This window comes from Chitinophaga sp. 10T418, assembly GCF_056394125.1.
In genome coordinates, this window is sequence record NZ_JBFTHG010000001.1 from 344,669 (window position 1) to 402,339 (window position 57,671).

Here is a 57,671-nt window from a genome sequence, read left to right on the forward strand (position 1 = left end):
GCCAGGTATGGCGAAGCCGCCGCAAGGTCATGTTATTGTTCCTGGTATTAACAGGGGTGATGGTGACTGTATATTTAAACCTGCATGGAGTGGAAACCTGGGTGTTTTATACGGTATGTTTTATACTTGGTTTCAGTGTAGGTTTCTGGGCTATTTTTGTGACCATAGCAGCAGAAAGTTTTGGTACCAATCTGCGGGCTACCGTGGCGACTACGGTTCCCAATTTTGCCAGGGGGATGCTTCCATTAATATCTTTTCTGTTTATAAAAGTGAACAACTATTTTTCTTACTTGCAGAGTGGGGCTATTGTGGCGGTTATCTGCATTGGTATTGCACTGATTACTGCCTGGAAAGTAGAGGAAACGTTTGGTAAAGATCTGAACTACCTGGAAGAAATTTAGTGATAGCTATCCAGCATTTTGTCCAGCAGCTTATTCAGCTGTATGACTTCTTTGTCGTTTAATGATTTAAGGGTATTGTCCAGCTGCGTAATTTCGACATCGATATCTGCGAGCAGTTGGAGCCCTTTGTCATTGATGCGAACGTCTACCGCACGCCTGTCCATTTCACTGCTTTTACGTTCTATGAGGTCGGCTTTCCGGAGCCTTTCCACGAGGCGGGATACATCGCTCATTTTGTCCAGCATTCTTTCTTTCAGCACATTGATATTAGCGGCTTTGGGATGTTGGCCGCGGAGTATGCGCAGTATGTTATACTGCTGCATGGTAATACCGTATTGCTTAAAGAATTGCTGATGACGGGACGTTATCCAGTTACCGACAAAAATAAGGCTGATCATGCCCCGTTGATTTTCATTTTCAAAAGTTTTCTGCGTAATCAGTTTTTCCAGGTTAGACATACATTGAGAGTTAAACCAAATTTGATGAAACGATTTGGAAGTGTTTCATTTATACTGCTTTAGCCGCATACAGGGCTGGGGTAAAATTACGAATAAAAACAGAAACCGGGGATCTTGTCTTGCTCCTGATTATTGTTTTTTATTTGATTTTGGAAGATGAGAAAAGATTAGCGGAGATAGATGGGAAAAGTCCACATCGGTCTCCGCTAATCTTTTAAATGGTATTGTACAAAATCAGGATCATCCTGTGTAAGAAAAAAGTTCGTTTATGCGGTAGCCGACTGCATATTATCCAGTACGTCCATCACTTCTTTTACATGTTGGGCAGAGGTATTGAGTAATGCTTTTTCAGCTTCATTGAGTTGCAGTTCAATGATTTTTTCTATACCGTTTTTACCTAGTACTACAGGAACACCCAGGTAAATATCTTTCAGACCATACTGACCGGATAACCAGGCGCATACAGGGAAAATACGTTTTTCATTTTTCACGATGGCTTCTACCATTTGAGCGGCAGCAGCACCGGGAGCATACCAGGCGGAAGTGCCCAGCAGGTTTACGATTTCACCGCCACCTACTTTAGTACGCTGAATAATGGCTTCCAGTTTATCCTGGGCTACCAGTTCTGTTACCGGGATGCCGCCTACGGTTGTATAGCGTGGCAAAGGCACCATGGTATCGCCGTGGCCACCCATGAGTATCGCCTGTATATCTTTCGGAGAACAGCCTATTTCTTCTGCCAGGAAAGCGCGGTAACGGGCAGTATCCAGTATACCGGCCATGCCGAATACTTTGCTGCTGTCTTTTTTGGCAGTGAGGTAACTGCAATAAGTCATTACATCCAGCGGGTTGCTCACAATAATGATGATAGCATCCGGAGAATGTTTGGTAATATTTTCAGTAACCGATTTCACAATATTGGCATTGGTAGAAATCAGGTCATCTCTGCTCATTCCAGGTTTGCGGGGAAGTCCTGAAGTAATAACTACCACATCGCTGTTCGCGGTTTTGGTGTAATCACTGGTCACCCCGGTAATTTTGGTACTGTAATAATCAATGGGAGCCTGCTGCCATGTGTCCAGGGCCTTACCTTCAGCCGTTCCTTCCTTAATATCCAATAAAACCACCTCCTGCAGAAAATCTTTGTGGGCCAGTACGTTGGCACACGTTGCGCCTACATTCCCGGCTCCTACTACTGTAACTTTCATTTTGTCTATAGCTTTAAAAGTGAAGAATGATTGTGATTAAACAAATGTAATGATTCGGCTTTAGAATAACCGGCCGGGCAGACACATTTTCACAAGGATTATTTATTCAGATAAAACAGCAAAGAATCTACCTTGGCCGTTCCCTCAAAACCCTTTACAAACTGTTGTTTCTTGTCATATATGTATAAACCAGGGAAGTAATGGAGGTCATAAAAATACATGATCTGCCGGGTAGGTTCGCTGGCCATAATGATGTTTGGATAGTCTTTAATTTTATACTGATCGTAATATTCCTTCATTTGTTCCACCTTAAAAGGGGTAACCATGAGGATTTGTGTTTTTTTGAACTTGCTGATGTTTTTCAACACTTCTTCTGTCAGGTGCTTACAGTGATCGCAATCTACGCTGAACACAAACAGCATGGTTTTCTCGTTCCGCTTGAGATCGTTTTTAGTGATAGAATGGCCATCGGTAAGCATAAGAGGGAAAGCTGGTATGATCGGATACTGTAAATATGGTGGTTTTGTGGGTGGATTAGTGGCAGTTTGAGCCTTCAAAAACACAGGTAAACAGCTTAAAATAACGAAAAACACGTAGCGCATACTTATAAAAGTTTCTTGATTTGAGTTTAAATTTACCGGATAAATGTCATTTATTGAATAAAAAAGACGAAAATTGGGCCGAAAAGGGACTAATCTCTCTAATTTTGGGAATTAGTTGCTTGTTCATATGCGAAAATTTTTACTTTTGCAATCCGTATAAATTTTTAACTTAAAATCAGTAACCTAATTTATGGCTACCACCGCAGATATCAGAACAGGATTAATAATCAAGCTGGATAACAGTTTGTATTCTGTTGTAGAGTTTGGTCAGAACAAAACCGCCCGTGCAGCCGCAAAGGTTTGGGCTAAATTGAAAGGCGTTGACAATAGCCGTTCCATAGAGCACACCTGGAACTCAGGTGATACCATCTATCCCATCCGCATTGAAAAGAAAGCTTTCCAGTATTTATATAAAGATGATACCGGCTACAACTTCATGGACAATGAAACGTTTGAGCAGATTGCTATGCCGGAAACAGCCATTGATGCGCCACAGTTCCTGAAAGAAGGGCAGGAAGTAAGTGTGCAGATCAACACAGAAACTGAGCAATACATGGCAGTGGAATTGCCTGATAAAATTGTTGTATTGGTTACCTATTCTGAGCCTGGTGTTAAAGGTGATACGGCTACCCGTACCCTGAAACCAGCTACTGTTGAAACCGGAGCTACCGTAATGGTGCCACTGTTTGTGGATGAAGGAGAATTGATCCGTGTGAACACAAAGAATGGCGAGTACATCGAAAGAGTAAAAGCATAAATCATTTGGAGTGCTGATTTTTTGGAGAGGAATTTTGTTTCTGAGGGGTATTCTTTCTGAAACGAAATTCCTGACCGCGTAAATCAGTCATCCATCATATTCTATATTTCTAAACCAAAAACTGTCTACATGGACTTTAAACAGATTCAGGAACTGGTAAAAATGATCAACAAATCAAATATCAGTGAACTGAGCATTGAACAGGACAAGTTTAAGATTACAATAAAGCAGAAGGATAACGAAGTACAGCAGGTAATCACTGTTCCTGCAACCATGGCACCTGTACAGGCGGCCGCCGCTGTAGCTCCTGCAGCAGTAGCCACCACCGCAGCACCGGCAGCTACACCAGCTCCTGTTAAAGCGGACAACCTGGTTACCATCAAATCTCCCATGATTGGTACCTTCTACCGCAGCGCCGGTCCGGACAAAGCCGCTTTCGTAAATGTTGGCGACGAAGTTACTTCCGGCAAAGTAGTGTGCATCATCGAAGCAATGAAGTTATTCAACGAAATAGAGAGTGAAGTAAGTGGTAAAATCGTGAAAGTACTGGTAGATGATGCATCTCCGGTGGAATATGATCAACCTTTATTCTTAGTTGAACCGTAATAATAGACATTAGCTTTTAGCTGTTAGCCTTTGGCCTTCCATAACCGGAATACTAAAGGCGCTAACAGCTAACAGCTAGTGGCTAACAGCTAAAAGCTATTATCAACTTATTAAGGAAAACAATGTTCAAAAAAATATTGATTGCCAACCGTGGTGAAATTGCCCTTCGGATTATCCGTACCTGTAAGGAAATGGGTATCAAAACGGTGGCAGTTTATTCTACAGCAGATAAAGACAGTCTGCATGTGAAATTTGCCGATGAAGCAGTATGCATAGGCAAACCACAAAGCACTGAGTCTTATCTGAACATCCCTCACCTGATGGCGGCTGCTGAAATCACCAATGCAGACGCTATCCACCCTGGATACGGCTTCCTGGCAGAAAATGCCCGTTTCGCTGAAATCTGTGGTGAACATGGTATTAAGTTTATCGGCCCCACTCCGGAAATGATCCGCAGAATGGGCGATAAGATGACTGCCAAGGAAACCATGATTGCTGCCGGTGTACCGGTAATTCCAGGATCTGAAGGATTACTCCAGAGCGTGGAAGAAGCCAAAACAATCGCCAGAAGCATGGGCCTCCCGGTAATCATCAAAGCTACTGCCGGTGGTGGTGGTAAAGGTATGCGCGTGGTATGGGATGAGAGTGAGCTTGAAACCGCCTACAACATGGCTAAGAATGAAGCCCGTGCCTCTTTCAGTAATGATGGTATCTACATGGAGAAATTCGTGGAAGAACCCCGTCATATCGAAATTCAGGTAGCAGGTGATCAATACGGCAAAGTATGTCATCTCAGTGAAAGGGATTGCTCTATTCAGCGTCGTCACCAGAAGCTGGTAGAAGAATCTCCTTCTCCGTTTATGACACCTGAACTGCGTGAGAAAATGGGTGAAGCAGCTATCAAGGCCGCCAGTGCTATCAACTACGAAAGTGTTGGTACCATTGAGTTCCTGGTAGATAAACACCGTAATTTCTACTTCATGGAAATGAATACACGTATCCAGGTAGAACACGGGGTAACAGAAGAAGTCATCAACTTCGACCTGGTAAAAGAACAGATCAAGATTGCTGCAGGTATTCCTATCTCCGGAAAAAATTATACACCACAGATGCATGCCATCGAGTGTCGTATCAATGCCGAAGATCCTTACAACGATTTCCGTCCTTCTCCGGGTAAAATTACTACACTGCATATTCCTGGTGGTCATGGTGTTCGGGTTGATTCCCACATCTACGCCGGTTATGTCATTCCTCCTTATTACGATTCCATGGTAGCGAAAATTATTACCATGGCGCAAACCCGCGAAGAAGCCATCAATACGATGGAACGCGCGCTGAGCGAGTTCGTGATCGAAGGTGTTAAAACAACTATTCCTTTCCATCAGCAGCTGATGCGCGATGAAAACTTCCGTAAAGGTAACTTTACCACCAAGTTTACTGAGACGTTCAAGCTGGTATAACGGTAACGGATATACTATTTAAAAAAGGCCTCCTGATCAGGAGGCCTTTTTTATGTTTTTTACATCCCGGGAAGAAGGGTTTATTTATGTCCGTACACGATTTCAAAACTTCTGAGTGAGTTTAAGAGGAAGACAAGGCCATTGTATTTGCCGCCGGTAGCGGTAACGTGTATCGGTAATCCGTACTTGTTATAGGAATCAGCCACAAAAGCATTGTTTTTACTGTAATCGAGATCTATCAGTTGCCATACCGGGTGTAACTGGTGTGGATTCACTTTGTCATCATACACCGGAAATACATCTGAGGATGATACGGTGTTATCCGGAAATTGAATCATTGTATTAATCTTATAGGCATTGCCGGATGAATTGTAAAAATAGTGGGTGGTCCATATTTCAGAAAAGGTAGTACCAGGAAAACGTTGCTCTGCTACATTGGTAATCCTGTCCTGGTTATCGTAAGTGTATTTTCTGACGGAAGAATAACGGGCGTCAAGAAGCGTAAGCGTATTTCTGTCGTAACGACCGAAATAAAAAATGCTGTCCGTCACAACTCTCTTTTTTTGATCGCATAGATACTTATGCGCTACTTCATAGCCGGGATTGCCATCATAATAGGCGCCAATCAGCACCCTGAGCCTATGCTGTGCGTCATACCCAAACAGTGACTGGGGATAGCCTGTGCTGATGTGCTGGCCGGCTACCTGGATAGGATCATGCTGGCCGTTATAGGTGATGCGGATGGTATCTATCCAGTCGGCGGTGCTTTCTCCTGTTATCCGGGTGATTTCATAGTGTTGAGGATTGGGTATAATAATCGGGGGCTTCACACAATGGCTAAACAACGCTACAAACAGTAAGGTAATGGCACTATGTACCAGGGAATTGTTCTTTTTCATGTTAGAAAATGTGTTGGTTAAAAAAAGTGGTTAACGGGGTGTGTCCGGAGATAGGAAGGGATGTAAAAAAGTTTTGGTTGAATTAGGGGCAGGGGATTTTGTTGTGGATGATATTGTCCCGGAAGGCCAGGGAAATATCATGCAGTTAGTTAGAATAATTTATAGTCAGGTTGCTGTAATCATACAACTGGAATTTAGTGGTGAGGGCAGTTATCGGGGCCGGTAATTCTGAGGCTATTTTGGTGCAACTTGTCAGGTTACCCGCAAAACAGATTCCAATGGTAGTTACTGCCAGTGTTACGTATCTTTTCATAAGTAAAAATTTAACTGGTATTTAAGGGTGAAACATACCAGGGTTAAGGGTGCTACAATAATTTTGCTACAGCAATAATGGGGGCGATCGGGAAATAGGTTAAACTGAATCTAAGGAGAAATATTAACAAAACAAAGCCCCGGATGAAAATCCGGGGCTAATCATACACCAAAACAATCTTACGGTTTTATCGCAAGAAAAGCAGCTCTCTGTATTTAGGCAGTGCCCATTTTTTGTCATCCACCAGGAACTCCAGTTTATCGGAGTGGTAGCGGATTACATCAAAGTACGGCTTAATCTTTTCACAGTAGTCAATCGCTTTCTGACGGCTGTCGGTGAGCTTGTTAGCTACCTTACGCGCCTCGATCATAGCCTGTACATTTTCACTAATGGCATTAATATGTTCAGCTATTTTAGCAGCAATTTGTGTTTGAGCTTTAACAGCATCATCGCCTAAACCAATTTCTTTCAGTCCGCGGATGTTAGTTACCAGGTCATTTACATAACTGATAGCTGACGGCAGGATAGTGTTGGTAGCGAGGTCGCCGATAACGCGGGCTTCGATCTGCACTTTCTTCACATAATCTTCGAGTAGTATTTCGTGGCGTGCGTGCAGTTCTTTTTCGTTGTAAACGCCGGTATCTGTATAAAGTTTGGCAGCTTTAGCAGTCACCATAGCATCCAGTGCTTTTGGTGTGGTTTTAACGTTAGCTAAACCTCTTCTTTCTGCTTCTTTTTCCCACTCTTCACTGTAGCCATCGCCTTCGAACAGTATTTTTTCCGAATCTACAATATATTTCCGAAGAGTTTGCATAATGGCAATCTCTTTTTTCTCGCCTTTTTCGATCAGACCATCTACTTCAACTTTGAAGTCAGTCAGTGTTTTTGCAACGATAGTATTCAATACAGTCATAGCAGAAGCACAGTTGGCAGAGGAACCTACGGCGCGGAATTCAAACTTGTTGCCGGTGAAAGCAAAAGGAGAAGTACGGTTACGGTCAGTGTTGTCCAGCAGCAGTTCCGGAATGTGACGGTGCAGGTCCAGTTTCAGGATCGCTTCGTCTTGTTCGTCGAACTTGTTGTTAACACGGTTTTTCACTTCCTGCAGTACATCAAACAGGTATTTACCTGAGAATACAGAGATAATAGCAGGAGGCGCTTCGTTGGCACCTAAGCGGAAGTCATTGCTGGGAGAAGCAATAGCAGCTCTCATCAGATCAGCATAGTCATGAACCGCTTTAATGGTGTTTACAAAGAAAGTGAGGAACATCAGGTTGGTCTTCGGTGTTTTACCGGGAGCCAGCAGGTTTACACCAGTATCGGTAGACATGCTCCAGTTGTTGTGTTTACCGGAACCGTTGATGCCTGCAAAAGGTTTCTCGTGCAGTAACACTTTCAGTTTGTGACGTTTAGCCACTTTATTCATTACATCCATCAACAGAGAGTTGTGATCTACTGCGATGTTTACTTCTTCAAATATAGGAGCACACTCAAACTGAGAAGGTGCTACTTCATTATGACGCGTTCTTAAAGGAATCCCCAGTTTGTAAGATTCTACTTCGAAATCGCGCATGTAAGCGTAAGCACGCTCAGGGATAGCACCGAAGTAATGATCTTCCAGCTGCTGACCTTTGGAAGGAGCGTGACCAACTACGGTACGACCAGTCATGATCAGATCAGGACGGGCGTTAGCCATTGTTTCGTCTACCAGGAAGTATTCCTGTTCCCAACCCAGGGTACCAGTTACTTTAGTAACGTTCTTATCGAAATAGTTACATACGTCTACTGCAGCTTTGTCCATAGCAGCCAGTGCTTTCAGCAATGGCGCTTTGTAATCCAGAGATTCGCCGGTGTAGGCAACAAAGATAGTAGGTATGCAGAGTGTTTTACCATAACCCTGTTCCAGGATGAAAGCAGGAGAGGAAGGATCCCAGGCAGTGTAGCCGCGGGCTTCGAAGGTAGCTCTCAAACCACCGTTAGGGAAACTGGAAGCATCTGGTTCCTGTTGTACCAGTGCATCTCCATCAAAAGTTTCCAATGCAGTACCATCACCTTTCAGCGTGAAAAATGAATCGTGCTTTTCTGCGGTAGTGCCGGTCAATGGCTGAAACCAGTGTGTGTAGTGAGTCACACCTTTTTTCATCGCCCATGCTTTCATGCCTGAAGCGATCTGCTCGGACATCTTACGTTCCAGCTTGGTGCCATTTTTAACAGAGTTCATCAGGCTCTTATAAGCCTCATCGCTCAGATATTCCCGAACAACTTTACCAGAGAAAACATTGCTGCCAAATACATCGGTAATTTTACCGTTATGTTCGGTGAGAGTGGAGTCTACGCCAGCTAATCCTTCCAGCGCTTTGAAACGTAACGATTGCATGCTGTAAATTATTTTACACAAAAGAACGCATCCGTAGCTATAAATGCAAATAAATTGTTCATTTTAACTGAAAAATTACATTTAGGGCTTTAAAAGAGCTGTTTTTTTGCTGTTTCGTTAAATATTTATACTTCACTTGTCTTTAATCTGATGAATTTAAAAATTACTAATATGATGTAGTGAGGTTAAAAATTTGCCATTTGAAGCCAGGCGGCAACCTCTTGGCATTTGCAGGAAAAACATGTACTTTTGCGACTTCTTTTAAATTACTCGTTTTTTATACTTAAATACATGCAAACCACCGTAGAAATTGCTGAACAGCTAGGACTTACCGCTGACGAGTTTGAACGAATTATATCCATTTTAGGCCGTACCCCCAACTTTACAGAATTAAGTATGTATTCTGTAATGTGGAGTGAGCACTGCTCTTACAAAAATTCAATCGTTTGGCTGAAATCCCTGCCCCGCGATGGTGACAGGCTGCTGGTAAAAGCAGGAGAAGAAAATGCCGGTCTGGTAGATATTGGTGATGGCTACGCGGTTGTATTTAAAATAGAGTCGCATAACCACCCATCCGCTATCGAACCTTTCCAGGGCGCTGCAACAGGTGTTGGTGGTATTCACCGCGATATCTTTACAATGGGCGCTCGTCCTATCGCTGCACTCAACTCACTGCGCTTCGGTAATATTAATGATAAGAAAACACAACACCTGGTAAAAGGTATTGTACATGGTATAGGCCACTACGGTAACTGCTTCGGCGTTCCTACTGTAGGTGGTGAAGTTTATTTCGAAGACTGCTACGGTACTAACCCACTGGTAAACGCATTCAGCGCCGGTATCGTAAAAGTAGGTCAAACCGTTTCCGCTACTTCTTATGGTGAAGGTAACCCTGTTTTTATCGTAGGTTCTGCTACCGGAAAAGATGGTATCGGTGGTGCTTCTTTCGCTTCTGCCAATATCACAGAAGACAGCGCGGAAGATTTACCTGCTGTTCAGGTAGGCGATCCTTTCCAGGAAAAGAAATTACTGGAAGCCTGTCTGGAAATCATCAAAACAAACGCCATCATCGGTATGCAGGATATGGGCGCAGCCGGTATTACCTGCTCCACTGCAGAAATGAGCGCTAAAGGCGAACACGGTATGAAGATCTGGTTAGATAAAGTACCTACCCGCCAGAAAGATATGAAAGGATGGGAAATGCTGCTGAGCGAAAGCCAGGAACGCATGCTGATCGTTGTGAAGAAAGGCGAAGAAAAACCAGTACTCGATATCTTCGAAAAATGGGACCTGCACTGCGTACAAATCGGTGAAGTAACCAAAGATAAAAACCTGAAGTTCTATATGAACGGCGAACTGGAAGCAGACGTTCCTGCTGAAAGTATGGTACTGGGTGGCGGCGCTCCCCAATATCACCGCGCTTATACTGAACCAGCTTATTTCGCTAAAATTAAAGCATTTAATATCCACAACATTCCTGATACAGAGCACCCGCATTTTGTAGCAGAAAGAATGGTGGCCCTGCCTAACATCGCTTCCAAACGCTGGATCTATAACCAGTACGATAGCATGGTAGGTACTGCAAATGCCAGCACCAATGCACCAAGCGATGCAGCCATCGTATTGGTAAAACCAACCAGGAAAGCTTTGGCAATGACTACCGACTGTAATGGTCGCTATGTTTTTGCTGATCCTCATAAAGGCGGACAGATCGCAGTAGCAGAAGCTGCCCGTAACATCGTTTGCTCCGGTGGAGAACCAGTTGCTATTACCAACTGCCTGAACTTCGGTAACCCTTACGATCCGGAAGTTTACTACCAGTTTGTACACGCAGTACAAGGTATGGGCGAAGCCTGCCGCAAGTTTAACACACCTGTTACCGGTGGTAACGTAAGCTTCTACAACCAGTCTCCTGATGGTCCGGTATACCCAACACCAACCATTGGTATGGTGGGTATTCTCGATAGCCTGGATCAGCGCATCACCCTTGATTTCAAGGAAGAAGGCCACCTGGTATACCTGGTAGGTCGCAGCCGCAACGATATCAACAGCTCCGAATACCTGCACAAAATCATTGGTATAGAATATAGCCCTGCACCGCATTTCAACCTCGATGAAGAATTGCATGTACACCAGGCCATCACTAAACTGAATAAAGCAGGACTCATCCGCTCTGCACACGATGTGAGCGATGGTGGTTTATTCGTTACGCTGCTGGAAAGCGCTATGCCTGCAGGAAAAGGATTTGAACTGACTACCAATAACAAATTCCGTAAAGATGCCTACCTGTTCGGTGAAAGCCAGAGCCGTGTAGTGGTAACCGTTAGACCGGAAGATAAAGAGAAGTTCGAAGCACTGATGCATGGTCTGGTGGACGCTTCTGATACTTCCGTACGTTACGAGAAACTGGGCGTTGTTACCGGCGAGCACATCAAAGTAAACGGTGAAGACTGGGGTAATGTAAGCACCTGGAAGAAATCATACGACACCGCTATTGAAGAACATCTGCGTAAAGCGTAAAGCATAAAGTTAAAAGCAAAAAGCTATTGAGGCGATTGATTAAAGCGAATATATATTCTACGCTTTAATCAATCGCCTCAATAGCTTTTTGCTTCTGCCTTCAGCTCAAGTTAAGCCTGGCATTACTGCCTTTGATATTAAACCCTGTTGTGTACTTTAATAATATATTTTCTGCGATACCAGATCAGGAAACCGGAAACAGATAATACGCCCGGGGTTAAAGCAAGGAGTGAATAAATGATTTTTAATGCAATACCGCCGTAATTACCGAAGTGAAGTGGCGCTATACAGGCGTTGAATTTATCGCCAAAGGAGGCTTTACTGAAATTCACTGTTTTTTTAATGTTGCCGTTGGCATCTATAAATACAGAAGAGGAATACTCACCAAAGAAAGCTGATTCGTGTGCATGTCCCAGTATTCTGAGGGGATCGCCTGCTTTCTTGGGTGGGCGTACTCCCATTATTTCGAAGCCGGGTATACTGGCTTTTGCTTTTTCCAGGAGTGGTTCATAATCACCGGTAAAAGGAACGGCTTCAAAACTGGCTTTGGGATTTTTCCGGGAGTCCAGCACTTTCAGTTCCATCATAAAGCCGGTAAAGGAAATCAGCAGGTTAAACAGTAGTGCCCATACACCGAGGATGCGGTGCAGGTTCCGCCAGCGCCGGGTGCGGTTCTTCCATTCCAGTTTTACCCGGAAAATGAGCACTTTGACAATGGCATTCCGGTAAATAAATATGCCGGTGAGAACGGACAAAAATAGCGCTATTGCGGCAATGAGGACGATCGTAGCCCCTGTTTTACCACTCAGGAGGGTGAAATGCAGGTATAGCACATAGCCCGTTAAATGGTCTGTATTGGAGTATTGCTGTAATATTTTGCCGGTATATGGATTCAGGAAGACGTATACTTTATGATCTGCTGCATATTCGGCCCTCAGCACGATGCTTTCGTTGGCCGCCTGTGGTAGTCTTACGAAAAAGAGGTAGGGATTACCGGGAAGTGCCTGCCGGGCGTCCTGCATCAGCTCCTGTAGTGGACTGGATTGTGCTTCGGGGGTAACGTGGTAGGCGTTGGCATACTGCGCATGGTCTATTTCATCACTGAAAACCAGCATACTGCCGGTAATACTTAACAGCAGCAGCAGGACACCGGCTATTAAACCCATAATCCGGTGTATCCGGAAAAACTGTTTACTCCATTGAAGTTTCAATTCCTATCGTTTAATGATCCCTTTATCAGTTAACAGCAGCATTGCCCGGACGTGGTGGTCAACGAATGTGCTATAGACGCAGTCCGGGGCCCGGCTTTTACCAGCCATAATGGTTAAAGGCCTGAGTATGTATTGCTTCCGCCGCAAAGTTATCGCGCTAATGGTGGGAAGCGCTTACGCAAAAGGGAATTTTTTTGATCATATTAGGAAAAAACGGGCCTTTTTACATTTGAGTGATATATTACCGCAGTGTTAATCTTTAACAAGCTGTTAACAAAATCCAACGGATGTGTTATAGAATTTGCTGAAATCTCCCMTATTTTTGATAAGCATCAATGAAAAGACATACCGAATTAAAATAAAGCATATTTTATAAATTATTTGGAATCACTTGGTTATTCCAATTTCTATGAAAACCATTTGTTCTCTACCATGTCCTGATGAAATCTAATGAAAAATTACACCTAGTGAAAGAACGATTTGAAGTAAGGGCTGAGTAAAATCAGCCCTTTTGTTTTTTAGCCCTTTATTGACTTACCTTATTGCTATGACCCCTCTGGCCTTTTCCCATTTTAAATAGAAAAGCCTTCCTGAAGAGCAGGAAGGCTTTTAATATTATGATTGGTGTGACTGTTATACCATTGGGATTTCAGCAACCTCGTAAACTTTTTCATCCAGTTTAGCCTTGGTTTCGCTGAATGCCTGGAGAGTGAGCTCAATATCCTCATAGCTGTGTGCAGCTGTAGGAATCAGGCGGTAAATGATCTGTCCTTTAGGAATAACCGGGTATACCACGATAGAGCAGAAAATGTTATAGTTTTCGCGGAGATCCAGGCACATAGCAGTAGCTTCCGGAATGTCGCCCTGCAGGTAAATCGGCGTTACCGGTGAATTGGTTCTGCCAATGTTGAATCCACGTTCTTTCAATCCGTTCTGCAGTTTATTCACATTATCCCACAGTTTCGCTTTCATTTCAGGATGCTGACGCATCAGCTGCACACGTTTCAGGTGTCCGATAACGATAGGTAAAGGAATGGATTTAGCGAAGATCTGTGAGCGCATGTTATAGCGCAGGAAGTTGATGATTTGTTTTTCGCCGCTGATGAAAGCACCGATAGAAGCACCGGATTTTGCGAAGGTATTGAACAGCAGATCGATCTGGTCCTGTACGCCTTGCTCTTCGCCGGTACCAGCACCGGTTTTACCCATTGTGCCAAAGCCGTGCGCATCATCTACGAGTAAACGGAACTCATATTTAGATTTAAAAGAAGCAATTTCCTTCAGTTTACCCTGGTCACCGGCCATACCGAATACGCCTTCTGTTACCACGAGGATACCACCGCCCTGGGTTTTGGCCAGTTCAGTTGCACGCTTCATCTGTTTGTCGAAATCTTCCATATCGTTATGCTTGAACACATAACGTTTGCCGGGATGCAGGCGTAAACCATCCAGGATACTGGCATGGCATTCTGCATCATATACAATTACGTCTCTGCGGCCCACGATGGCGTCAATAGCGCTCATGATACCCTGGTAGCCGTAGTTTAATAAAGTAGTAGCTTCTTTGCCCATGTAGTCGGACAATTCGTTTTCCAGCTGCTCATGGTAGTTGGTGTTACCACTCATCATACGCGCTCCCATTGGAGACGCCATTCCGTAGTCGGCGGCAGCCTGAGCGTCGGTAGCACGTACTTCCGGGTGGTTGGCTAAACCCAGATAGTTGTTAAGGCTCCAGACAATTTTTTCATTGCCCCGGAAATTCATGCGGGGGCCTATTTCTCCTTCCAGTTTAGGAAATGCGAAATAGCCATGGGCTCTGTCTGAATGTTCCCCGATAGGGCCCAGATGTTTCAGCAGTTTCTCGAAAATATCCATACGATATATTATGTAATGGTTAATTCATTCCATTTAAAATGGACACAAAGGTATTAAAATATTACTTTTTGTAAACTTGGTTTACATTTGGCGCGTCTCCGAAAACAAATTATTTGCTAGGCAGCAACGCCTTATGTCGTTGTATTACAGTGATTTTTAAATATTTACGATCTGATGAAATTTACACATTTCCTGACCGCGGTTCTCTTGTTTTCCGCAACAGCTACCAGGGCGCAAAAAGCGACCTCTCCCAAACCTTTTAACCATCCCGCTGCTTCCAAAACCACCAAAATGTCTGCCAGACCTAAGTTGGTAGTGGGCGTGGTGGTAGACCAGATGCGCTGGGACTACCTTTACCGCTACGGTAACCGCTATGGCGCGGGTGGATTTAAAAGATTGCTGCAGGAAGGCTTTTCCTGTGAAAATACCCTGATCAACTATACCCCTACTATAACGGCCTGTGGCCATACCTGCGTATACACCGGCTCTGTTCCTGCTATCCATGGCATTATCGGCAACACCTGGTATAATCCCGAACTGGGCCGAACCATGTATTGCGCCGAAGATACAACTGTTAGCACAGTTGGCAGCAATTCTGCTGCAGGTAAAATGAGTCCGCGTAATATGCTGGTCACTACCATCGGTGATGAACTCCGGTTATCCAATAATTTTCAGAGCAAAGTAGTAGGCGTAGCGATCAAAGACCGTGGCGCCATTTTGCCCGCCGGACACAGTGCCAACGCGGCTTTCTGGTATGATGGCAGCACTGGTAACTGGGTGAGCAGCAGCTATTATATGAAAGAGTTGCCGGTATGGGCGCAGGAATTTAATAAACAGCAATTCCCGCAGCAATATCTCAGTAAACCCTGGACTACCCTGTACCCGGTATCTACCTATACCCTCAGTACAGCGGATGAAAAACCCTATGAAGGCAAATATAAAAATGCCACCAATACTTCATTCCCGCATAACCTGAGCGATATTTCAAACTCCGCTATTTCAGCTTCTCCTTTTGGCAATACCATGACCCTGGAGTTTGCTAAAAAGGCCCTGGAAGCCTATGATATGGGCAAAGGTAATGTCACCGATTTTCTGGCGGTGAGTCTTTCTTCCACGGATTATGTAGGTCATCAGTTTGGGCCTAATTCCGTAGAAATTGAAGATACTTATCTGCGCCTGGACCAGGATCTGGCCACGCTTTTCAAGTACCTGGATGCTAAGGTAGGCAAGGGACAATATCTCTTTTTTATTACCGCAGATCATGGGGTAGCACATGTACCAGGTTTTATGGAAGAAAACAAGCTGCCTGGTGGTACCTGGGATGAACCGGCTGCCATAAAGGATCTCAATGACCTGGTGGCTGCTAAGTTTGGTGTAAAAGGAGCCATAAAAGGATCCGATAACTACCAGTTGTGGCTGGATCATGACGGCATTGCGCAGGCAGGGAAAAGTGAAGCCGATATCCGGCAGCTGATCATTGCCCGCTTGCTGAAATCACCGGCTATCGCCAAAGCTTTTCCCATCGAAAACCTGATGACGACTACTTTACCAGAGCCAATGCGTACGATGTTGTCTAATGGTTTTAACACCAAAAGAAGTGGTGATATCCAGGTGATATTAACCCCTGGCTATATTGATGGCGGCAAAACCGGTACTACACACGGTTTGTGGTATCCTTATGACGCACATATTCCGCTGGTATGGATGGGTTGGGGTATTCATCCCGGCAAAACCAACCGTACCGTTGGTATGACAGATATTACACCTACGCTGGCTGCATTATTACATATTCAGATGCCCAGTGGTAATGTAGGGCAGGTAATACAGGAGATTACCCATTAAATTTTTTTTGCTTAGATTGCCATAAACAAGGTTGTTTTTAATTCTTTGTTTATGGCTTTTTCTTTTTTACAATATACTGTAGCGGATCGTATGGCTACCATCGCTTTAAATCGTCCTGAAAAGCGGAATGCGCTGAACGGCCAGCTAGTAGCGGAGTTACGGGAGGCCTTTCGGGCTGCAGAAGCGGATGAGGCGGTGAAAGTGATCATTTTGAAGGGAAATGGCGAAGCATTTTGTGCCGGCGCCGACCTGGAGTACTTGCAGCAACTACAAAAAAATACCTATGAAGAAAATCTCACTGATTCCCGGGAACTGATGCGGTTATTCCGGGAGATTTACGACCTTGATAAGATTGTAATTGCCCAGGTGGAAGGACACGCGATTGCCGGGGGCTGTGGGTTAGTTACCCTTTGTGACCTGAGTTACGCTGTACCGGAAGCCTTGCTGGGCTATACCGAAGTGAAGATTGGCTTTATTCCTGCGCTGGTGGCGGTTTTTCTGGTTCGTAAAATAGGAGAGGGCAGGTCCCGCGAATTGCTGTTGACCGGGAAACTGGTAACGGCAGAAAAAGCAGCTACGGATGGCCTGATCACTGCGGTGGTACCTGCAGCAGAAATTAATACCTATGTAGCTAAAGTGGCTGGCAGCCTTTGTAAGGAGGCTTCCGCCAACTCACTGAAAGTAACCAAAAAACTGATTGGCACAGTGTTGGACTTACCATTAAAGGAAGGGTTGCTGCATGCATCAGCATTGAATGCAGAAACCCGTGGACACGATGACTGTAAACGCGGTATCGCCGCTTTTTTAAATAAAGAAAAGTTTACCTGGTAGTTAGTTTATCAACCATAACTATACCGCCATTCAACTAATACACCACACTATGTCATACCGGTTGTTATTAACTTTTATCTTGGCATGTTGCGCGGGCTCTTTACTGGCGCAGCGCACCGTTTCAGATGCGAAAATTATTTACAAGATGGAGCTGCCACCAGAGCAGCTGCAAATGGATGCCATGCTGGAAGGCAGTACTTTTACCCAATACATGCGTGGGCCACTGAGCAGGATAGATATGAATTTCAATATCGTTCATTATACCTATCTCATTAACAGCAAAACAGAAACCATGACCACGCTGATTGACCAGCATGGCAATAAATACCTGATCCGGGCTGGTAAAGACCAGTACAACAAGGATCTGAAACAATATGAGAATATCCAGTTTAAGGATCAGTCAGATACCAAGGAGATCGCAGGGTATACCTGTAGAAAGGCGATTGGCACCATGCCGGATGGCCAGACTTTCGAGGTATTTTATGCCACTGATCTGATACCGGAAAACAAACAATATAACCGTCGTTTTGTGAATTTGAAGGGTATTCCCCTGGAGTTTGAAATTTTGACCAAAACCGGTGCTAAAACGCGCGTAATTGCCACCAAAGTAGATTTGTATCCGATTCCTGCTTCTTATTTTGATGTGCCTAAAACAGGCTATAAAGAGGTAAGTCAGGAAGAGTTGAAGAATATGTAGTTTTTTGTCTTTGTCCAGGATTATCCTGATTTAGATAAATTTCCAGATTTTTTACTTGATTTTATAAGATTAGCGAAGATAGATGAGGGACATCCGCATCGATCTTCGCTAATTTTTTTAATTCCTGGGAATGGATCAAGTTGAAAACCAAGGGGATAGTGTAAAATCATGATAGTCACATTACCTTTTCAGTATGTAGGCTATATCGATCCTATACTAAGAACAGGCTATGCACATATAGTAGCAGTGCAGCAGAGGTGGACTTGAGGTGGACTTGAGGTGGACTTGATGGCGTCCGGATATAATCATCTGGTCCCAAAAAAAGAGCCGGTTAAAAAGCTGTATAACTTTTTAACCGGCCCATATTGTAATTGAAGAAACGTAAAGTTTATTACCCTTTCTTGAGTGGCAGAATAATCTGCAATTTCTGAAAGTTCATGTTTCCGGGTGGTTGTGATTGCACCTGGACATTAGAAGGAACAATATAAGTAACGTTACCCTTAGTATAGGTCATGACCGCTTTAAGGTTGATTACGTTATTGGTACTATTGACATTGTTGGTATTAAACTTAAAGTCTGAGCTGAAAGTACCGGAGTAGCGGTAAGCTGCGTCCAGGCTCAGGTTGGTTTTAGGCATAGCAGTATTCAACACAAAGTGTTGACTGTCAGCCGTTTTTTTCGACTTGTCTTTGTCGTTATCGGAGGGCAAAAAGCTATTATTCGCCAGGGCATTGAGAGCAAAAAACGCCATAGCGCCCGCCAACAAGCAAGACAATGAAAAAGTGCGTGATATGTATGTTTTCGCTTTCATTGTAACACAAATGTACAAACTTTTTGATATATTATATAACATATTCTTAACGCAAGATACGATTAAATCACAAGGAAATGTTAAAAAATATTTAAAAGGTCATTTTCACCCCATATTTGGGCATAAATAAAAGTACTATATTTACAGTAATGAGTAAAGACTTTTCCTTTTTAAACGAAGATTTTGATGATCTGAGAGACTTGTTGCAGCAGTTTGAAAATCTCAGGGCTGGTAAGTCTCATTCTTTTTTGGACGAAGATTCATTTGAACAGATCATAGACTATTATGACGAGCATGACGAAATGCCGATCGCATTGCAGGCCGCAGAAATAGCCATCGAACAATTCCCCTATTCTTCTACATTACTGCTTAAAAAGGCCAACTTACTGATAGAAACCAAAAAGTACAAGGAAGCATTGGATTTGCTGGAGAAAGCAGAAGTACTGGACCGCACTGACATTAATCTTTATATACTGCAGACAGATGTTTACCTGGCGCTGAATCAGCATCAGAAAGCTGCCAGTGTGCTGGAAGAACAAATAGAGCAGTTTTCGGGAGAAGACAGGACGGAGTTGTTACTGGAACTGGCCGATGTGTATGATGACTGGGAAGAATTTGAAAAAGTATTTGATTGCCTGAAAATGGCACTGGAATATGATCCCAACAGTGAAGAAGCCTTGCATAAGATCTGCTTCTGGACAGAGTTTACTGGTCGTAATGAAGAAAGTATCCGTTTGCACAATGCGATTATAGACGAGCATCCCTTTAACCAGCTGGCCTGGTTTAACCTGGGTACTGCTTTTCAGGGACTGAAGTTATACGAGAAGGCCATAGATGCTTATCAGTATGCGGTAGCAATTGATGAAAAATTCGATTATGCCTACCGGAATATGGGCGATGCGTATATCCGCCTGCGTAAGTATGCCGAAGCGATTGAAGTGCTTCAGAAACACCTGGAAATAGCGAAACCGGAGGATGTTATCTATGAAGCTATCGGGCATTGTTATGAAAGACAGCGCAAGTTTACCCAGGCCCGCTATTATTACAGGAAGGCATCGCATCTGAGTCCGAGCGATGATAAGCTGTATTATAAGATTGCGGTGGCCTATATGATGGAAGCCAACTGGGAAAATGCTGCCAAATCGTTGCTGAGTGCACTTAAAATAAACAAAACCAACGCTGAATATAATATGAGCCTGGGTGAGTGCTACCTGGAGCTGGGAAAAAACAAAGACGCACTGGTTCATTTTATGAATGCAGTACGTACCCGGCCCAAGAGCGCAGTTACCTGGCAGGAGCTGTTAAAAGGGTTGTATGTGTCCGGATTCCTGGAAGAAGCCCTGGTACAGCTGTCAATAGCAGAGGAAAAGGCAGGCCGTAAGCCCATATTTATCTACTACCGGGCAGCCATCCTGATCGCTATGGGGAAAACCAAAGAGGGTTTGTTGCATCTGGAAACAGCTTTGCAGCAGGCGCCAAAAATTGTTAAAAAGCTCGTAGAGCTTGACCCTGCTGTGTTACAGCATGTGAGTGTGGTGGATCTGATTGCGCAATACCGCCGCAAACGTTAACCAATGTTATTTACTTTAATAAAATAAAGTATACTTCTTATTTTTGCGCCGGCTTTTAATTGTCATGGACAAAAGTCAACAGTATTTCCGGTTACTAAAATTGCATCTACGCTATCCCGAAGTGCCTGGCGAAAATTAGTATGTGTTTTACTGACCAATAAGAAGATAAAAATATTTCAAATGAATTTTAATCTGACACAAATCCCGGAAAGGACAAAGAAGCCCCGTACACATGGCTTAACCATGGTAATGGATAAGGGCCTTAGTTTGGAAGAAGCACGAAATTTTTTATCGGCAGCAGGTCCTCATATTGATATCCTGAAACTGGGTTTTGGCACTGCGTATGTTACGCCCAACCTGCGCGCAAAAATTGAACTTTACCAGGCAGCAAACATTCCTGTATACTTTGGCGGAACCCTGTTTGAAGCCTTTGTGATCCGCAACCAGTTTGAGGAGTACATTAAGGTAGTAAAGGATTACGGCATCAGCTACATGGAAGTTTCTGATGGTTCTATCACTATCCCGCATGCTGAAAAATGCGGTTATATTGAGAAACTCGCTAAAATCGGGTTGGTATTGAGTGAAGTAGGATCTAAAGATGCGGAACACATCATCCCACCCTATAAATGGATTGAGCTGATGAGCGCTGAACTGGCAGCCGGCGCCACTTATGTGATCGCCGAAGCCCGGGAAAGCGGTAACGTTGGTATTTATCGCGGTAGCGGTGAAGTACGCGAAGGTCTGGTACAGGAAATCCTGACACAGATACCCGCTGAAAAAATTATCTGGGAAGCGCCACAAAAAGCCCAACAGCTTTACTTCCTCGAACTCGTAGGATGTAATGCCAACCTGGGTAACCTGGCGCCTAATGAAGTTATTTCCCTGGAAGCTATGCGTATTGGCTTAAGAGGAGATACGTTTAACCTGTTTTTAGATAGAGAATAGTTTTTTAATAATTACGAATCTCAAATTACGAATGACGGATTTGTGAGAAGATAGAAGTGAGTAGCTATGCTGCGTACACTATCTCCCTACAAATCCGTAATTCGTATGTCGTAATTTTCAATTATTGGCTTCATGAAGATTTACGGACTTATTGGCTATCCGCTTAGCCACTCTTTTTCAAAAGGGTTCTTTAAAGAAAAATTTGAAAAGGAACAGATCACTGGCTGCCAGTATGAAAACTTCCCGATACCCGGTATCTCCGAATTCAGCACACTGTTGGAGCAACATCCGCAGCTCAACGGATTAAATGTTACCATTCCCTACAAAGAAGTAGTCATCCCTTTCCTGGATGAACTCAGCAAAGCGGCTGCACAAATAGGCGCCGTTAACTGCATTCATTTTAAAGACGGGAAGAAAACAGGGTATAATACAGATGTAATCGGGTTTACAAAATCATTGCAGCCATTACTGCAATCCCACCATACCAGCGCCCTGGTGCTGGGTACCGGTGGCGCCGCCAAAGCGATTATGTATGCACTGGAGCAACTGGGTATTACCTACACCGTAGTAAGCCGTCAGCCGGTTAACGGAGCGATATCTTATGACGCACTGGACCAGGCAACCGTTGCAGCACATACTGTTATTGTCAATACTACTCCTTTAGGCATGTATCCCAAAGTAGATACGTTTCCTGAAATACCTTATCAATACCTTACCTCCAGGCACCTGTTGTATGACCTGGTGTATAACCCCGCAGAAACCGCCTTTTTACAAAAAGGAGCTGCACAAGGCGCTACCACTAAAAATGGACATGAAATGCTGATCCTGCAGGCAGAAGCTTCGTGGGAAATATGGAACGGAACAGCTATTAGCCATTAGCTTTTAGCTTTTAGCAAAATGCAGCGGAGAACATAATATATGTTTATCTCCGCTGCATTTTGCTAAAAGCTAAAAGCTAAAAGCTAATGGCTAATAGCTAAAAAGCTATTCCGGTTTAATCATATAATACATGCAGGTAGTCACAAAATTCCTGAAGAAAGGAATGGCTGCAATGGGCTTCCACTGCACTCTTGCGCTTACACCGAATTTATATTTATAGATGGGATTGATCAGATAGAATCTGCGTTGGGTAATTTTATAGTGCTGACGTTTTACGATGCGCTCAAAGCGTTCAATAGAAATACCGGTTGACTTCACATCCATCAGATCCACCACTACATCATCTCCTTCACCAAACAGCCGCAATACTCCTTTGTACAAAGGTCTTGGCAGCAAGTGAATATAAGGCACCATGCTGAGGAACTTGTTGGCGCAAATCTGCTGATGGCCTCCATGTGGCATATACCAAGGTGGAAACCCAAAATAAACCTGCCCCTGGGGGGTGAGTAATTGCTTCAGATGCCCGATGATTTTTTCCTGGTCAGGAATGTGTTCGATGGCATCTTTCAAAATAATTACATCAAAAGAATGCTGGAATTCTCCCAGGAAGTCAAGATCATAGATGTTTTTGGCGATCAGCTTTAATTGTCCGCCATCCAGGTATTGTTGAAGGAAACTTTTAGCCAGTTCGATACGGTCAGGTGCAAGATCCACGCCCACACAATTGCAGCCCTTTTCCAGGAACGGGATCAGCACCCCGCCTTCTCCACATCCTACTTCCATTACCCGCAGGCCTTCCAGTTTCGGAAATTCCTGCTGTATGAATGGCAGTACGTAGTCACGCGAATTGTCGACCTGTTGCTTATGCCGTAGTGTTGCGTCTAAATGATGTTCTAGTGCCATGTATTTGAAAATTGCGTGAATTTAATAAAAAGCCATTAGCTTTTAGCTATTAGCTTTTAGCCAATGCGGCGAAGGCCATTATACGTTACTCTCCGCTGCATTGGCTAAAAGCTAAAAGCTAATGGCTAAAAGCTATTTATTATCTTTGCGCCATGCAAACGAACGAAAATATTAATTACCAGGAAGGAGCCGTGATACTGATCAACAAGCCATTAACATGGACTTCCTTCGATGTAGTGCGTAAGATAAGAAATACCACCAAAGCAAAAATAGGTCACGCCGGCACGCTGGACCCATTGGCTACCGGACTGCTGATTTGCTGCACCGGGAAAATGACAAAGAAAATTAATGAATACCAGGCCCAGGAGAAGGAATATACCGGCACTTTCACATTAGGAGCTACCACGCCCACTTTTGACAAAGAATCCGAGCCTGAAAATTTCAAAGACATCAGTCATCTTGATGAAGCCGCTATACTGGCTGCCACTCAGCCTTTTATCGGGGAAATTATGCAGTTACCTCCGATTCACTCTGCCATCAAACAAAATGGTAAGCCTATCTATCTGCTGGCCAGGAAAGGGGTAGATGTAAAAGTGGAACCACGTAAATTAACTATTTCGGAATTTGAGATCACCAAAATTGACTTACCGGAAATACATTTCAGGGTGGTGTGCAGCACGGGCACGTATATACGTTCACTGGCGAATGACTATGGTGCTACACTGGGTTGTGGTGCTTATCTGAGCAGTCTTTGCAGAACACGTATCGGTAATTTCAAATTGTCGGATGCTACTGACATGGCTGATTTCATTGCTGCCAACACCGTTCCTAAAACGGATAACCAATAGCAATATTCCAGATAATATTATCACGTCTCCATCTACCGTCTTTCAAATCCCATTGGCTCAGATACCAACCGTTTTTATTGCCGGTAAAGTAAGGTACTTTCACTGGGATACCCCAATCCAAACGGATGAGGAAGAAGGAGAAATCCAAGCGCAGACCCGCGCCGGTTCCTATCGCCAGATCATGATATAACTGGTTGAACTGGAATTCGGAGCCGGGTCTGGAGGGATCACTCCGGACCATCCAGATATTACCCATGTCCAGGAAGGTAGCTCCTTTGAGGTTGATAGTACCTCCAAACATTCTTAACAGATCGAAACGGTATTCCATATTGCCTTCCAGCTTCATATCACCTGTTTGATCAGGGAATGTTTGTGAGCTGGGAGAGTCATCCTTGTAGGAGCCAGGGCCCAGTGAGCGTAAGCGCCAGGCGCGGATACTGTTGGGGCCACCGGAAGTAAACTGTCTTACATAAGGCAACACCTGTGAATAACTATAAGGGATGCCTATACCGGCATAAGCCCGGGTAGCAAGACCGCTGTGCAGCCCCAGTTTCCAATAGTGACGGTAATCTGCTTCTATCTTTACAAAATTGGAAATATTAACATTGGTCAGTGTTTCCAGGTTGGTTTTATGTCCGCTGACACTGTTCATCAGGCTGTTGATGCCGCTCAGCCAAAGCCCGGATTCTTCTATATTTATCCGGAAGTAGCTGTAGTGGCGCTGATGGAGCAAGTCCTGGTTGCTATAGATATAAGAAACACTTTCTCCACCGATCAGTGCCGGTTCAAAACTACGCCTCAGGTAAGGATTCTTATTGACCACACTGTCGCGGAATATAGGATCCAGGCTTACTCCCACATAGTTCAGGGTGATGGGCCGGATGATCCAGCGCTTATACAATGACTCGTTCCAATCATAGCCGTATGAGGCATTGATACTGGTGACATCAAACTTTTCTACACGTGACAGGTAATTGGCGCCCAGTGTTAACCGGGTTTTTACATTGGACTTGGCGGATTGTTTGATATTAAATGGAAGCGCAAAACGTGGCCAGGTAAGGCCTATCTCTCCGCCAAACTGTTTGGATTGCAGGTCCCATCCGGATTTCTGACGTATCAGTTCAATACCGGTATTCAGGGCCATACCCAGCTGGGTAGCTGTATTATTCAGATTGATGTGGCGGTAGTTCAGGGTGATACCGGATCCCAGCGTATAGTCGGAACTGTTACTTAACTCAAAGCTGAGTCCCAGCTCCTGTTTGCGGCGTGGTGTCAGGAACACGTAGGCATCCAGTGTTTTAACAGTATCTTTCCGCTCTTTGTACTGGAGCGTAACAAATTGCCAGATACCGATGTCGTATAATTTATTGACCGTATTGGTATACTGTTGCAGGGAATAAGTTTCTCCCGGTCTTAGTAATATAGATTTAGAAAGAATTTTGGGCCTCAGTATCTCCTGATGATAACGAATGTTAATGTACTTGCGGTTATCATGTTTCAGGGTGCTGTCGTTTGGATTGCCATTCAGTGAAAAATCGGGGTAGGCATAAATCTTACCGATATGATATTGTTGCCAGGTGGCGATACTATCTTCCGGATTTTTGATATGGATTTCCACGTCCATGGTCAGTTTATCCCGTCCTTTGTTTTCGTTGAAGATATTTACAAATCCTTCAAAAGGGTTGAGGGTATTGCGAAACAGTGCCTTATTGAGTGTGTCGACACTGTATTCTATCGCATCGCGGTTAAACTGATAGTAGCCGGCATCTTTGATCAGCCGTGTTAACCTTTCCCTTTCGCTGCCAAGGGTAGCCGATTTAAATACTACGCCTTTCTGTACCAGTGATAATTGTTCATTGGCTTTTACAATGTTTAAAATCGCAGTATCGGGTATAACGTAGGTAATTTTATCTATGACGAAGTTTTTGCCGGTATTTACCTGGTAGGTAACACTGGTTTTTTTACGTTTGGTTTTAGCCTCATAGTTTACGGTAGCATAAAAGAAGCCCTGGTTGTGGAGGTAGCTGCTCATGCGTTCCACCGACTCTTTGGATTTGGTGGAATCATATACTACGGGTTCTTCGAGGTTCCGTTTTGACAGGACCAGGTTCCAGAACCAGTTTGATTTTTGCTCGTTATACTTCTGGTTATAGAGCCAGACTTTTATGCGGGTGGTCAGTAATTTTTTGTTGGGTTGCTGTGTCATCAGCGATTTCGAAGAGAGGGAGCTGCGGAGATCCTGTTTTTCGGAGTTGAGTACTTCTCCCTGTACATCTACTTTACTGCTGGTATATAATGTTTGATTCTTTTGAAGGTATTTGGTATTGGAACATGCCGCCAACGTGAATATTACAGCTAATAGCAGCAATTGTTTCAGCAGTAAAATTCTGGATTTGGGAAGCAGTTGCATCACGGGCGAAAACGTTATTAGTAATTTTTAAAGCCATTCCTGACGAACCGGAAACCATGCCTCTTCTTGGCTGATTAAAAGAAATCGTGTAGGTTTGGCCCCATGTTGTCAAAGGCGCAAATTAAATATATTCAATCATTACAGCACAAAAAAAACAGGCAAAAATCCAGCCAGTATGTGGCAGAGGGTGACAAGATCGTGCAGGAGCTGCTACAGGCGGGCATGCCCGTAAAAGGAGTATTTGCAACAGCCGATTGGCTGGAACAACATACGGCCTTGCTGGACAGGTTACCTGCGGGCGCAGTGACAGAAGTGGATACAACAATACTGAAACAATTGTCTTCACTCACCACACCCAACAGGGCAATGGCTTTGCTGGATATGCCTGCAGCGGCCAATCCGCTTCCGGCAGCAGGTACTGTGGCGCTGGCGCTGGAGGCCATACAGGATCCCGGTAATATGGGAACGCTGATTCGCATTGCCGACTGGTTTGGTATACCACAGATTATTTGCTCCCCGGATTGTGTGGATGTATATAATCCTAAGACCATACAAGCTACCATGGGTAGTATTATCCGGGTACGTATAGCCGAATACGATATAAAGGAGTTGTTGCGGCAAACTAAACTTTCTTCCTATGCAGCTACCCTGCATGGTAAGAATATCGCCGATTTCCCGGCCATGAAAGAAGGTATTATCCTGATTGGTAATGAAGGAAGGGGATTAACGGAAGAAGTAATAGGACTGGCTACCCACCGGATCACCATTCCCCGGCTCGGTGGCGCCGAATCATTAAATGCTGCAGTGGCAGCAGGTATTATCTGTGGCAGGTTGCTTATTTAAAATATCATGATACCCCGCATACTGTTTATAAGTTTGTTTGTGTTAACTGCTGCCTGTCATCATCCTGTACAGCGAAAAGTAATGCCTGCCTTTTATTACTGGAAACAAACCTGGAATGGGAACGCCAAAGAGCAGGCATATGTGCAGCAGTTGCCGGCAAAGCGCTTATACATTAAGTTATTTGATGTAGACGTAGACGAGGTGACGAAAGCACCCGTACCAGTAGCTATTTTCAGACAATCGGCTCCCTTGCCCGCCAATGTGGACATTGTGCCGGTGGTGTTCCTGATGAACGAGGTATGGGCGCATCCGGATACGGCACTTGCCGGCAAAGTAGCAAAACTGATGGGAGAATTATGCGATCGTATGCCAGGTGTGCATATCCCTGAAATACAGCTGGATTGCGATTGGACAGAGCGCAGCCGGGATGCCTATTTCTCTTTTATAAAACAAATCAAACAAACACCTTTTTTTCAGCAGCGGCGTATATCGGCCACCATCCGTATGTACCAGGTGAAATATGCGGTACGTGCAGGGATTCCACCGGTAGACAAAGGCCTGCTGATGTGTTACAATATGGGCGACCTCCGTAAGCCCGGCGCACATAATTCTATTCTGGACCTGGAGGTGATGGAGTCCTACCTGGGAGAGCATCGGGTTGCCAGATATCCCTTACCTTTGGACATTGCGTTACCCCTTTTCGAATGGAGTGTTTTATTCCGTAATGATATCGGGTATGCAGGGATCTTAAGGAATGTTGGAGAAACGGAATTGCAAAATGCGGCCCTTTTTGCCCCAGGCCCGCCACACCTGTACACAGTACAACAGGATACACTACTGAATGGCTATCCATTAAAGAAAGGAAATGTTATCCGGCGGGAAACTATCGATCCTTTAACACTGGAATCTTCCGCAAAGATGGTGGCAAAACAGCTACCCACAAAAGATCCGGTTATTATATTTTATCATCTTGATTCGCTGACGCTTCAAAATTATCCATTGGATGAACTACAAAAAATTATCCGTTTTTTTAATTAGCTTTTGTGCTGTTTTTTTTGGTAATGTGATCTACACCCTATCGTGTGGTCCCTCGCCAGATCCTTACGACTATTATATCTCCTTTTATAGTCCTTATTCAAAAGGAGGAGGATATGAACCATTTTATTATACTTCACTGAGCCATTTTTACGGTGATCCTACGCCTTCTGAGGAAACGGCTAACGTGGGGGACTGGCAAAACTATACTGGCAGTAAGGTAACGGCCAAGGATATACGCGAATGTATTTATACTTATAAGGTGGAGCAGTTATCGGCGATTGCTACTGGCAGTAATGTGTTACCGGATAGTGTAAAACAAAATTCTTTTGCACAGTTTTTATTGAAAGATAAAAACCGGGAAGCTGCCCGTTATTTATTATTTGCCAAAACCTGCGAACCCGCTGTTATCAACGCTGACCCGTGGTCTGTGCCCGACAGAAATAGTGGTTTGCTGGGAGATCTGTATACAGAAGGCGAAGGGTTGTACAATAAAACCACGGATAAGGATATCCGTGAACGTTATGCTTTTCAGTTGATCCGCCTGCAGCATTACCGTAAAGACTACAGGGATGCTATTACTTCTTTCGATAAATTTTTTGAAGGGAAAGATAATTCCTCATTAGTCTATTTCAAAGCGTTGGCGCTGAAAGCGGGTGCCTTATTGCGTTTAAAGGATTCTGTGCAGAGTGCATATTTATTTTCGCGCGTATTTGAAAAGGCACCGTCTCTGCGGACTTCCTGTTTTACCAGCTTAATGTGGACAAACACCAGCAATAACCAGGTGTATCCGTTGTGTAAAGACAATCACGAAAAAGCCACCGTGGCTGCTATTTACGGGTTTGCCAACTCAGAGCCGGATGTTGCCGCCCTGCGCAATGTGTACGGTTTTGATCCCGCTTCTCCTGCATTAAATATATTGCTGGCCAGGGAAATTAATAAACTGGAAGATGCATACTTCAGCCCGTATCTGAGCGAAGGACAGTCAGTCGGATTAATCAGCATGCATGACTACTCTACGGAAGAGAAAAAGAAAATGAACACGCGGTTAAGCACTTTGCAAACCGTGATAGATAGCTTCGTGAATAAGGGTAAATTAAAAGATATGGATCTGTGGCGGGTTTCATCTGCCTATATTTCCTATATCCGTAAAGACTATCCGGCTGCAAAGATCCGGTTGGAAGAAGTGAAAACAAAGGAGGGGGAAGTAAAAGATCAGTGGGAAATTGTTAACCTGCTGGTAAATATCAACCAACAGAAAACAATAGATAGCGCCTTCGAATCACGTTTGCTGGCTTCTTTTAAATGGCTGGATGCTAAAACACCTCCGGAAAAAAATCATCGTGATGACTGGTGGAGTATGCCGGACAAAACTTACTTTTTTAAGAAAACCTATCGCAACCTGTTATTTGCCATCCTGGCTCCCCGTTATCATCAGCAGGGAGACGTGGTGAAAGAAGCACTGATCAGGGGACGCTGCGATTCGTTACAGATAAACGATTATTTTGTTTCTGGTCAGACTGCGGTATCCCAGGTGAGTGATGATATGAAGTCTGGGGAACTGATCCGCCTGAATGATTTTCTGCGTCAACCGGTGAAGACTCCGTATGAGTCTTACCTGGCGGGCTTCTTCCCCAAGTACCTGAATATGAACAGGCTCATTGGAGAAAGCTATGTGCGGGTACATGATTTCAGCAATGCGCGTGACTGGTTTAAAAAAGTACCCGCTGCTGCGCAGGCTACTTCTTACCAGGTATTTCGTGAGCAGCTGCAGGACTTTGGGCAAGATACCGCTGAACTGGGCTACACCAAAGGGATTACACAGCAACAGTTTTGTGATCGCATGGTGCAGTTGCAGGAAAAAATGAAAACAGCGCCGGTGTCGCCCAAAGTATATTACGATTATGCGTCTGCGTTATTCAGCATCTCTTATTATGGAAGAACATGGTTTTTCGTGAAGGATTACCGTCCCTCTACGCAGTGGTATACAACCAAGTGTGATAAAGACCCGTTTGAAAAGCAGTATTTCGGTTGCTATGGAGCAGAAACCTATTACTTAAAAGCAGCGCAGGCCAGTACGGACAAAGAGTTCAGGGCCCGGTGTGCATTTATGGCGGCGCGTTGCTCACAGAAGCATACCGCTGAAAATGAGGACAGCGATAAATACATTTCTGCGTTGATACATAACCGTTATTTCCCTTTACTGACAGGTAGTTTTGTGCAAACCAGTTTTTACCACCAGGTATATGGTCAATGCAGTTACCTGCGCGATTATGTAAAAAGTACCCGCAGGAAATAACTACTTAAACTGTATGGCTTTTACCGGCGTTATGCGCTTGATAATTAAAGACGGGAGCAGCAATATCAAAGTACAGATCAGGAAGGTGCCTAAGTTAATCAGCAGGATATCGACCCAATGTATAGAGATGGCTGCTACCGACATATAGTACGACTCTTCCGGTAATTTGAATATGCCGGTGCTTTGTTGGAGGAAAGCGATGCCCAGCCCAAAGAAATCGCCGATCAGGATACCCAGTATCACGATATAAGCGGCCTGGAAAACAAACACCTGTTGGATATTCCAGTTGCGCATTCCCAGTGCTTTGGCAATGCCTATCATGTTGGTACGTTCCAGGATGAGGATGAGTATGGCGGTGATCATGTTGATGATGGCCACTATGGTCATGATGATGATGATGATCAATTCGTTCTGGTTCTGTAGTTGCAGCCAGTCGAAGATGTTGGGATAAATATCCCGTACGGTGCGGGTAAACAGCTGGTCTGATAACAGGTTCCTGTCCATATACCTGGCCGTGGTATCCATCTTGTGGTAATCGATGAGCGTTATTTCGTAACCGCCTACCTGTGTGGGTTCCCAGTCGTTCATTTTACGAACCAGGTTCAGATCGCCGATTACATATGTTTTATCGTATTCTTCTATACCTGTTTTAAATATGCCCGTCACCGTTAGCTTGCGGGCTCTGGGAGGTAATCCGCCACCCTGAATAAAATAGATAATGGCTTTGTCATTTACTTTCAGCCGTAGCTGTGTAGCCATGTATTCAGAGATCATGATTTCGGGTGAATAGGAGGAGTCATTAAACTGCAGGAGGTTGCCCGATTGGAGGAAACGCCTTAGCTGTGGCCAGTCGTAGCCCTTATCTACCCCTTTAAAAATGACCCCATCTATTTCCTTTTCTGATTTGATGATAGCAGACTTGGTGGCGTAATTACTGATCGTTTTAATGCCAGGTGCCAGTTTAATACTGTCTAGCAGGCTGTTTCTGCCGGTGAAAGGAATTTCTTCTGTGAGTGGTCCGGCATTGGGTTGGTATTCATTGACATGGATATGGCCCCAGAAGCTGAATATCTTTTCCTGAATCACTTGTTGGAAACCGTTTACCAATGCTGTTGCCAGTATCATTACCGCTACGCTCACCGCGGTGGCGGCTACTGCTATATTGATGATGAACTTGGAAAAAGTGGATCCCTTATTGAAAGCAATCCTTCTGGCAATAAAAAATGATAAACGCATGGAACAAATATATAGGGAAAAGCGGAAAGCGTAAAGCAGAAAGCAAAAAGCTATTGTAGCGGGCGATGGCAGGGTCTAAATTGTTTTATCTTCGCCGGGATCATTCGTTACAATAGCTTTTTGCTTTTTGCCTTCAGCTTTTCGCTTTCCATTAATAGTCGTACCTTAAATAATCAATTACCTCGTATGCGTACAGCAGCATTTTTCATAATAGCCATTGCTTCCTGTTTGTTCAGCAATAACATAGCAGCACAGGTAGATGCTATTACTCCGGACCATGTATACTATAACAACATCAGATCTGTAAAATTCAGCCAGGCAGGCGATCCGCTTAGTATGCCGATGTATACTATTGGCACCGGGGAGAAGCTGGAACTATCTTTTGATGATATGGATAATGATGTGAAAAACTATTATTATTCCTTTGTGCTTTGTAATGCGGATTGGACGCCGGCACCAGTGAATCAGTTTGATTACATGCGGGGCTTCTCCGAAACAAGAATACTGAACTATAAGTTATCCAGTGTTTCGCTGGCGCGCTATACTCACTACAGCGTGCAGCTGCCAGGCACCAACAGTTATCCGGTGAAATCGGGCAACTACCTGTTGAAGATTTACCTGGACAGCGATACCTCTCAACTGGCTTTTACCCGCCGGATGTTTGTAGTGGAAAATAAAGCCGGTATATCGGGCTTTATACAAAGTCCAATTGCACCAAAACTATTCCGTACTTATCAGAAGATCAATTTCGAAGTAAACACCGGCTCTTTAAATATTCAGAATCCATTTGATCAGATAAAGGTGGTGATATTGCAGAACTATCGTTGGGATAATGCACTGACTACCCTCAAGCCTCAGTTTATCAACGGCAACGTATTAAAGTATAATGCGGAGCAGGATTGTGTGGTGCCTGCAGGAAAGGAATTCCGGTGGATAGATTTACGCAGTTTCCGTTTGCAAACGGAGCGAGTGCAGCGATCCGAGTATCATAATAACAGCACTGATGTATTCGCAGTGCCTGATCATGAAAGGGCAGATAAAGTATACCAGTTTATTAAAGACATTAATGGCAAATATTACCTGGCTACACTGGATGATTATGATCCTGGTTTTGAAGGGGATTATGCGTCTGTGCATTTCTCCTTTGTAGCACCAGAGCCATATGCAGGCTACGATATGTATATATACGGGGAGCTCACCAACTACGAATGTAATAAAAACAGCAAGCTGACTTATAATGGCGCCAGCCGTGCTTATGAAGGCACGCTTTTCCTGAAGCAGGGCTACTATAATTACATTTATGGATTGGTAGATAAAACGCAGCCCAATGCGAAATTCAATACAGAGCTGACAGAAGGTGATTACTGGGAAACGGAGAATAATTATACTATCCTGTTGTATTACCGGGCATTGGGTGGCAGATCAGATGAGCTGGTATCCTCTATCACATTGAATTCTATTCTGAACAGAAAATAGTAATGAAAGCGAATTTAAAAAAGGGAGATGATTATATCATCTCCCTTTTTTATTATATCATTAGTTGATGCTCTGTCTTAGTTTTACAATATTGGCAGCACCGCGTTTGATGATGATGCGGGTACCTCTTTCATAAGTAAAGTAGCGGTAAAACCAGTTAATGAATACTACCAGTTTATTTCTGAATCCCAATAAGCTCATGAGATGTACTATCATCCATGCTATCCAGGCAAGGTAGCCGCTCATGCGCATGCCGGCAAATTCGGCTACGGCTCTGTTGCGGCCAATGGTGGCCATACTGCCAAGATCCTTGTAGTTAAAGCCTTTCATGGGTTTGTGGTTCAGGGACAGCCGTAAGTTATTCGCTACATTTTTACCTTGCTGTATCGCTACCTGTGCTACCATCGGATAACCTTTAGGGAAGCGGGGATCGTTGGTCATTTGTGCAATGTCGCCGATGGCATACACATTGGTAAAGCCTTTTACCTGGTTTAGTTCATTCACGATCACCCGGCCGTTGGGAAGTATAATATCAGCAGGAATTCCTTTTACAGGAATGCCTTTTACGCCGGCAGACCAAAGGAGAGATTGTGTTTGTATCACTTCTCCGGTGCTGAGGGTAACCGTTTTTCCGTCATATTCTTTTACGCCGGTATTGGTCATTACACGTACGCCTATATCCTGCAGGGCTTCCAGCGTTTTTTGAGATGTTTTTTCGCTGAAGGAAGCGAGTAACTTAGGGCCTGCTTCAATGAGGTATACATTCATTAACGACTGAGGCAAGGTAGGGTAGTCTTTGGGCATAATGTATTTGCGTAATTCCGCAAAAGCACCTGCCAGTTCTACACCGGTAGGACCGCCACCCACCATCACAAAATTGAGTTTGGGTTTGATTTCTTCCGGATTTTGCAGCAGCAGGCTTTCCTCAAATTGTTTTACAACGTAGTTCCTGATCTGTACTGCTTCAATCAGTGATTTCATACCAATCGCATTATCTTCTATGTCTTTATTACCAAAGAAGTTGGTATTGCTACCGGTAGCGAAAACGAGGTAGTCGTAGTGTATTTCACCGATACCTGTTTCCAGTATATTTTCTTCTGCACGTAAGCCGGTTACTTCTGCCATGCGGAAAACCAGGTTTTGTTGTTTCTGGAATATGCCGCGTAATGGAAAAGCGATACTATCTGGTTCCAGGCCGGCAGTAGATACCTGGTATAGCAGGGGCTGAAAAAGGTGATAGTTATTTCTGTCCAGTAACACTACCTGAACAGGTACGTGTTTAAGCTGTTTGGCCAAATTTACGCCGCCGAATCCACCGCCTACAATAACGATTCGCGGTTGGCTGGTGTCCGGTATGTTGGGCTGAATCATAATTCGTCAATTTATAATTACGATGATGGTATTTAACTGGTGGTCCGCAACTTATGGGCAAACGGTGTACCACCATTAAATATTCTCAAAGTTACGAAACTTTCAGAAAAAAATGAAAGTTATGTTTTTGTTTTAACGAAAATTAGATAGAATCATATGTTTTGTAAGATGTAAAAAGATCAGCGGTTACAGGTAATGCATCGCTTACCAGTAGCCGCTGATCTTTTATATTATCTCCTGAAATTTAATAATCAGACTACCACTATTGCAGGCAGTATTTATAAATAAAAGCCGCTGCTGCAGCACCTGCCAGTGGTCCCAATATGGGGATCCAGGCGTAACCCCAGTCGCTGTCACGTTTTCCTGGAATAGGCAGGAGGTAGTGCATTATTCTGGGGCCCAGGTCACGGGCAGGATTGATAGCGTAACCGGTAGGGCCGCCAAGAGATAAGCCAATGGAGAGTACTACAAAGGCTACCGGTAGCGCATCCAGGGAGCCTATACCCACAGTAGGGCCGGTAATGAAGCAGATGGCCAGTATGAATACCATGGTGGCCAGAAACTCCGTGAGGAAGTTGTATTTAGGGTTTCGGATAGCCGGAATGGTACAAAACACGCCGAGTTTGGTATTGGCATCGGGTGTTTCATCGAAATGTTTTTTGTAGCAAAGCCATACCAGCAGGGCGCCCAGCATGGCGCCGGCTAGCTGAGCGGCTACATAACCGGGTACTTTTTCCCAGGGGAATTTTCCCTGCAAGGCTTCTGAAAATGTAACAGCCGGATTGAGGTGGGCGCCACTATATTTGCCAGTGGCATATACACCAATAAATACGGCCATTGCCCAGCCCATGGTGATTACCATCCAGCCACCCTGGTTGCCTTTTGATTTGTTGAGTATAACGCTTGCTACCACACCATCTCCCAGCACAATGAGAAATGCGGTTCCTAAAACTTCTGCTAAATAAGGTGACATAAGTTGAACAAAATGTTAAGTAACGTGGAAAAATATTATTCTTCAGTCCAGGCTTGTGCTGCTCTGATGGCGCGTTTCCAGTCGCTGCATAATCTTTTGCTTTCAGCGTCCTCCATAGTAGCATCAAAGGTGGCATCTATCTTCCATTGCTTTGCGATGGTTTCAATGCTATCCCAGTAGCCAACAGCGAGTCCTGCAAGGTAAGCAGCTCCCAGCGCAGTTGTTTCTGTAATAACAGGGCGTACAACGCGGAGATGGGTGATATCTGCCTGGAATTGCATGAGCAGGTTATTTTTGGTAGCGCCGCCATCTACGCGTATTTCGGTGATGGGCATGCCTGTATCTGCTTCCATAGCCTTTAGCACATCCATGGTTTGAAAGGCAATACTATCCAGTGCTGCTCGGGCAATGTGTGCAGCGGTAGAGCCCCTGGTGAGCCCTACCATCGTGCCACGTGCGTGTTGATTCCAGTAAGGCGCACCCAAACCGGCAAATGCAGGTACCAGGTACACACCATCGCTGTGGGGTACTGTGGCAGCCAGTTTTTCCACATCGGCAGAATGGCGGATAATGCCCAGTCCATCGCGGAGCCATTGTACTACGGCGCCGCCGATAAAGATGCTGCCTTCCAGTGCATAGCTGGTTTTACCATTGATTTGCCAGGCTACGGTGGTAAGCAGGTTGTTTTTGGAAGGAATGGGTTTATCGCCGGTATTCAACACCATAAAACAACCGGTACCATATGTATTTTTGATCATGCCGGGTTGTGTGCATAACTGTCCGAACAGGGCAGCCTGCTGATCTCCGGCAATACCGGCAATAGGAATACGATAGGGGGTGAGATTGGCTTCTGAGTACCCGTAAACTTCGCTGGATTGTTTTACTTCCGGCAACATAGCAGCAGGAATATCAAAGAGTGCTAATAATTCCGGATCCCATTTCATGTCGTGGATATTAAACAACAATGTGCGGGAGGCATTACTCACATCGGTAATGTGGAGTTTGCCGTTGGAGAAATTCCATACCAGCCAACTGTCTACTGTACCAAATGCGAGCTCGCCGTTTTCTGCTCTTTTACGGGCATCGGGTATATTGTCCAGCAGCCATTTAATTTTGGTGCCGGAGAAGTAAGCATCCAGGCGTAAGCCTGTTTTATCTTTTATGAGTTGTTCTTTCCCTTCTTTGATTAATGAATCGCAATAGGCGGCGGTGCGGCGATCCTGCCATACGATGGCGTTATGAATAGGTTTGCCGGTTTTTTTATCCCAAACAATGGTGGTTTCGCGTTGATTGGTGATACCAATAGCGGCGATATCTTCACCGGTTACCCTTGCTTTCAGTATGACTTCTGCGGCTACACTGGCTTGTGAAGTCCATATTTCCATCGCATCGTGTTCCACCCATCCCGGTTGCGGAAATATTTGTTTGAATTCTTTCTGGGCAACGGCTTTGATGCTGCCATCGTGATCAAAAATAATAGCGCGGGAACTGGTGGTGCCCTGGTCCAGCGAAAGGATATATTTTCCCATTGGGTTCTCTGTTTATTGCGTGTTGGGTGTACGTGGATATTATCTTTGAATTTAAAATAAATTATCCAACAAAACACTATCATCTTCCAGACAGCAAAATATAACCAGGGGTGAGGGCAAAAAAAATCCCCGGCGCAATTACTGCACCGGGGATACACCATCTAAAAAAATATTGTGAGATTACATTTTCTTGGCATCTTCCAGGAACTTCGCCAGACCGATATCCGTTAACGGGTGCTTCAGCAGACCCAGGATAGAATCTAACGGGCAGGTACATACGTCAGCACCTACTTCTGCACATTTCACAATGTGGAGTGCGCTACGGATAGAAGCTGCGAGAATTTCTGTTTTGAAACCCTGTAAGCTGTAGATCTGTGCAATTTGTGCGATCAGTTCTACACCATCCCAGTTGGTATCGTCAATACGACCAATGAACGGAGATACATAAGCTGCACCTGCTTTAGCAGCAAGGATAGCCTGACCTGCAGAAAATACCAGGGTACAGTTTGTTCTGATACCGTTATCAGTAAACCATTTGATGGCTTTCACACCGTCTTTTATCATTGGAACTTTCACCACGATATTCGGGTGAATAGCAGCCAGTTTCTTACCTTCTTCAATAATAGATTTGAAATCTGTGGAGAGCACTTCAGCACTTACATCACCGTCTACGATTTCGCAGATGTCTTCGTAATGCTTGATAATAGCAGCTTCGCCTTTAATACCTTCTTTAGCCATCAGAGATGGATTGGTGGTTACACCATCGAGAACGCCGAGATCGTGAGCTTCCTGTATTTGCGCCAGATTAGCTGTATCAATAAAGAATTTCATACTATATAAATTAGTTGTCAGGAAATGAACCGTTTGTGGAAGGTGCTGTCATTAGTGAAAGAGGTGGAGAAAATAGCAACCAGATACTATTGACAAGCAACTAATGACAATAAAAAAAGAAAAAAAAGGCAAGTTACTTATATCGCACCGCTACAACCACCTACCCTTGCTACATTCCTGTCCTGGGGGAGTTCAGTAGGAGCTGGTCGTATAAGACTTGCCGGTTGCAAAGGTAATATAATGTGTTGAATCTCCAAATATTAGACAGAAAAAAGTTGAAATTATTTTTTGAACCGTATTTATACGCATTCTTTTAATGTTAATAATGTTAGGAGTATGTATATAGCGGGAAAATATATATATTTGGTAAACAGGGTTATCCCCCAAAGAAAGATTGTTAAACTTGAAACTTCAAAACAACTTAAACCTATTTTATGCAAACAACCACCTATGAAGGCGGCAGTGCCTTCGCAGTGCTATTTAGCGGCGTATTTCTTGTCTTCGCCCTAATTCTCATTGCCATCATTTTCATCAGTCTCTGGAAAATATTTGAGAAAGCAGGTCAGGAAGGCTGGAAAGCTATCATTCCTATTTACAACCTCTACATCCTTACTGTCATTGTTGGCAAGCCATGGTGGTGGATGCTCCTGATGTGTATTCCATACATTGGTGCGATCTGGGGTATCTGGATAACTAACCTGCTCAGCAAAAGCTTTGGAAAAACTGAAGGCTTTACGGTAGGACTGGTTCTCCTGGGTATTGTATTTTATCCTATCCTGGCATTTGACCGTACTATTGTGTACAAAGGCCCGGCTGGTGATCCAACCCGTTTTAATCACGTAAACGATGATCTGAATTCGATAGGTAAATCTATCTGATGCAGCTATCCAGATAAAAAAAAGGCGGCCCGTTGATGGCCGCCTTTTTTAATTATTCCTGGTGGTGTAATAATTATAGTCGTTGAGTACCGTTTCCAGGAAGTAAGTATGTGGCAGGTCAGATTCAATGTGCAACACATCTTTTACCCGGTATGCCACCCTGGCGGCCAGCTCGTCATCCTTCGCCATCAGCGCACGATCCAGCAGTTCCTTTACTTTATTCATATCCCTGTCGGATAATTTCATGATCTGCGGAAACTGAGGTTTATAATCGCTATTGGAAAGATCCCGGAAGATGGTTTCTTCTATACTGCCTTTTCGTTTGGTACTGATCACAATGGTGCCGGCTATTAAATCGCCTAAACGTTGATTATACGGTGTGCGCACAATCGTTATCAGTGGTATCAGTACCGGTAAAAGAGCCATGAAATACAACGGTGTTTCAATGATCCGGAATATCCATCTTATCAGGTGCTGACTAATACTGGGCGCATTTCCCGTCATACTCACCACCTGTATATGTAATATTTTTTTCCCGGGTGTAGACCCATTCATACTGATTTCTGTAATAGGGAAATAAAACATGATGGGTATAAAAACCAGGAGTATGTAAATCACCAAATGAGCATCCATCTCCAGCCGGAAAGAGGTGAGCACTGAATAAGCCAACAGGATATAGCAGGCGCGTATGGCAAAATCAATCAGCCATGCTAAAAAACGCTTCACGATATCTGCCGATTCAAATTCGAGATCTATATTGAAAGAAGTTGGTATTTTTATATCTGCCATAGTCAAATTTACATATTTGTTTATATATTGTTAAACGATTTAGTATGTTTGCCGGTATTCCCCCATTAGTAACCCATTACTGTAGGTAATATCTGTATTTAAAAGGGAAAGAAGAACTCAATATGAGAGAATCGCTGTTTATCAAAAAAAATTTGTCCCGATGGAAGCAATACCAGGAGGAGCCCACAGATGACCCTGATGAAATGGCGGAAAGATTTGTGTCAGTATTAGATGATCTGTCTTACGCTAAAACTTTTTATAGCTTCAGTAAGGTAACCCGTTATATAAACGGCCTGGCAGCGGGCATTTACCATCGTATTTATCAGAATCGTAAAGAAGATGTAGGTCGTTTTCAGCTGTTTTTTAAATACGAATTACCACTGCTGTTTCGCAGGTATCACCGCCTGTTATTATTTACGTTATGTTTTTTCCTGCTCTTCTGTATTATTGGTGCCTTTTCATCTGCGCATGATGAAACTTTTGTGCGGGGTGTACTCGGAGATGAGTATGTAAATATGACCGAACGTAATATTGCCAATAAAGATCCCTTCGGCGTATATAAAGACGGCGATCCGTTAGGTATGTTTTTCCGCATCGCGATCAACAACATACAGGTATCTTTCTATTGCTATGTAGGCGGTATTTTCCTGGGTGTCGGCTCCCTGTATCTGCTCATACGGAATGGGGTGATGCTGGGTGTTTTTCAATACTTGTTTTTTACACATGGTCTGGGCTGGAAATCAATCCTGGTCATCTGGATACATGGTACTTTGGAAATATCCAGTATCGTTATTGCAGCCTGCGCAGGTATTATATTGGGCAAAAGCATTCTTTTTCCCGGCACGCGCACACGGTTAGCCTCCCTGCGCAAAGGCGCCAAAGATGGAATTAAGATCATGGTAACTTTAGTACCTGTATTTATAGTAGCAGCATTCCTGGAGAGCTTTGTAACCCGGCATACTGGAATGCCGCTGGTGTTAAGTCTTTTTATCTTGTTGTCATCGCTGAGTTTTATACTGGGCTATTTCATTTTTTATCCCATTTACCTGCATAGAAAAGGATATCGTTTAAATGCGGAAGGGAAAGTCTTCATCCCATTTACCCTTTCAAAGCAGTAACATGAAGAAATATTTGGGGCTAAAAATAGGTTTGCTGCTGTTGCTTTGTCTCCCTTTAAAAAGTATAGCACAATACGACAGCACGGTAACGCCGGAAACTGCTATTACCCAGGAGACCGATAGTGTACCGACAGCGGCAGGCGCGGATGTTGATGCCGATACCGAAGAATACGCAGACGAAACTGCTTATCATGAGATGCGTTACATCTCAGATTCTCTGGTAAAAGTGCTGAAAGAAAATAAGAAGCTACAGTACTATGATATAAAAAAAGAGCCTCCAAAACGCTTGCCATGGCTGGAAAGATTTCTGACTGCGATGTTTAATTCTATCAGTGCTATCCGCTTTATACTCATGATTTTGTTGCTGGCAGGATTAGGATTTCTGTTGTACCGCTATATGAAAGTTAATGGCATGACCATCTTCCGTAAGGCGAAACTAATAGATGGCCTGACGGAGATACAGGAAGAAGAACTACAAAGTGGAGAGGAATATGAGGAGAAAATAAAAACAGCTATTGCGGCCGGAGATACAAGACAGGCCATACGCTGGTGGTATCTGTATACCCTGTTTCAGCTGGCTGGCCGGCAAATGATTGTGGCGGGCCGCGAAAAAACAAATAATGATTACCTGCGTAGTATGCGCAGCTCCCCCTACTATAAAAAGTTTGCCGCACTGACGTTGGACTATGAATATATCTGGTATGGTGGATTTGAGGTGAGTGAAGATAATTTCAGGAATATTAACCAGGAGTTCAGGGATTTTAATAACGCAATAGGAAAAGCTTCGTGAAGACTAAATCCATTTATATCATCATAGGATCGGTTGTACTGTTATTCATAGTACTGATGATCGTTGGAGGTAATTTTTCCACTAACCCGGAAGAGCAATCCACTGATATGTCCCGGTCTTCTTTTTCCAGTAAGGATAAGAAAGCCGGCGGCGCTTACGCCGCTTTTAAGATGCTGCCAGAACTGTTTTTCAAACATTCCATACAGGTGGTAACTAAACCTTTTGCACGCACCTACGAAAAAGAAACGGAGCTGAAGTATAGCGGCAACACCTATATACTGGTGGCCAATGAACTGTTTACAACTGAAAAAGATGTAGATGCTATGCTGGAATATGTATCACCTGGCAATGAACTGTTTATTGCAGTGAATACCCCGGATCCCTATTTAGCCAAGCAACTGAATTTTAAGGTGGTGGAAAGTGATAACCTGCAGCATCAGAAAGCAGGTGTGGTACAGCGTTACGAGGATGCCGCGGTGCCTGTAGATACCGGCTTTTCTTATGAAGGGATGATCAGCGGTAATTATTTCTCTGGTACAGACAGTACTACAACAACAACGCTGGGCTATAACTATAAAAATAAACCTAATTTTATTCGTATTGCCTACAGCCGTGGGTATATTTATCTTTTGCTGAATCCGTATACTTTCACTAATTATTTTTTACTGCACAAACATAATGTGGCCGCACTGGAAACGCAGATTGCTTATTTGCAAAATTCAGCCGGCAATGTATACTGGGACGATTTTTATAGTGGTCAGCATAGTGCACAGGCGGGCGATTTCAGTGAGTGGCAGGTATTAATGCGCTATCCGGCTATGCGCTGGGCATTGTGGCTGGGTGTAGCATTGCTGCTATTGTATGTATTGTTTGAAAGCAAACGCAGACAACGGATTATTCCTGATAAACCGGTATTTAATAACACCTCTGTTGAGTTTGTGGATGCGATAGGGCAGTTGTATTATCAGCAGCATAACAACTTTAATCTGGCGCATAAAATGATCCTTCATCTGCTGGAATATATCCGTACCCGTTATTATCTAAATACCAATATACTGAATGAAGAATTTGTAGCGGCGTTGTCGCGGAAATCTACCATATCTGAAGCGGATATCAGAACGTTATTGCAGATGATGCATCATGTGCAGTTGGAAGGAAATATAAGTGATGATTACCTGAAGGAATTTTATAAACGCATTCAACTATTTTATTTAAACACGAAATAAATAATGGACACCAATACATTTCAACCCAGGACTGATTTTTCTGCTTTGCATGAAGGTGTGGAAGCGATCAGGGAGCAAATAGCAAAAGTAATTGTAGGGCAGCATCAGATGGTGGATTTGCTGATTGCAGGTTTACTTACACAGGGACATGTGCTGATCGAAGGCGTTCCTGGTGTAGCTAAAACACTGACGGCTAAGCTACTGGCACAGTGCGTGGATGCGGATTTCAGCCGTATACAGTTTACACCGGACCTGATGCCGGCCGATGTGTTGGGTACTTCCGTATTTAATCCTCAAACAAGGGAATTTGAATATAAGAAAGGGCCTATTTTCAGCAACCTGGTATTGATTGATGAAATAAACCGCGCCCCTGCCAAAACACAGTCTGCCTTGTTTGAAGTAATGGAAGAAAGGCAGATTACCAACGATGGAACTACCTGGTCGCTGGATCGCCCGTTTATGGTGATTGCCACGCAGAATCCGATTGAACAGGAAGGGACTTACCGGCTGCCGGAAGCTCAGCTGGATCGCTTTCTGTTTAAGATAGAAGTGAAGTATCCTGATTTGCAGGAAGAGGTAGCGGTGCTGCGCAGTATTCACCATTTCAGCGGGGAAACAGATCTGACAAAGATGATCAGCAAAGTAGTGACTACTACACAGATCATTGAATACCAGAACCAGGTAAGACAGGTAGTGGTAGATGATAAGCTGTTCCATTACATCGCGGCTATTATCAATGAAACACGTATGAACTCATCGCTCTATCTGGGCGCGTCACCACGTGCATCCATTGCCGTTATGAATTGTGCAAAAGCTACTGCTGCTATGAAGAACAGGGATTTTGTGATTCCTGATGATGTGGTGGAAATGATACCGCATGTGTTACGTCATCGTATTATTCTTACGCCTGAAAAGGAAATGGAAGGTATTAAAACAGATGATGTTATTGCGCAGATTATTAAGATGGTGGAAGTACCGAGATAGCAGTTAGCCATTGGCAGTTAGCTATTAGCTGTTTAGCTAAAACTAACGATTAATGGCTGGAAGCTAATGATTAAATGCTAAGAGAATATGTCAGCAACTGTAAAGAATAATTTATACCAGATACTTTTTTTTACTAACCGGCTTTATTTGCTGTTAGGCATAAATGTGCTGTTGTTTATCACTGCATTTTTTATTCCGCGTCTCTACAATATTGCGATCATCGCTTTTATTGTACTGGTAGGAATCCTGTTGCTGGATATGGTATTACTGTTGCTGCGCCCTTCGGGCATCATATCGCTGGAACGTAAAACCAGCAATCGTTTCAGTAATGGAGATGAAAACGAAGTGTTGCTTGATTTTCATAACAGGTATCCTTTTCCTGTTTTTGTAAATGTAATTGAAGAATTACCTTTTCAGTTCCAGGAACGTGATTTCTCATTGCGTGCAAAAGTTGGTGGTGGTGCAGCGCATGTGTTCAGATATGTACTGCGTCCACTGGAAAGAGGTGTTTATCAATTCGGCTATAGTAATGTATTTATTAAGAGTGCATTAGGTATTATCAGTCGCCGGTTTGTATTTAATAATGAACAGGAAGTAAGTGTTTATCCGAGCTTTCATCAGTTGCGTCATTTCGAATTGTATTCCTATATGAACCGGCTGAATGAGTTAGGTGTGCATAAACGCCGCATCATTGGGCATAGCATGGAGTTTGATCATATTAAGCCTTATACCAAGGGCGATGATGTGCGGATGTTAAACTGGAAGGCATCTGCCCGTACGGGCAACCTGATGGTGAATAATTATGTGGAGGAAAGATCACAACAGGTATATTCTATCATAGACAAGGGGCGTACCATGAAGATGCCTTTTAATGGATTGTCGTTGTTAGATTACGCCATCAACGCTTCGCTGGTATTCAGTAATGTGGCCATCAATAAAGGTGATAAAGCAGGGCTGGTAACATTCACTGAAAATAAAACAGAAGTACTTCCTGCCAGCAACAAAAAAATACAGGTGAATAAGATCCTGGAAATGTTATATGCGCAGGAAACACATTGGCAGGAAAGTGATTATGAAGCATTGAGTGTACAGTTACGCAGTAGTGTATCTACCCGTTCTCTGCTGATGGTATACACCAACTTTGAGTCCATGTCGAGTTTGCAGCGGCAGCTACCTTTTCTGCGCCGGCTGGCCCGTTATCACCTGGTGCTGGTGGTATTTTTCGAGAATACAGAATTAAAGAAAATCACGGAGCAACCTGCTTATGATATAGAGGGTATTTACAAACAAACTATTGCGCAAAAGTTTGCGTATGATAAGAAACTGATTGTAAAGGAGCTGGCGAAATATGGTATCATGTCGCTGTTAAGTCCTCCGGAACAATTGACGCTGAATGTGGTAAATAAATACCTGGAGTTGAAATCGCGAATGCTGATATAGTTATTGTCTTCTTTTCCTTTTGTTCCCTTCGGGAGAATTTTTTATCAATAGGGAATCATTGTCAGGCGCCTGTTTTACGGGGATAACAGACCGCAGGTACATGCGGTCATTTGGTTTATACCATGCTTCTACGGTGACTGTTTTCGAGGAATCATTTTTATCCAGCAATAAGTCCTGCCCTATAATTTTCCCGGTAGAGGCAGCAAATCTGATGGTGGTGGTATCTAATGGAAATACTTTCCCGCTGTTGAATTTTCCTTCTACATTCAGGTAAAAACGGATATCCCGTTTAATGCTGTCGGCATAATGATTAAAACGGATACCTGTAATATATGGCAGGGTGATCGTTGTTTTTAAGGGGTCGCCAGTGCCGCTATTAACGGTAAGGGTAATACGATAATGATCATTTATAAGCTGCGCTCTGTCGAAGTAAAGTACTCCATTCCGGATGGTTCCATTGCTGCTGCTGATATTTAATTTGTTCCACCGGTAATTGCCTTTGCCGTAGCCGGTGGTGAGCTGGGTGGAGCTGTCGCTGTAGAACAGCTGTATGCCAATAGGAGCGCTGTTATAGAGCTCCGTTACCGCAGTCGCATCGTAACTGCCCTTTATCCTTACCACGCTGGGTTGTTGGGCATTTGCCAACAGGGTGATAAAAAGCAGGGAGCAGCAGAGAAGGTATCTTAGCATTCAGCTGTCAGCTTTTAGTAAAATGATGGTGAGGAAAGCTAACGATGGTTAGTTTCTTACCGCTAATTGTCTGGCTACATATTTACCAAGAATATCAAATTCCAGGTTGATCAGCACGCCGGGTTTTATTTTAGATACGTTGGTATGTTCGTAGGTGTATGGAATGATGGCTACTGAAAACTCATCATTGGTTACATCAAATACAGTAAGACTGATCCCATTGAGGCAAATGCTTCCTTTTTCCACGATGAGGGCGGCAAATTCACGAGGATAGCGAAAACGGTATAGCCAGCTTCCATCCTGTTCCTGGCAGGAAATACATTCGCCTACGCTGTCTACGTGCCCCTGTACCAGGTGGCCATCTATGCGGCCGTTGAATACCATGGCTCTTTCCAGGTTCACGAACTGAGTGGGGGTAAGCTGACCGAGATTCGTTTTTTGCAGGGTTTCTGCTACGGCAACGGTTTCGTAAGTATCTCCCTGGATATTGGTAACAGTAAGACATACGCCATTATGTGCCACACTCTGGTCTATTTTTAATTCGCCTGCGAGTGGCGTTTGTATCGTTATTACCAGGTTACCACCGTCCTTCCTGGTAGATACTACTTCTGCTAGTGTTTCTATGATTCCTGTAAACATGAAGCGAATTTAAGAAAATTTCTATACCCGGGGTTTCCATGGAATTTCATCCACGCCCAGCTTGTGTCCTACCCAGCGTGCGAGTACAAAAAGGTAATCGCTCAGACGGTTAATATATTTGAGTACCAGTGGTTCGATGAACATATCGTGTTCCTGCATACCTACGCAAAGTCTTTCTGTACGCCGGCAGACGCAGCGGGCAACGTGACAGGTAGATACCGCTACATGGCCTCCCGGCAAAATGAATGATTTCATGACAGGGAGTTCTTCATTCATCTGATCGATGCTTTTCTCCAGCAGTTCGATGTCTGCCTCATGGAGGTCCGGTATTTTTAATTTGGTTTCTTTATCAGGATCGCAGGCCAGTGCCGCACCGATGGTGAAAAGACGGTCCTGTACTTCCCGGAGCAATAGTTTGGTATCCGGATCTGCGATATAATCATTGACGAGACCAATGTAGGAATTAAGTTCATCAACGGTGCCGTAGGCCTCAATGCGCACATCGCTCTTGGGTACTTTAGTGCCGCCGATGAGGGATGTTTTTCCCTTGTCGCCTGTTTTAGTGTATATCTTGAATGACATGGATAGTATTTAGTGCAAATTACGAATTAGGAATTACGAATTACGGAGTTGTGAGTAGATCTTTAGCGAAGATGATCCGCTATTATCTACCTACAACTCCGTAATTCGTAATTTATAATTCGTAATTCTTTAATGTACTGCGACTTTCTGATTCACCCGGTCGGATTCAATGACGCCATCGCGTAAGCGGATCACGCGTCTGGCATGATCGGCAATATCTTCTTCATGGGTTACCAGTACCACCGTATTACCGGAGGCATGTATGGCGCCAAAGATCTCCATGATTTCCACGGATGTTTTGGAGTCCAGGTTACCGGTAGGTTCATCTGCCAGGATCAGTGATGGATTATTTACCAGGGCGCGGGCAATGGCCACACGTTGGCACTGTCCACCGGAAAGTTCGTTGGGCTTATGTTTGTAGCGGTCGCCCAATCCTACTTTTTCCAGCATGGTGATGGCTCTTTCTGTTCTTTCTTTTTTGTTGATACCGGCGTAGATCAGTGGGATGGCCACATTTTCCAGGGCGGTTAGCCTTGGCATCAGGTTAAACTGCTGAAAAACGAAGCCTATTTCCTTACCACGTACGGTGGCGAGGTCGTTGTCTTCCATTTTGCTCACATCGTGTCCGCTGAGGATATATCTACCGGCGGTAGGTGTATCCAGGCATCCCAGGATATTCATCAGGGTAGATTTACCGGATCCGGAGGGCCCCATCAGTGCTACATATTCATTTTTAAAAATGTCTAGTGTTACACCTTTGAGTACCGGGAGTTCATTTTTTCCGAGAAAATAGCTTTTCCTGATATCTTCCAGGTGGATGACGGACTTTTGCATGTGGGTTATTTCTTTATAATTTTCGGCACTTTAAAGTATTCCTCGGTAGCTGATGGTGCGTTCTGCAGGGCTTCTTCACGTGTAATACCTGGAATAACCCTGTCTTCACGGAAAACATTATAATCATCTGTAAGATGAAGTAATGGTTTCACATTAGTCGTGTCCAGTTCGTTGAGCTTCTCCACGAAGGTGATCATCCGTTGCAGTTCTCCGCGTATCTCCACCTTTTCCTGGTCGTTAAATTCCAGTCTGGCCAGATCCGCCAGTTGTTGCACCAGTGCGTCGTTCACTTCCATAATCAAATTAAATCAAAAGATAATGAAATATAAATGGTAAATATGATAGTGTCCCAAAATTAGGGATAAACGGCCAGAAAAAGCGGAAAGCTTAAAGCAGAAAGCTATGGTGGCCGATAAACAGGGCGGATGGGCATCTGCTTAAATAGCTTTTTGCTTTCTGCTTTAAGCTTTCCGCTTTTTGATTAAATTGCGCCCTGTTATGGCTACTGAAAAAGAAATTGTGGTAAGCGGCATACGCCCCACCGGTTATTTGCATTTAGGCAATTATTTTGGCGCAATCCGTAATTATATCCGGATGCAGGAAGATTTTAACTGCTACTTTTTTGTGGCAGACTGGCATTCGCTGACTACTCACCCGGATCCTAAGGATCTGCCGGGCAATGTAATGCGGGTACTGGCCGAGAATATTGCATCCGGACTGGATCCTGAAAAGGTATCCCTGTACGTGCAGAGCGATATTCCTGAAATTTCAGAACTGTACCTGCTGATGAATATGCTGGCCTACGTGGGTGAGCTGGAAAAGGTGCCTACTTTCAAAGATAAGGTGCGGTTGCAGCCACAGAACGTGAATGCAGGGCTGCTGACTTACCCTGTGCTCATGAGTGTGGATATATTAATTCAGCGTGCAGTAAAAGTGCCAGTGGGTAAAGATCAGGGACAACACCTGGAGATGGCCCGCAACTTTGCGCAGCGCTTTAATCACCGGTATGGAGATCTGTTCCCGGAACCGGAAGCATTCAACTATGGTGATACCCTGGTGCGTATCCCAAGCCTGGATGGAGAAGGCAAGATGAGTAAGAGTGAAAATGAAATGGCTACATTGTACCTGGCAGATGAAGATGAAAAGATCATCAAGAAGATCATGAAGGCCAAAACTGACAGTGGTTCAGGTGTACCAGGTGCGCCAATTCCCGAATCAGTACAAAACCTGCTGGATCTGATGAAACTGGTGACCACTACGCCGGATGCCGTATCTTTTTACGAAGAAGCATGGAGTACCAATGGTAATATCCGTTTTGGCGATATGAAGAAACAGTTGGGAGAGGATATGGTGAAATTTATTTCCCCTATCCGTGAAAGAGCGAAAGAATTACAGCGGGATACGGATTATCTGAAGAAGATTATGAAAGCCGGTGCAGAGAAGGCAAGAGCGAATGCGGCACAAACTTTGCAACAGGCGAAAAAACTTATTGGTATAAATTATTATTGAAAAAGTCGCGAACTGTAGCTATTTTCAATATTACACCTATCATCGCATGGCAAAACAGAATAAGATTAAGCATATCGCTATCGCCGGGAATATCGGTGCCGGTAAAACTACACTCACAGAAATGCTGTGCAGACATTACAAGTGGCACCCGCAGTATGAGGATGTAGAGCACAATCCATATTTGAATGATTTTTATGAAGACATGCCCCGCTGGTCTTTTAACCTGCAGGTATATTTTCTGAACGGCAGATTAAAACAACTGCTGGAAGTGCAGAACGGAAAAGAAACGGTGATCCAGGATCGCACCATCTACGAAGATGCGCACATTTTCGCGCCTAACCTGTATGAGATGGGCCTGATGACCAAACGCGATTTCGATAATTATTTCAACTTTTTTGAAACGCTGAAGAGCATGGTGAAACCACCAGACCTGCTGATCTATCTGCAGGCATCTGTACCTACCCTGGTAGCACAGATTCAGAAGAGGGGAAGAGAATATGAAGAGAATATCCGTTTGGACTATCTGAAACGCCTGAACGAATATTATAACAACTGGATCGAGAAATATAAAGAAGGTCCATTGCTGATTATAGATATCGATAAAAATAAATTCCCGGAAAGCGATGAAGATCTGGGGGAAATTATCTCTAAGATTGATTCACAGTTGTACGGATTATTTTAATCAGCGCTGAGTTTGTCCTGGTTCAGGATGATACTGATGTTGGTGATTTTATTTTTTTGATTTCGGAAGATATAAAAGCTTAGCGGCGGCAGGTAAGAAAAGTTCTTATCGGTTGCCGCTAAGCTTTTTTATACCGTCAGGTAAAATCATCAACATCAGTATCATCCTGAACCAAGACAAAAGTTCGTGTGTTTATATTTCATTAACAGTTACCCATAAAACGGTTCCTACATTTGTTGCTGATGATAGCATTTTGTTGACCCAAACTACCGTTGCTATCAGGCGGATTTTTATTGTTAAACCCAACTCCCGGATGAAACAGTTTATGTTGACCCTTGTATCCACGTGGTGGATATCGTTGTTGTCGGCGCAACCCTTGCTGATGCCTATAGGAAAAAATACCAGCATTGGCAGCTACAGCCGTCATTTTCAGAATGTAATTGCTGCGTGGACTAATCCTGCCGGTTTATCCTGTTTGCCGGAATTTAGTGGCGGTATTTATTCAGAAAACAGATTCCTGTTGAAAGCAGCTTCTTTGTATGCGGCGATGATCGCTATTCCGGTACCTGCAGGTGCATTTGGTGGTAGTATTGCCCGCTTAGGCAACAGTGCCTGGCATCAGCAACAGCTTAGTGGTGCATATGGCCGTAGCCTGGGTCCTAAGGTAGGGATAGGGGTACAGTTTAATTACGAAACGACTGCTGCACAGGGAGCGGGTACGGCCAGTTCGTTTAGCTTTGATGGAGGCATACTGTGGCATTGCAGTGAAAAGCTGCATGCAGGGTTGCAAATACGTAAGTCGGCCAATGACCCGGTAATGTATAGTGGGGGGGCCGGTTTTGAGGCATCCCCTGATTTTTTATTAACGGCCGGCGTGGTTAGTATGGGCGCAGTTACCAGTGTGAAAGCGGCCGCGCATTACCGGATCGTGCGTGCGTTTGCATTGGAAATTGGTATGGCGTCAAGTCCGGCCTATAACAATGCAGCCGTCATATTTTATCTGCGTTCACTACGCATAGATATTGCAGCCGGATTTCATCCGCAGTTAGGTATCACTCCTTCAACCTCTCTGATATGGCAACCCTCCACACCACCTGCTACAGAATAATTTGTTGTGGGTTACTGCTATGCCTGTGCAGAGAAACGAGCGCCCGTCAACAGGAAGAAACGATGCCGGTAGTGATGGAAAATAACCTGGAAAAAGAAGCCGCAGGGACGGAAAGTGTATCGGAAGATGATGCGCAATGGCAGCAGCTGAATGCACTGGGCAGGCATAAAATTCAGCTAAATACGGCGGATGAAGCGACACTGCAGTCTATTGGATTGTTAACACCTTTGCAGATCAGTAACTTTTTGCAATACCGCTTATTGTTGGGCGACTTGTTGAGTATCTATGAACTGCAGGCAGTGCCTGGCTTTGAGCCGGAAGTGATCCGGCGTATCCTGCCTTATGTAATGGTAGGTAACGATCTGTCGCCGCATTATACATTACGTGATTACCTGCATAAGGGCGATCATACGTTCCTGTTACGTTATGCGCGGCCACTGGAAAAAGCGAAAGGATACCTGCATACCGATAGCACACTGCCTGCCTACAGGGGAAGTCCGGATAAATTGTTTATGCGTTATCGTTATAGCTTTCCACGTTATGTTAGCTGGGGTGTAGTCATGGAGAAAGATGCCGGTGAGGCACTTTTTAAAGGAGGGCAACAACAGGGATTTGATTTTTACAGCGCTCATCTTTTTATCAGGAACTTCCGGAAAATAAAAGCATTGGCATTGGGTGATTATACCGTTAATCTCGGGCAAGGGCTACTGAACTGGCAATCGCAGGCCTATGGAAAAGGTGCGTCAGTAATGCAGGTAAAGCGGGAAGGAGAAGTGCTGCGGCCGTATACTTCTCCCGGGGAATTTTATTTTTTCAGAGGAGCTGCTATCACGCTGCAGCAGCAACATTGGGAAGTAACTGCTTTTGCATCCTGGCGTAAGCAGGATGGGAGCACAGATACGTTAATGGATGAGGTGATCGCTGCAAGTGTGATCAGCAGCGGGTATCATCGTACTGTTGGAGAAATCGCCAAACGAGGTCTTGTGCAACTATGTAGTGCCGGAGGCAATATCCGATATACCACTCCCCGCTGGCAGCTGGGAGGAAATGTGATCAGTCATCGTTTTTCTCCGGCTTTGCAAAAGGCCATTGCACCATACAATCAATTTGATTTTAATGGTCGTCAGCTGTCGGCAGGCAGCGTGGACTATGCAGCGAGCTGGAAGAATGTTCACCTGTTTGGTGAGGTGGCAGCAAGTAATAATGGCAAACTGGCGATTATACAGGGCCTGCTCACCAGTGTAGCGCCATCTGCGGATATTTCACTGGTGTACCGTTACTATGATAAAGCTTACCAATCGCTGTTTGCCAAAGGGTTTGGCGATGGTTATCGCACCGCTAATGAAAATGGTATGTACATGGCGGTAACGGTTAAAATTAATGCCCGTTATAAACTGGATGCCTATGCGGATTTTTTTCGCTTCCCCTGGCTGAAGTACCGTATTAATGCCCCTTCAGAGGGTAACGATTTTTTTGTGCAGGGGAGTTATACGCCCAATAAGAAAATGACACTGCTGCTCCGGTATAACTACCGGCAGTCCAGTGAGAATACATTGCTGCCGGATAATCCACTCAAAGTACCGGAGTTGATAACGGCTACGCACCTACGCTTTCAATGGAACTGGCAAAAGAACAAACAGCTGAGTGCCAAAGCAAGACTTGAATACAGCAGCTCTCAATCGGCTGCGGGAGCACAGCAGGGGTGGATGATTTACCTGGAAGCAGGATATCATTTTAAGCGTATGCCCTTTACCGTTAGTGGAAGATTATCCCGTTTTCAAACCAGTAGTTACGATTCCCGAATTTATGCTGCCGAAAGCAGCGTGTTGTATGAAAACGCTGTATCTCAGCTCTATGGCCTGGGATGGCAGTATTACCTGAACGTGAAATGGAAAGTAAATCGACGACTTTCTGGTTGGGGGCGTTTTCATCAGACTATTTATCCCGGGACGGATCAAATAGGCAGTGGTAATGATATCATCAAGGGCGATAAGAAAACCATGCTTCAATTTCAACTGCAGTATTTAATCAACAGGTAAGATTTTTTTTGAGACTTATGTAATCAATTATATTGATTATCAATTTATTATACGCTTATCTTTGCTTGATGTTAAAATAATGTTAAGTAGATGTAGTACAGCATCCTTTTTTTTTCTATCTTGTGTATGTCAACCGAAATCTAAATCATACTTGCTTAATAAGTGAATACTTTCTTCAGGAAGATCAGCTTGTGATAGCCAGGAAACACGCACTAGTTTCTATTATGGTTGACTACAATGAGCAACAAAATCAGCAACTGCTACCTTAGCCCGGAATTAACCAGACACAATTAGTGTATTTCATTAGCCATGGTCCTGTAATAATATCTGGTTACCAACACCCTGATATAAATAATCAGTTGTCACCCTTGATGGTGCGTTGTTTTGATGCCAAGACGAAATCGGTATTTAATTTATACAACCAAAATCTGAACTGATTATGAAAAAAGGAACTTCCCCTTTTACATAGCTGCGATGCCGTAGTCATTCACGGCACTATATTCCGTATTCCCGCCCGTTGCGCGAATAGGATGGTTTATCGCAATAATGGATCGTACAAGCTTGTACGGTACGGAAGATTTATGTCTACACTTTCGCCGGGTGCATGAGAAAACGTCAAATGATATTTGACGTAATGGCATGCTATTGCCCAATAGTGAAGCAGTTATACGACACAATTTTTTATTTCTTTTTCAACCAAAATTTGAATCTTCTATGAAAAAGGTTTTATTCCTTTTTGCCATGCCTATGGCAATTGTAAGTCTGGCCTACTCGCAACAGCGGGAGGTTACAGGCACTAGTGATGGTACCCCGATTCGGTTTGCCGCTATCGGGGTAAAAGGTATCCATACAGGTACCACGGTGCTGCCCAGCCGGGCATATCAATTGAGTGTATCCGATACTTTTTAAAAGAAATATGGATTCATGATATTCAACCAGATCGAACCATACTGAAGGACATAGCGCACATCAGGTATTCAATCAAAATCGAATAACTGTTAACGTTGGCTGGTAATAGCGCTCCGCTTCCCATGTCCGCTCTGGACAATCCAAATTAAACCTAAAACAAAACAATTCGTTTATGAGAAAACCATTCTTATTAACAACGATGTTGCTGCTATTATGCATAGCATCTGTCATCGGGCAAGCAAAACTTATCACAGGAAAAGTCACCGAAACCAACGGGGACGGTGTGCCCGGTGCTACCATCCAATTTAAAGGACACTCAAAGGGTACCGTTTCGGACCTGAATGGTGCCTTTAAACTGGAAGTTCCGAATGGCCAGGTGCTGGTTATTTCTGCCATGGGCTACGAAACGAGAGAGGTTACTGTGAGTGGCAGTACACTGAATGTCAGCCTGGTGAAAACGGAGAAAACCATCAATGAGGTGGTGGTAACTGCATTGGGCATCAGGAGAGAGAAGAAAGCGCTGGGATATGCAGTACAGGAAGTAAAAGGGGCCGAACTTACGCAAACGAATGAAAACAATATTTTAAATTCATTGTCAGGCAGGGCAGCCGGGGTACAGATCACTAACAACGGTGGTGCCGTAGGGTCCAGTACCAGCATCGTGTTACGCGGTTACAACTCTTTCGGTAACAACCAACCGCTGATCGTAGTGGATGGTATTCCGATCAATAACCCGAACACAACGTTAGTGCCGGGTACCATAAGAAACACTTCTACAGATCAACCCACCGCAGTAGATTATGGCAATGGTATCCAGGATATTGATCCGGAAAACGTAGCCTCTATTTCCATCCTGAAAGGCGCCAATGCTGCAGCTTTGTATGGCTACAGGGCAGGAAACGGTGTGATCCTGATTACTACCAAGTCCGGAAAATCTGCCTTCAAAGGTATCGGGTTATCCTACACTGGCGGGATTTCATTCGAAAAACAATACATCCTGCCAGGGTACCAGAATAAATACGGACAGGGATCTACCAGCAGTGAATACTGGTACAACCAGTACAAAAGTCAAACACCGACTAACCCGCTGTCTTACCAGGACTGGGCATTACAGAACGGATTTGCTTATGTAGATGGAGCAGGAGGGGGAGTAAATGATGGCGCAGATGAAAGCTGGGGACCAAGGCTCGATATAGGACTGAAATTGCCTCAGTACAACAGTCCACTGGATGCCAGTGGTAACAGAACCCCTACTGACTGGGTCTCACATCCTGACAACGTGAAAGATTTTTTCACGACTGGATTTACGCTCAATAACAGTGTGGCAATGACTTCGAATACCAACAGGGGCAGCACGAGGCTTTCACTTGGCCACCAGCGTCAGATGGGTAGTATTCCCAATACGGACCAGACAAGGTATGTTGCCATGCTGAATACTTCACAGAACCTGACCGACAAGTTGAAAGTTGAAGCAATGGCCAACTACATACAAACGCTCAACGAAAATATTGTAGGACAGGGATATAACGAATTCAACCCATTACAGTCAATAGGTAGCTGGTTCGGACGCCAGGTAGACATGAAAGACCTTAAAGATAATTGGTCGAAGTTTATTCCTAATCCCCAATATCCCGCCGGAGGCGTTCCATACAACTGGAATTTGAACTACCACGATAATCCTTATCTGAGTATGTATAAGAATCAGAACGGACGTACTAAAAACCGTGTGATTGGTTATGCGAGTATTTCATATGATTTCCACAAATGGTTTAACCTGATGGGACGCATTGGTACCGATTGGTATTCTGAAAACAGGAAACAGACAACAAGCTCTCTCACCACCGCTAATTTTACAACCGGTCAGGGTGGACAGTTTACGGATTGGAGTATTTACCAGAATGAGTTTAATGCGGACCTGATAGCAACTGGTGGAGGAAAACTGGGTCATGATTTCTCCCTGTCCTATACCGCTGGTGGAAACTACCGTGATACGAAATATAAGAGTACTTCAGTTATCGCAAACGATCTGACTGTACCGGATTTTTTTACGATTGGTAACGCAAAAGGGGGAACGATTAATGCCATGCGTATTTCACAGCTCCGCTCCAATAGCGTATTTGCACAGGCTTCATTGGGATTCCGCAACTGGTTGTACCTGGATCTTACTGGTAGAAATGACTGGAACTCCAGCTTGCCCGCCAGCAACAGAGCTTATTTCTATCCTTCAGCCAGTTTGAGCTGGATTTTCAGCGATGCATTAAACCTGAATAAGTCGACTGTCTTTACCTTTGGTAAACTCCGCTTAAGCTATGCAGAAGTAGGTAATGGAACAGATCCTTACCAGCTTATCAGGAGTTTTGCACCGGAATCTGGTACATTCCATGGTGTGAGTCTTTATCACGAAGCCTATAGCCTGGCTCCCAAGAACCTGAAACCGGAAAGAGCAAAAAGTACTGAAATTGGTGCTGAGCTGCGCTTCCTGGATAACAGGCTGAATCTGGACGCCACATATTATAACAAGATAACAAAAGACCAGATCATGCCGGTAGGTATCTCCGCGGCCGCCGGAGCGGATTTCAACTTCATCAATGCGGGTGAGATCCAGAACAAAGGTGTGGAGCTGCAATTGAACCTGGGTATCCTGCGTAAGGAGAATGGATTCAATTGGGATATCACTGTTAACTGGGCGAAGAATTCCAGTAAGGTGAATAAACTGTACACCGATCCTACTACTGGCCAGGCACTGAACTGGTTCCAACTGTCCACTGCCTGGGCTGTTACAGTGGGAGCGGTTCCTGGCGAATCTTATGGCGTGATCAGGGGGGCCGACTATGTAACCGATCCTAAATCAGGTGCGGTTGTAGTGAATGCTCAGGGATTGCCAACGTTCGCTAAGGATCAGGTGATTGGTAACATCACACCCGATTGGTTTGGTGGAATCAATAACGCATTTACTTATCGCAATTTCAAACTCAACTTCCTGGTCGATATGAGAAAGGGTGGCGATATATTCAGCGTAACGCAGATGTTCGGTGCTAATACTGGTTCGATGGATTTTACAGCTGATGGTACCCTCCGTGAAACAGGAGTAATATTCGGTAAAGACCTGTTGGCCGACAGAAAAGTAGTAGACGCAAACGGTAATCCCAATACGAAGGTGGTGGCTGCCGACAGGGCCTTTAAATACATTTCTTACGACGGAGCTTCCTCCGGAACGAGGTTCGATATCATAGATGGTACTTTTATAAAACTCCGTACTATCCAATTGGGCTATACACTTCCTGCCAATCTGATAAGCAGGTGGGGATGGTTGAAAAGTGCGGGCGTATCTGTATTTGCGCAGAACGTAGCACTCTTGTATGTTGATAAAAGCAACAAAGCACATATTGATCCGGAAACCGGATTGGGAACGGACCTTACGTCAATCGGCGTGGAAG

At 44.1% G+C, this 57,671-nt stretch carries 50 protein-coding genes and 1 other RNA gene (2 of these 51 running past the window's edge); 28 read left to right on the top strand and 23 right to left on the bottom strand.

The annotated features are described in order from the left end of the window. Positions 1 to 401, top strand: partial view of an MFS transporter gene (locus AC1DCV_RS01415; RefSeq protein WP_441572584.1) — the final stretch only. Its footprint begins 835 nt before the window's first position; the window shows 401 of its 1,236 coding nt (coding positions 836–1,236); its start codon lies beyond the left edge, outside the window; its stop codon occupies positions 399 to 401. Here AC1DCV_RS01415 and AC1DCV_RS01420 read toward each other — a convergent pair. The 3 genes from AC1DCV_RS01420 to AC1DCV_RS01430 form a co-directional block, all read right to left on the bottom strand. After that, positions 398 to 859, bottom strand: a complete 462-nt coding sequence (locus AC1DCV_RS01420; protein ID WP_477021509.1) for a MarR family winged helix-turn-helix transcriptional regulator — start codon at positions 857 to 859, stop codon at positions 398 to 400. The genes AC1DCV_RS01415 and AC1DCV_RS01420 overlap by 4 nt on opposite strands. Before the next feature lie 266 nt (positions 860 to 1,125). Next, complete coding sequence (gene mdh / locus AC1DCV_RS01425; RefSeq protein WP_441572582.1) at positions 1,126 to 2,067, bottom strand: malate dehydrogenase; 942 nt, start codon at positions 2,065 to 2,067, stop codon at positions 1,126 to 1,128. A 98-nt stretch (positions 2,068 to 2,165) separates the two neighbouring features. Further along, positions 2,166 to 2,624 carry a peroxiredoxin family protein gene (locus tag AC1DCV_RS01430; protein WP_477021510.1) on the bottom strand — a complete coding sequence of 153 codons (459 nt, stop codon included), beginning with the start codon at positions 2,622 to 2,624 and terminating at the stop codon, positions 2,166 to 2,168. A gap of 235 nt (positions 2,625 to 2,859) precedes the next feature. On the opposite strand from AC1DCV_RS01430, the gene efp reads away from it, so the two are divergent. The 3 genes from efp (at position 2,860) to accC (ending at position 5,492) form a co-directional block, all read left to right on the top strand. Beyond that, positions 2,860 to 3,426, top strand: a complete 567-nt coding sequence (efp, locus tag AC1DCV_RS01435) for an elongation factor P (protein WP_133808683.1) — start codon at positions 2,860 to 2,862, stop codon at positions 3,424 to 3,426. A gap of 129 nt (positions 3,427 to 3,555) precedes the next feature. Then, positions 3,556 to 4,032, top strand: a complete 477-nt coding sequence (accB, locus tag AC1DCV_RS01440) for an acetyl-CoA carboxylase biotin carboxyl carrier protein (protein ID WP_477021511.1) — start codon at positions 3,556 to 3,558, stop codon at positions 4,030 to 4,032. 122 nt (positions 4,033 to 4,154) lie between these two features. After that, complete coding sequence (gene accC, locus AC1DCV_RS01445; protein ID WP_477021512.1) at positions 4,155 to 5,492, top strand: acetyl-CoA carboxylase biotin carboxylase subunit; 1,338 nt, start codon at positions 4,155 to 4,157, stop codon at positions 5,490 to 5,492. An 80-nt stretch (positions 5,493 to 5,572) separates the two neighbouring features. Here accC and AC1DCV_RS01450 read toward each other — a convergent pair whose 3' ends face one another. The 3 genes from AC1DCV_RS01450 to AC1DCV_RS01460 all read right to left on the bottom strand — a co-directional run bounded on the left by AC1DCV_RS01450 (position 5,573) and on the right by AC1DCV_RS01460 (position 9,081). After that, entirely contained in the window at positions 5,573 to 6,391 is an 819-nt protein-coding gene (locus tag AC1DCV_RS01450; RefSeq protein ID WP_477021513.1) for a hypothetical protein, read from the bottom strand. A 145-nt stretch (positions 6,392 to 6,536) separates the two neighbouring features. Then, positions 6,537 to 6,704 carry a hypothetical protein gene (locus AC1DCV_RS01455; RefSeq protein ID WP_477021514.1) on the bottom strand — a complete coding sequence of 56 codons (168 nt, stop codon included), beginning with the start codon at positions 6,702 to 6,704 and terminating at the stop codon, positions 6,537 to 6,539. Between the two features lie 187 nt (positions 6,705 to 6,891). Continuing rightward, complete coding sequence (locus AC1DCV_RS01460; protein ID WP_477021515.1) at positions 6,892 to 9,081, bottom strand: glutamine synthetase III family protein; 2,190 nt, start codon at positions 9,079 to 9,081, stop codon at positions 6,892 to 6,894. Positions 9,082 to 9,372: 291 nt separating this feature from the next. Between AC1DCV_RS01460 and purL the strand changes: the two genes are divergently transcribed. Then, the gene (gene purL, locus AC1DCV_RS01465; RefSeq protein WP_477021516.1) at positions 9,373 to 11,601 is read left to right on the top strand and encodes a phosphoribosylformylglycinamidine synthase subunit PurL; all 2,229 of its coding nucleotides are present in this window, start codon (positions 9,373 to 9,375) and stop codon (positions 11,599 to 11,601) included. A gap of 137 nt (positions 11,602 to 11,738) precedes the next feature. On the opposite strand, the gene AC1DCV_RS01470 is transcribed toward purL, so the two are convergent. Both AC1DCV_RS01470 and AC1DCV_RS01475 read right to left on the bottom strand, forming a co-directional pair. Then, the gene (locus tag AC1DCV_RS01470) at positions 11,739 to 12,812 is read right to left on the bottom strand and encodes a PepSY-associated TM helix domain-containing protein (RefSeq protein WP_477021517.1); all 1,074 of its coding nucleotides are present in this window, start codon (positions 12,810 to 12,812) and stop codon (positions 11,739 to 11,741) included. 633 nt (positions 12,813 to 13,445) lie between these two features. Next, positions 13,446 to 14,687, bottom strand: a complete 1,242-nt coding sequence (locus tag AC1DCV_RS01475) for an aminotransferase class I/II-fold pyridoxal phosphate-dependent enzyme (protein ID WP_477021518.1) — start codon at positions 14,685 to 14,687, stop codon at positions 13,446 to 13,448. 174 nt (positions 14,688 to 14,861) lie between these two features. Between AC1DCV_RS01475 and pafA the strand changes: the two genes are divergently transcribed. From pafA to AC1DCV_RS01490, 3 genes are all read left to right on the top strand, one after another. Further along, positions 14,862 to 16,529, top strand: a complete 1,668-nt coding sequence (gene pafA / locus AC1DCV_RS01480; protein WP_477021519.1) for an alkaline phosphatase PafA — start codon at positions 14,862 to 14,864, stop codon at positions 16,527 to 16,529. A gap of 51 nt (positions 16,530 to 16,580) precedes the next feature. Continuing rightward, positions 16,581 to 17,360 (top strand): enoyl-CoA hydratase/isomerase family protein, encoded by a 780-nt coding sequence (locus AC1DCV_RS01485; RefSeq protein WP_477021520.1) that lies wholly within the window; start codon positions 16,581 to 16,583, stop codon positions 17,358 to 17,360. A 79-nt stretch (positions 17,361 to 17,439) separates the two neighbouring features. Then, entirely contained in the window at positions 17,440 to 18,057 is a 618-nt protein-coding gene (locus AC1DCV_RS01490) for a hypothetical protein (RefSeq protein ID WP_477021521.1), read from the top strand. A 391-nt stretch (positions 18,058 to 18,448) separates the two neighbouring features. Here the strand turns inward: AC1DCV_RS01490 and AC1DCV_RS01495 are convergent, their stop codons facing one another. Continuing rightward, a complete protein-coding gene (locus AC1DCV_RS01495; protein ID WP_477021522.1) occupies positions 18,449 to 18,868 on the bottom strand; it encodes a hypothetical protein in 420 nt (139 codons plus the stop codon). Between the two features lie 149 nt (positions 18,869 to 19,017). On the opposite strand from AC1DCV_RS01495, the gene AC1DCV_RS01500 reads away from it, so the two are divergent. From AC1DCV_RS01500 to AC1DCV_RS01510, 3 genes are all read left to right on the top strand, one after another. Next, entirely contained in the window at positions 19,018 to 20,439 is a 1,422-nt protein-coding gene (locus AC1DCV_RS01500) for a tetratricopeptide repeat protein (RefSeq protein ID WP_133808696.1), read from the top strand. Positions 20,440 to 20,619: 180 nt separating this feature from the next. After that, positions 20,620 to 21,384 carry a phosphosulfolactate synthase gene (locus AC1DCV_RS01505; protein ID WP_441572568.1) on the top strand — a complete coding sequence of 255 codons (765 nt, stop codon included), beginning with the start codon at positions 20,620 to 20,622 and terminating at the stop codon, positions 21,382 to 21,384. Between the two features lie 132 nt (positions 21,385 to 21,516). Continuing rightward, the gene (locus tag AC1DCV_RS01510) at positions 21,517 to 22,263 is read left to right on the top strand and encodes a shikimate dehydrogenase family protein (RefSeq protein ID WP_477021523.1); all 747 of its coding nucleotides are present in this window, start codon (positions 21,517 to 21,519) and stop codon (positions 22,261 to 22,263) included. Positions 22,264 to 22,368: 105 nt separating this feature from the next. On the opposite strand, the gene AC1DCV_RS01515 is transcribed toward AC1DCV_RS01510, so the two are convergent. Beyond that, on the bottom strand, positions 22,369 to 23,166 hold the full coding sequence (locus AC1DCV_RS01515) for a class I SAM-dependent methyltransferase (RefSeq protein WP_477021524.1): 798 nt from the start codon (positions 23,164 to 23,166) through the stop codon (positions 22,369 to 22,371). A 152-nt stretch (positions 23,167 to 23,318) separates the two neighbouring features. On the opposite strand from AC1DCV_RS01515, the gene truB reads away from it, so the two are divergent. Further along, complete coding sequence (gene truB, locus AC1DCV_RS01520; RefSeq protein WP_477021525.1) at positions 23,319 to 24,014, top strand: tRNA pseudouridine(55) synthase TruB; 696 nt, start codon at positions 23,319 to 23,321, stop codon at positions 24,012 to 24,014. On the opposite strand, the gene tamL is transcribed toward truB, so the two are convergent. After that, positions 23,995 to 26,424: a translocation and assembly module lipoprotein TamL gene (gene tamL / locus AC1DCV_RS01525; RefSeq protein ID WP_477022070.1), complete on the bottom strand. Its 2,430-nt coding sequence runs from the start codon at positions 26,422 to 26,424 to the stop codon at positions 23,995 to 23,997. The genes truB and tamL overlap by 20 nt on opposite strands. 102 nt (positions 26,425 to 26,526) lie before the next feature. Between tamL and AC1DCV_RS01530 the strand changes: the two genes are divergently transcribed. Genes AC1DCV_RS01530 through AC1DCV_RS01540 form a run of 3 tightly spaced genes read left to right on the top strand, consistent with a single transcriptional unit; the run spans position 26,527 to position 30,601 of the window. Next, entirely contained in the window at positions 26,527 to 27,267 is a 741-nt protein-coding gene (locus tag AC1DCV_RS01530; protein ID WP_477021526.1) for a TrmH family RNA methyltransferase, read from the top strand. 6 nt (positions 27,268 to 27,273) lie between these two features. Then, positions 27,274 to 28,305: a hypothetical protein gene (locus AC1DCV_RS01535; RefSeq protein WP_477021527.1), complete on the top strand. Its 1,032-nt coding sequence runs from the start codon at positions 27,274 to 27,276 to the stop codon at positions 28,303 to 28,305. Continuing rightward, a complete protein-coding gene (locus tag AC1DCV_RS01540) occupies positions 28,271 to 30,601 on the top strand; it encodes a hypothetical protein (RefSeq protein ID WP_477021528.1) in 2,331 nt (776 codons plus the stop codon). The genes AC1DCV_RS01535 and AC1DCV_RS01540 overlap by 35 nt, the downstream gene beginning before the upstream one ends. On the opposite strand, the gene AC1DCV_RS01545 is transcribed toward AC1DCV_RS01540, so the two are convergent. Continuing rightward, the gene (locus AC1DCV_RS01545) at positions 30,602 to 31,837 is read right to left on the bottom strand and encodes an ABC transporter permease (protein WP_477021529.1); all 1,236 of its coding nucleotides are present in this window, start codon (positions 31,835 to 31,837) and stop codon (positions 30,602 to 30,604) included. It lies immediately after the preceding gene. 186 nt (positions 31,838 to 32,023) lie between these two features. Here AC1DCV_RS01545 and AC1DCV_RS01550 point away from each other — a divergent pair, with 186 nt between their 5' ends. After that, positions 32,024 to 33,313 (top strand): type IX secretion system plug protein, encoded by a 1,290-nt coding sequence (locus tag AC1DCV_RS01550; RefSeq protein WP_477021530.1) that lies wholly within the window; start codon positions 32,024 to 32,026, stop codon positions 33,311 to 33,313. Positions 33,314 to 33,373: 60 nt separating this feature from the next. Here AC1DCV_RS01550 and AC1DCV_RS01555 read toward each other — a convergent pair whose 3' ends face one another. The 5 genes from AC1DCV_RS01555 to ffs form a co-directional block, all read right to left on the bottom strand. Beyond that, positions 33,374 to 34,684: an NAD(P)/FAD-dependent oxidoreductase gene (locus AC1DCV_RS01555; protein ID WP_477021531.1), complete on the bottom strand. Its 1,311-nt coding sequence runs from the start codon at positions 34,682 to 34,684 to the stop codon at positions 33,374 to 33,376. Positions 34,685 to 34,946: 262 nt separating this feature from the next. Continuing rightward, positions 34,947 to 35,657 carry an MIP/aquaporin family protein gene (locus AC1DCV_RS01560; protein ID WP_477021532.1) on the bottom strand — a complete coding sequence of 237 codons (711 nt, stop codon included), beginning with the start codon at positions 35,655 to 35,657 and terminating at the stop codon, positions 34,947 to 34,949. A 35-nt stretch (positions 35,658 to 35,692) separates the two neighbouring features. Continuing rightward, a complete protein-coding gene (glpK, locus tag AC1DCV_RS01565) occupies positions 35,693 to 37,186 on the bottom strand; it encodes a glycerol kinase GlpK (RefSeq protein WP_477021533.1) in 1,494 nt (497 codons plus the stop codon). Positions 37,187 to 37,366: 180 nt separating this feature from the next. Next, on the bottom strand, positions 37,367 to 38,017 hold the full coding sequence (gene fsa, locus AC1DCV_RS01570) for a fructose-6-phosphate aldolase (RefSeq protein WP_441572556.1): 651 nt from the start codon (positions 38,015 to 38,017) through the stop codon (positions 37,367 to 37,369). Between the two features lie 123 nt (positions 38,018 to 38,140). Then, positions 38,141 to 38,240: signal recognition particle sRNA small type (gene ffs / locus AC1DCV_RS01575), an RNA gene on the bottom strand. Between the two features lie 211 nt (positions 38,241 to 38,451). Between ffs and AC1DCV_RS01580 the strand changes: the two genes are divergently transcribed. Next, the gene (locus AC1DCV_RS01580) at positions 38,452 to 38,895 is read left to right on the top strand and encodes a DUF5684 domain-containing protein (protein ID WP_477021534.1); all 444 of its coding nucleotides are present in this window, start codon (positions 38,452 to 38,454) and stop codon (positions 38,893 to 38,895) included. 48 nt (positions 38,896 to 38,943) lie between these two features. Here AC1DCV_RS01580 and AC1DCV_RS01585 read toward each other — a convergent pair whose 3' ends face one another. Then, positions 38,944 to 39,684: an RDD family protein gene (locus tag AC1DCV_RS01585; protein WP_477021535.1), complete on the bottom strand. Its 741-nt coding sequence runs from the start codon at positions 39,682 to 39,684 to the stop codon at positions 38,944 to 38,946. A gap of 152 nt (positions 39,685 to 39,836) precedes the next feature. On the opposite strand from AC1DCV_RS01585, the gene AC1DCV_RS01590 reads away from it, so the two are divergent. From AC1DCV_RS01590 to AC1DCV_RS01610, 5 genes are all read left to right on the top strand, one after another. Next, on the top strand, positions 39,837 to 40,802 hold the full coding sequence (locus tag AC1DCV_RS01590) for a stage II sporulation protein M (RefSeq protein ID WP_477021536.1): 966 nt from the start codon (positions 39,837 to 39,839) through the stop codon (positions 40,800 to 40,802). Between the two features lies 1 nt (position 40,803). Next, positions 40,804 to 41,592 (top strand): hypothetical protein, encoded by a 789-nt coding sequence (locus tag AC1DCV_RS01595; RefSeq protein ID WP_477021537.1) that lies wholly within the window; start codon positions 40,804 to 40,806, stop codon positions 41,590 to 41,592. Further along, positions 41,589 to 42,818: a DUF4350 domain-containing protein gene (locus AC1DCV_RS01600; RefSeq protein ID WP_477021538.1), complete on the top strand. Its 1,230-nt coding sequence runs from the start codon at positions 41,589 to 41,591 to the stop codon at positions 42,816 to 42,818. The genes AC1DCV_RS01595 and AC1DCV_RS01600 overlap by 4 nt, the downstream gene beginning before the upstream one ends. A 3-nt stretch (positions 42,819 to 42,821) precedes the next feature. Continuing rightward, complete coding sequence (locus AC1DCV_RS01605) at positions 42,822 to 43,802, top strand: AAA family ATPase (RefSeq protein ID WP_477021539.1); 981 nt, start codon at positions 42,822 to 42,824, stop codon at positions 43,800 to 43,802. A gap of 87 nt (positions 43,803 to 43,889) precedes the next feature. Then, the gene (locus tag AC1DCV_RS01610; RefSeq protein ID WP_477021540.1) at positions 43,890 to 45,242 is read left to right on the top strand and encodes a DUF58 domain-containing protein; all 1,353 of its coding nucleotides are present in this window, start codon (positions 43,890 to 43,892) and stop codon (positions 45,240 to 45,242) included. On the opposite strand, the gene AC1DCV_RS01615 is transcribed toward AC1DCV_RS01610, so the two are convergent. The 5 genes from AC1DCV_RS01615 to gatC all read right to left on the bottom strand — a co-directional run bounded on the left by AC1DCV_RS01615 (position 45,243) and on the right by gatC (position 48,283). Continuing rightward, the gene (locus tag AC1DCV_RS01615; RefSeq protein ID WP_477021541.1) at positions 45,243 to 45,932 is read right to left on the bottom strand and encodes a hypothetical protein; all 690 of its coding nucleotides are present in this window, start codon (positions 45,930 to 45,932) and stop codon (positions 45,243 to 45,245) included. Positions 45,933 to 45,980: 48 nt separating this feature from the next. Further along, positions 45,981 to 46,571 (bottom strand): riboflavin synthase, encoded by a 591-nt coding sequence (locus tag AC1DCV_RS01620; RefSeq protein ID WP_477021542.1) that lies wholly within the window; start codon positions 46,569 to 46,571, stop codon positions 45,981 to 45,983. Between the two features lie 21 nt (positions 46,572 to 46,592). Further along, positions 46,593 to 47,153 carry a cob(I)yrinic acid a,c-diamide adenosyltransferase gene (locus AC1DCV_RS01625; RefSeq protein WP_477021543.1) on the bottom strand — a complete coding sequence of 187 codons (561 nt, stop codon included), beginning with the start codon at positions 47,151 to 47,153 and terminating at the stop codon, positions 46,593 to 46,595. A 129-nt stretch (positions 47,154 to 47,282) separates the two neighbouring features. Beyond that, the gene (locus AC1DCV_RS01630) at positions 47,283 to 47,987 is read right to left on the bottom strand and encodes an ABC transporter ATP-binding protein (RefSeq protein WP_477021544.1); all 705 of its coding nucleotides are present in this window, start codon (positions 47,985 to 47,987) and stop codon (positions 47,283 to 47,285) included. Positions 47,988 to 47,992: 5 nt separating this feature from the next. Continuing rightward, on the bottom strand, positions 47,993 to 48,283 hold the full coding sequence (gatC, locus tag AC1DCV_RS01635; protein ID WP_133808721.1) for an Asp-tRNA(Asn)/Glu-tRNA(Gln) amidotransferase subunit GatC: 291 nt from the start codon (positions 48,281 to 48,283) through the stop codon (positions 47,993 to 47,995). A gap of 202 nt (positions 48,284 to 48,485) precedes the next feature. On the opposite strand from gatC, the gene trpS reads away from it, so the two are divergent. The 6 genes from trpS to AC1DCV_RS01665 form a co-directional block, all read left to right on the top strand. Then, on the top strand, positions 48,486 to 49,496 hold the full coding sequence (gene trpS, locus AC1DCV_RS01640; RefSeq protein WP_477021545.1) for a tryptophan--tRNA ligase: 1,011 nt from the start codon (positions 48,486 to 48,488) through the stop codon (positions 49,494 to 49,496). A gap of 46 nt (positions 49,497 to 49,542) precedes the next feature. Beyond that, positions 49,543 to 50,178, top strand: a complete 636-nt coding sequence (locus AC1DCV_RS01645; protein WP_133808723.1) for a deoxynucleoside kinase — start codon at positions 49,543 to 49,545, stop codon at positions 50,176 to 50,178. Positions 50,179 to 50,491: 313 nt separating this feature from the next. Further along, a complete protein-coding gene (locus AC1DCV_RS01650) occupies positions 50,492 to 51,286 on the top strand; it encodes a hypothetical protein (protein WP_477021546.1) in 795 nt (264 codons plus the stop codon). Beyond that, positions 51,253 to 53,325, top strand: a complete 2,073-nt coding sequence (locus AC1DCV_RS01655; RefSeq protein ID WP_477021547.1) for a ComEA family DNA-binding protein — start codon at positions 51,253 to 51,255, stop codon at positions 53,323 to 53,325. The genes AC1DCV_RS01650 and AC1DCV_RS01655 overlap by 34 nt, the downstream gene beginning before the upstream one ends. A gap of 714 nt (positions 53,326 to 54,039) precedes the next feature. After that, entirely contained in the window at positions 54,040 to 54,234 is a 195-nt protein-coding gene (locus AC1DCV_RS01660; protein ID WP_477021548.1) for a hypothetical protein, read from the top strand. A gap of 172 nt (positions 54,235 to 54,406) precedes the next feature. Continuing rightward, on the top strand, positions 54,407 to 57,671 hold the 5' portion of the coding sequence (locus AC1DCV_RS01665; RefSeq protein ID WP_477021549.1) for a SusC/RagA family TonB-linked outer membrane protein. Its footprint extends 56 nt past the window's final position; only the first 3,265 of its 3,321 coding nucleotides appear in the window; its start codon is at positions 54,407 to 54,409; the stop codon falls past the right edge of the window.

What these genes read in the sequence shown, in the direction of transcription:
- AC1DCV_RS01420 (WP_477021509.1), bottom strand. Translation starts at nt 859, where the DNA reads ATGTCTAACCTGGAAAAACTGATTACGCAGAAAACTTTTGAAAATGAA.
- mdh (WP_441572582.1), bottom strand. Translation starts at nt 2,067, where the DNA reads ATGAAAGTTACAGTAGTAGGAGCCGGGAATGTAGGCGCAACGTGTGCC.
- efp (WP_133808683.1), top strand. Translation starts at nt 2,860, where the DNA reads ATGGCTACCACCGCAGATATCAGAACAGGATTAATAATCAAGCTGGAT.
- accB (WP_477021511.1), top strand. Translation starts at nt 3,556, where the DNA reads ATGGACTTTAAACAGATTCAGGAACTGGTAAAAATGATCAACAAATCA.
- accC (WP_477021512.1), top strand. Translation starts at nt 4,155, where the DNA reads ATGTTCAAAAAAATATTGATTGCCAACCGTGGTGAAATTGCCCTTCGG.
- AC1DCV_RS01450 (WP_477021513.1), bottom strand. Translation starts at nt 6,391, where the DNA reads ATGAAAAAGAACAATTCCCTGGTACATAGTGCCATTACCTTACTGTTT.
- AC1DCV_RS01455 (WP_477021514.1), bottom strand. Translation starts at nt 6,704, where the DNA reads ATGAAAAGATACGTAACACTGGCAGTAACTACCATTGGAATCTGTTTT.
- AC1DCV_RS01460 (WP_477021515.1), bottom strand. Translation starts at nt 9,081, where the DNA reads ATGCAATCGTTACGTTTCAAAGCGCTGGAAGGATTAGCTGGCGTAGAC.
- purL (WP_477021516.1), top strand. Translation starts at nt 9,373, where the DNA reads ATGCAAACCACCGTAGAAATTGCTGAACAGCTAGGACTTACCGCTGAC.
- AC1DCV_RS01475 (WP_477021518.1), bottom strand. Translation starts at nt 14,687, where the DNA reads ATGGATATTTTCGAGAAACTGCTGAAACATCTGGGCCCTATCGGGGAA.
- pafA (WP_477021519.1), top strand. Translation starts at nt 14,862, where the DNA reads ATGAAATTTACACATTTCCTGACCGCGGTTCTCTTGTTTTCCGCAACA.
- AC1DCV_RS01485 (WP_477021520.1), top strand. Translation starts at nt 16,581, where the DNA reads ATGGCTTTTTCTTTTTTACAATATACTGTAGCGGATCGTATGGCTACC.
- AC1DCV_RS01495 (WP_477021522.1), bottom strand. Translation starts at nt 18,868, where the DNA reads ATGAAAGCGAAAACATACATATCACGCACTTTTTCATTGTCTTGCTTG.
- AC1DCV_RS01500 (WP_133808696.1), top strand. Translation starts at nt 19,018, where the DNA reads ATGAGTAAAGACTTTTCCTTTTTAAACGAAGATTTTGATGATCTGAGA.
- AC1DCV_RS01505 (WP_441572568.1), top strand. Translation starts at nt 20,620, where the DNA reads ATGAATTTTAATCTGACACAAATCCCGGAAAGGACAAAGAAGCCCCGT.
- AC1DCV_RS01510 (WP_477021523.1), top strand. Translation starts at nt 21,517, where the DNA reads ATGAAGATTTACGGACTTATTGGCTATCCGCTTAGCCACTCTTTTTCA.
- AC1DCV_RS01515 (WP_477021524.1), bottom strand. Translation starts at nt 23,166, where the DNA reads ATGGCACTAGAACATCATTTAGACGCAACACTACGGCATAAGCAACAG.
- truB (WP_477021525.1), top strand. Translation starts at nt 23,319, where the DNA reads ATGCAAACGAACGAAAATATTAATTACCAGGAAGGAGCCGTGATACTG.
- tamL (WP_477022070.1), bottom strand. Translation starts at nt 26,424, where the DNA reads ATGCAACTGCTTCCCAAATCCAGAATTTTACTGCTGAAACAATTGCTG.
- AC1DCV_RS01530 (WP_477021526.1), top strand. Translation starts at nt 26,527, where the DNA reads ATGTTGTCAAAGGCGCAAATTAAATATATTCAATCATTACAGCACAAA.
- AC1DCV_RS01535 (WP_477021527.1), top strand. Translation starts at nt 27,274, where the DNA reads ATGATACCCCGCATACTGTTTATAAGTTTGTTTGTGTTAACTGCTGCC.
- AC1DCV_RS01540 (WP_477021528.1), top strand. Translation starts at nt 28,271, where the DNA reads ATGAACTACAAAAAATTATCCGTTTTTTTAATTAGCTTTTGTGCTGTT.
- AC1DCV_RS01545 (WP_477021529.1), bottom strand. Translation starts at nt 31,837, where the DNA reads ATGCGTTTATCATTTTTTATTGCCAGAAGGATTGCTTTCAATAAGGGA.
- AC1DCV_RS01550 (WP_477021530.1), top strand. Translation starts at nt 32,024, where the DNA reads ATGCGTACAGCAGCATTTTTCATAATAGCCATTGCTTCCTGTTTGTTC.
- AC1DCV_RS01555 (WP_477021531.1), bottom strand. Translation starts at nt 34,684, where the DNA reads ATGATTCAGCCCAACATACCGGACACCAGCCAACCGCGAATCGTTATT.
- AC1DCV_RS01560 (WP_477021532.1), bottom strand. Translation starts at nt 35,657, where the DNA reads ATGTCACCTTATTTAGCAGAAGTTTTAGGAACCGCATTTCTCATTGTG.
- glpK (WP_477021533.1), bottom strand. Translation starts at nt 37,186, where the DNA reads ATGGGAAAATATATCCTTTCGCTGGACCAGGGCACCACCAGTTCCCGC.
- fsa (WP_441572556.1), bottom strand. Translation starts at nt 38,017, where the DNA reads ATGAAATTCTTTATTGATACAGCTAATCTGGCGCAAATACAGGAAGCT.
- AC1DCV_RS01580 (WP_477021534.1), top strand. Translation starts at nt 38,452, where the DNA reads ATGCAAACAACCACCTATGAAGGCGGCAGTGCCTTCGCAGTGCTATTT.
- AC1DCV_RS01585 (WP_477021535.1), bottom strand. Translation starts at nt 39,684, where the DNA reads ATGGCAGATATAAAAATACCAACTTCTTTCAATATAGATCTCGAATTT.
- AC1DCV_RS01595 (WP_477021537.1), top strand. Translation starts at nt 40,804, where the DNA reads ATGAAGAAATATTTGGGGCTAAAAATAGGTTTGCTGCTGTTGCTTTGT.
- AC1DCV_RS01605 (WP_477021539.1), top strand. Translation starts at nt 42,822, where the DNA reads ATGGACACCAATACATTTCAACCCAGGACTGATTTTTCTGCTTTGCAT.
- AC1DCV_RS01610 (WP_477021540.1), top strand. Translation starts at nt 43,890, where the DNA reads ATGTCAGCAACTGTAAAGAATAATTTATACCAGATACTTTTTTTTACT.
- AC1DCV_RS01615 (WP_477021541.1), bottom strand. Translation starts at nt 45,932, where the DNA reads ATGCTAAGATACCTTCTCTGCTGCTCCCTGCTTTTTATCACCCTGTTG.
- AC1DCV_RS01620 (WP_477021542.1), bottom strand. Translation starts at nt 46,571, where the DNA reads ATGTTTACAGGAATCATAGAAACACTAGCAGAAGTAGTATCTACCAGG.
- AC1DCV_RS01625 (WP_477021543.1), bottom strand. Translation starts at nt 47,153, where the DNA reads ATGTCATTCAAGATATACACTAAAACAGGCGACAAGGGAAAAACATCC.
- AC1DCV_RS01630 (WP_477021544.1), bottom strand. Translation starts at nt 47,987, where the DNA reads ATGCAAAAGTCCGTCATCCACCTGGAAGATATCAGGAAAAGCTATTTT.
- gatC (WP_133808721.1), bottom strand. Translation starts at nt 48,283, where the DNA reads ATGGAAGTGAACGACGCACTGGTGCAACAACTGGCGGATCTGGCCAGA.
- trpS (WP_477021545.1), top strand. Translation starts at nt 48,486, where the DNA reads ATGGCTACTGAAAAAGAAATTGTGGTAAGCGGCATACGCCCCACCGGT.
- AC1DCV_RS01645 (WP_133808723.1), top strand. Translation starts at nt 49,543, where the DNA reads ATGGCAAAACAGAATAAGATTAAGCATATCGCTATCGCCGGGAATATC.
- AC1DCV_RS01650 (WP_477021546.1), top strand. Translation starts at nt 50,492, where the DNA reads ATGAAACAGTTTATGTTGACCCTTGTATCCACGTGGTGGATATCGTTG.
- AC1DCV_RS01655 (WP_477021547.1), top strand. Translation starts at nt 51,253, where the DNA reads ATGGCAACCCTCCACACCACCTGCTACAGAATAATTTGTTGTGGGTTA.
- AC1DCV_RS01660 (WP_477021548.1), top strand. Translation starts at nt 54,040, where the DNA reads ATGAAAAAGGTTTTATTCCTTTTTGCCATGCCTATGGCAATTGTAAGT.